At 45.7% G+C, this 57,671-nt stretch carries 47 protein-coding genes and 2 pseudogenes (1 of these 49 running past the window's edge); 18 read left to right on the top strand and 31 right to left on the bottom strand.

Going from position 1 to position 57,671, the window contains the following annotated elements; translation table 11 throughout:
• The 4 genes from DW033_RS15145 to mutS all read left to right on the top strand — a co-directional run.
• On the top strand, positions 1 to 197 hold the 3' portion of the coding sequence (locus DW033_RS15145; RefSeq protein WP_048926935.1) for a hypothetical protein. It extends 133 nt beyond the left edge of the window; only the last 197 of its 330 coding nucleotides appear in the window; its start codon lies off the left edge, out of view; it ends in the stop codon at positions 195 to 197.
• On the top strand, positions 194 to 757 hold the full coding sequence (locus DW033_RS15140) for an RNA polymerase sigma factor (protein WP_048926934.1): 564 nt from the start codon (positions 194 to 196) through the stop codon (positions 755 to 757). Before DW033_RS15145 ends, DW033_RS15140 begins: the two co-directional genes overlap by 4 nt.
• A 69-nt stretch (positions 758 to 826) precedes the next feature.
• Positions 827 to 1,483, top strand: coding sequence for a fructose-6-phosphate aldolase (fsa, locus tag DW033_RS15135; RefSeq protein ID WP_005860406.1), 657 nt, complete (start codon positions 827 to 829; stop codon positions 1,481 to 1,483).
• Between the two features lie 84 nt (positions 1,484 to 1,567).
• Positions 1,568 to 4,153 carry a DNA mismatch repair protein MutS gene (gene mutS / locus DW033_RS15130; RefSeq protein WP_154396195.1) on the top strand — a complete coding sequence of 862 codons (2,586 nt, stop codon included), beginning with the start codon at positions 1,568 to 1,570 and terminating at the stop codon, positions 4,151 to 4,153.
• Positions 4,154 to 4,188: 35 nt separating this feature from the next.
• On the opposite strand, the gene DW033_RS15125 is transcribed toward mutS, so the two are convergent.
• The 7 genes from DW033_RS15125 to DW033_RS15090 all read right to left on the bottom strand — a co-directional run bounded on the left by DW033_RS15125 (position 4,189) and on the right by DW033_RS15090 (position 9,810).
• The gene (locus tag DW033_RS15125; RefSeq protein ID WP_048926932.1) at positions 4,189 to 5,355 is read right to left on the bottom strand and encodes a 6-bladed beta-propeller; all 1,167 of its coding nucleotides are present in this window, start codon (positions 5,353 to 5,355) and stop codon (positions 4,189 to 4,191) included.
• 76 nt (positions 5,356 to 5,431) lie between these two features.
• Positions 5,432 to 5,908 carry a DUF4252 domain-containing protein gene (locus DW033_RS15120; protein WP_081024254.1) on the bottom strand — a complete coding sequence of 159 codons (477 nt, stop codon included), beginning with the start codon at positions 5,906 to 5,908 and terminating at the stop codon, positions 5,432 to 5,434.
• Positions 5,901 to 6,293, bottom strand: a complete 393-nt coding sequence (locus DW033_RS15115; RefSeq protein ID WP_048926931.1) for a hypothetical protein — start codon at positions 6,291 to 6,293, stop codon at positions 5,901 to 5,903. The genes DW033_RS15120 and DW033_RS15115 overlap by 8 nt, the downstream gene beginning before the upstream one ends.
• Positions 6,286 to 6,798, bottom strand: a complete 513-nt coding sequence (locus DW033_RS15110; RefSeq protein WP_005863772.1) for an RNA polymerase sigma factor — start codon at positions 6,796 to 6,798, stop codon at positions 6,286 to 6,288. Before DW033_RS15110 ends, DW033_RS15115 begins: the two co-directional genes overlap by 8 nt.
• A gap of 11 nt (positions 6,799 to 6,809) precedes the next feature.
• Positions 6,810 to 7,265 carry a DUF4252 domain-containing protein gene (locus DW033_RS15105; RefSeq protein ID WP_048926930.1) on the bottom strand — a complete coding sequence of 152 codons (456 nt, stop codon included), beginning with the start codon at positions 7,263 to 7,265 and terminating at the stop codon, positions 6,810 to 6,812.
• Between the two features lie 126 nt (positions 7,266 to 7,391).
• Positions 7,392 to 8,339, bottom strand: coding sequence for a fimbrillin family protein (locus DW033_RS15100; protein WP_048926929.1), 948 nt, complete (start codon positions 8,337 to 8,339; stop codon positions 7,392 to 7,394).
• A gap of 502 nt (positions 8,340 to 8,841) precedes the next feature.
• Positions 8,842 to 9,810 (bottom strand): fimbrillin family protein, encoded by a 969-nt coding sequence (locus DW033_RS15090; protein ID WP_122382883.1) that lies wholly within the window; start codon positions 9,808 to 9,810, stop codon positions 8,842 to 8,844.
• Between the two features lie 203 nt (positions 9,811 to 10,013).
• Between DW033_RS15090 and DW033_RS15085 the strand changes: the two genes are divergently transcribed.
• Positions 10,014 to 11,159, top strand: coding sequence for an AraC family transcriptional regulator (locus DW033_RS15085; protein ID WP_005860425.1), 1,146 nt, complete (start codon positions 10,014 to 10,016; stop codon positions 11,157 to 11,159).
• Here the strand turns inward: DW033_RS15085 and DW033_RS15080 are convergent.
• The 3 genes from DW033_RS15080 to DW033_RS15070 form a co-directional block, all read right to left on the bottom strand.
• A complete protein-coding gene (locus DW033_RS15080; RefSeq protein WP_008773214.1) occupies positions 11,151 to 12,065 on the bottom strand; it encodes a TolB family protein in 915 nt (304 codons plus the stop codon). The two genes, DW033_RS15085 and DW033_RS15080, sit on opposite strands and share 9 nt — an antisense overlap.
• A gap of 95 nt (positions 12,066 to 12,160) precedes the next feature.
• The gene (gene ychF, locus DW033_RS15075; protein WP_005863784.1) at positions 12,161 to 13,264 is read right to left on the bottom strand and encodes a redox-regulated ATPase YchF; all 1,104 of its coding nucleotides are present in this window, start codon (positions 13,262 to 13,264) and stop codon (positions 12,161 to 12,163) included.
• A 103-nt stretch (positions 13,265 to 13,367) separates the two neighbouring features.
• Positions 13,368 to 14,447: an acyltransferase gene (locus DW033_RS15070; protein WP_048926928.1), complete on the bottom strand. Its 1,080-nt coding sequence runs from the start codon at positions 14,445 to 14,447 to the stop codon at positions 13,368 to 13,370.
• Positions 14,448 to 14,663: 216 nt separating this feature from the next.
• Between DW033_RS15070 and DW033_RS15065 the strand changes: the two genes are divergently transcribed.
• Positions 14,664 to 16,841, top strand: a complete 2,178-nt coding sequence (locus tag DW033_RS15065) for a thiol protease/hemagglutinin PrtT (protein WP_229103478.1) — start codon at positions 14,664 to 14,666, stop codon at positions 16,839 to 16,841.
• A 182-nt stretch (positions 16,842 to 17,023) separates the two neighbouring features.
• Here the strand turns inward: DW033_RS15065 and polA are convergent, their stop codons facing one another.
• A complete protein-coding gene (polA, locus tag DW033_RS15060) occupies positions 17,024 to 19,789 on the bottom strand; it encodes a DNA polymerase I (RefSeq protein ID WP_122382882.1) in 2,766 nt (921 codons plus the stop codon).
• Positions 19,790 to 19,890: 101 nt separating this feature from the next.
• Here polA and DW033_RS15055 point away from each other — a divergent pair, with 101 nt between their 5' ends.
• Positions 19,891 to 20,865: a polyprenyl synthetase family protein gene (locus DW033_RS15055; RefSeq protein ID WP_057327041.1), complete on the top strand. Its 975-nt coding sequence runs from the start codon at positions 19,891 to 19,893 to the stop codon at positions 20,863 to 20,865.
• A gap of 192 nt (positions 20,866 to 21,057) precedes the next feature.
• Here the strand turns inward: DW033_RS15055 and deoC are convergent, their stop codons facing one another.
• From deoC to mnmG, 6 genes are read right to left on the bottom strand one after another with little or no spacing between them, the layout of a single operon-like run.
• The gene (deoC, locus tag DW033_RS15050) at positions 21,058 to 21,996 is read right to left on the bottom strand and encodes a deoxyribose-phosphate aldolase (RefSeq protein WP_057327042.1); all 939 of its coding nucleotides are present in this window, start codon (positions 21,994 to 21,996) and stop codon (positions 21,058 to 21,060) included.
• A gap of 4 nt (positions 21,997 to 22,000) precedes the next feature.
• Positions 22,001 to 22,333, bottom strand: coding sequence for a nucleotide pyrophosphohydrolase (locus tag DW033_RS15045; RefSeq protein ID WP_005860438.1), 333 nt, complete (start codon positions 22,331 to 22,333; stop codon positions 22,001 to 22,003).
• A 2-nt stretch (positions 22,334 to 22,335) separates the two neighbouring features.
• Positions 22,336 to 22,788, bottom strand: coding sequence for a D-aminoacyl-tRNA deacylase (gene dtd / locus DW033_RS15040; protein ID WP_005860440.1), 453 nt, complete (start codon positions 22,786 to 22,788; stop codon positions 22,336 to 22,338).
• Between the two features lie 27 nt (positions 22,789 to 22,815).
• Positions 22,816 to 24,651 (bottom strand): excinuclease ABC subunit UvrC, encoded by a 1,836-nt coding sequence (gene uvrC, locus DW033_RS15035; RefSeq protein WP_005863805.1) that lies wholly within the window; start codon positions 24,649 to 24,651, stop codon positions 22,816 to 22,818.
• Positions 24,648 to 26,285 carry an adenine deaminase gene (gene ade, locus DW033_RS15030; protein WP_005863807.1) on the bottom strand — a complete coding sequence of 546 codons (1,638 nt, stop codon included), beginning with the start codon at positions 26,283 to 26,285 and terminating at the stop codon, positions 24,648 to 24,650. The genes uvrC and ade overlap by 4 nt, the downstream gene beginning before the upstream one ends.
• A 44-nt stretch (positions 26,286 to 26,329) precedes the next feature.
• Positions 26,330 to 28,207 carry a tRNA uridine-5-carboxymethylaminomethyl(34) synthesis enzyme MnmG gene (gene mnmG / locus DW033_RS15025; RefSeq protein WP_048926924.1) on the bottom strand — a complete coding sequence of 626 codons (1,878 nt, stop codon included), beginning with the start codon at positions 28,205 to 28,207 and terminating at the stop codon, positions 26,330 to 26,332.
• A gap of 118 nt (positions 28,208 to 28,325) precedes the next feature.
• On the opposite strand from mnmG, the gene DW033_RS15020 reads away from it, so the two are divergent.
• Together DW033_RS15020 and DW033_RS15015 are read left to right on the top strand one after the other, a co-directional pair.
• Positions 28,326 to 29,474 (top strand): metallophosphoesterase, encoded by a 1,149-nt coding sequence (locus tag DW033_RS15020; protein ID WP_048926923.1) that lies wholly within the window; start codon positions 28,326 to 28,328, stop codon positions 29,472 to 29,474.
• A 145-nt stretch (positions 29,475 to 29,619) separates the two neighbouring features.
• Positions 29,620 to 30,258 (top strand): porin family protein, encoded by a 639-nt coding sequence (locus tag DW033_RS15015; protein ID WP_034531788.1) that lies wholly within the window; start codon positions 29,620 to 29,622, stop codon positions 30,256 to 30,258.
• Here DW033_RS15015 and DW033_RS24700 read toward each other — a convergent pair.
• From DW033_RS24700 to DW033_RS15005, 3 genes are all read right to left on the bottom strand, one after another.
• Positions 30,231 to 30,404 (bottom strand): hypothetical protein, encoded by a 174-nt coding sequence (locus tag DW033_RS24700; RefSeq protein WP_005863815.1) that lies wholly within the window; start codon positions 30,402 to 30,404, stop codon positions 30,231 to 30,233. The genes DW033_RS15015 and DW033_RS24700 overlap by 28 nt on opposite strands.
• Positions 30,405 to 30,432: 28 nt before the next feature.
• A complete protein-coding gene (gene ybeY, locus DW033_RS15010) occupies positions 30,433 to 30,864 on the bottom strand; it encodes an rRNA maturation RNase YbeY (RefSeq protein WP_005863817.1) in 432 nt (143 codons plus the stop codon).
• Between the two features lie 90 nt (positions 30,865 to 30,954).
• Positions 30,955 to 32,184, bottom strand: coding sequence for a nucleoside recognition domain-containing protein (locus DW033_RS15005; protein WP_122382881.1), 1,230 nt, complete (start codon positions 32,182 to 32,184; stop codon positions 30,955 to 30,957).
• 84 nt (positions 32,185 to 32,268) lie between these two features.
• Here DW033_RS15005 and DW033_RS15000 point away from each other — a divergent pair, with 84 nt between their 5' ends.
• The 5 genes from DW033_RS15000 to DW033_RS14980 all read left to right on the top strand — a co-directional run bounded on the left by DW033_RS15000 (position 32,269) and on the right by DW033_RS14980 (position 36,181).
• Positions 32,269 to 33,228, top strand: a complete 960-nt coding sequence (locus DW033_RS15000) for a 2-hydroxyacid dehydrogenase family protein (RefSeq protein WP_122382880.1) — start codon at positions 32,269 to 32,271, stop codon at positions 33,226 to 33,228.
• Positions 33,225 to 33,932 carry a DNA alkylation repair protein gene (locus DW033_RS14995; protein ID WP_048926921.1) on the top strand — a complete coding sequence of 236 codons (708 nt, stop codon included), beginning with the start codon at positions 33,225 to 33,227 and terminating at the stop codon, positions 33,930 to 33,932. The genes DW033_RS15000 and DW033_RS14995 overlap by 4 nt, the downstream gene beginning before the upstream one ends.
• A 1-nt stretch (position 33,933) precedes the next feature.
• Complete coding sequence (locus DW033_RS14990) at positions 33,934 to 34,680, top strand: TIGR02757 family protein (RefSeq protein WP_005863824.1); 747 nt, start codon at positions 33,934 to 33,936, stop codon at positions 34,678 to 34,680.
• Positions 34,681 to 34,686: 6 nt separating this feature from the next.
• Positions 34,687 to 35,289 (top strand): TIGR00730 family Rossman fold protein, encoded by a 603-nt coding sequence (locus DW033_RS14985; protein ID WP_008773231.1) that lies wholly within the window; start codon positions 34,687 to 34,689, stop codon positions 35,287 to 35,289.
• Positions 35,290 to 35,350: 61 nt separating this feature from the next.
• The gene (locus tag DW033_RS14980; protein ID WP_122382896.1) at positions 35,351 to 36,181 is read left to right on the top strand and encodes an MBL fold metallo-hydrolase; all 831 of its coding nucleotides are present in this window, start codon (positions 35,351 to 35,353) and stop codon (positions 36,179 to 36,181) included.
• An 8-nt stretch (positions 36,182 to 36,189) separates the two neighbouring features.
• On the opposite strand, the gene DW033_RS14975 is transcribed toward DW033_RS14980, so the two are convergent.
• From DW033_RS14975 to DW033_RS14930, 9 genes and pseudogenes are all read right to left on the bottom strand, one after another.
• Positions 36,190 to 36,387: a hypothetical protein gene (locus tag DW033_RS14975; RefSeq protein WP_226766821.1), complete on the bottom strand. Its 198-nt coding sequence runs from the start codon at positions 36,385 to 36,387 to the stop codon at positions 36,190 to 36,192.
• A 436-nt stretch (positions 36,388 to 36,823) separates the two neighbouring features.
• Positions 36,824 to 37,480, bottom strand: a complete 657-nt coding sequence (locus DW033_RS14965) for a hypothetical protein (protein WP_009016515.1) — start codon at positions 37,478 to 37,480, stop codon at positions 36,824 to 36,826.
• Between the two features lie 456 nt (positions 37,481 to 37,936).
• On the bottom strand, positions 37,937 to 39,127 hold the full coding sequence (locus DW033_RS14960) for a cyclically-permuted mutarotase family protein (protein ID WP_057319879.1): 1,191 nt from the start codon (positions 39,125 to 39,127) through the stop codon (positions 37,937 to 37,939).
• 3 nt (positions 39,128 to 39,130) lie between these two features.
• A complete protein-coding gene (locus DW033_RS14955) occupies positions 39,131 to 41,206 on the bottom strand; it encodes a GDSL-type esterase/lipase family protein (protein WP_122380686.1) in 2,076 nt (691 codons plus the stop codon).
• Between the two features lie 21 nt (positions 41,207 to 41,227).
• The gene (locus tag DW033_RS14950) at positions 41,228 to 43,246 is read right to left on the bottom strand and encodes a family 20 glycosylhydrolase (protein WP_122382879.1); all 2,019 of its coding nucleotides are present in this window, start codon (positions 43,244 to 43,246) and stop codon (positions 41,228 to 41,230) included.
• A gap of 11 nt (positions 43,247 to 43,257) precedes the next feature.
• A complete protein-coding gene (locus DW033_RS14945) occupies positions 43,258 to 44,880 on the bottom strand; it encodes a sialidase family protein (protein ID WP_122382878.1) in 1,623 nt (540 codons plus the stop codon).
• A 137-nt stretch (positions 44,881 to 45,017) separates the two neighbouring features.
• Entirely contained in the window at positions 45,018 to 46,583 is a 1,566-nt protein-coding gene (nanU, locus tag DW033_RS14940; protein WP_009016507.1) for a SusD family outer membrane lipoprotein NanU, read from the bottom strand.
• Positions 46,584 to 46,608: 25 nt separating this feature from the next.
• On the bottom strand, positions 46,609 to 49,884 hold the full coding sequence (locus DW033_RS14935) for a TonB-dependent receptor (protein ID WP_122382877.1): 3,276 nt from the start codon (positions 49,882 to 49,884) through the stop codon (positions 46,609 to 46,611).
• A gap of 47 nt (positions 49,885 to 49,931) precedes the next feature.
• Positions 49,932 to 51,050 (bottom strand): annotated as a pseudogene (locus DW033_RS14930) (MFS transporter); the annotation flags it as partial.
• Positions 51,051 to 51,183: 133 nt separating this feature from the next.
• On the opposite strand from DW033_RS14930, the gene DW033_RS14925 reads away from it, so the two are divergent.
• The 4 genes and pseudogenes from DW033_RS14925 to DW033_RS14910 form a co-directional block, all read left to right on the top strand.
• Positions 51,184 to 52,392 (top strand): ROK family transcriptional regulator, encoded by a 1,209-nt coding sequence (locus tag DW033_RS14925; protein WP_005863842.1) that lies wholly within the window; start codon positions 51,184 to 51,186, stop codon positions 52,390 to 52,392.
• Between the two features lie 141 nt (positions 52,393 to 52,533).
• Entirely contained in the window at positions 52,534 to 53,451 is a 918-nt protein-coding gene (locus DW033_RS14920; protein WP_008773239.1) for a dihydrodipicolinate synthase family protein, read from the top strand.
• A gap of 3 nt (positions 53,452 to 53,454) precedes the next feature.
• Positions 53,455 to 54,657 carry an AGE family epimerase/isomerase gene (locus DW033_RS14915; RefSeq protein ID WP_122144419.1) on the top strand — a complete coding sequence of 401 codons (1,203 nt, stop codon included), beginning with the start codon at positions 53,455 to 53,457 and terminating at the stop codon, positions 54,655 to 54,657.
• 103 nt (positions 54,658 to 54,760) lie between these two features.
• Positions 54,761 to 54,904 (top strand): annotated as a pseudogene (locus DW033_RS14910) (MFS transporter); the annotation flags it as partial.
• Positions 54,905 to 54,959: 55 nt separating this feature from the next.
• Here DW033_RS14910 and DW033_RS14905 read toward each other — a convergent pair.
• Positions 54,960 to 56,255: an HlyD family secretion protein gene (locus DW033_RS14905; protein WP_122382876.1), complete on the bottom strand. Its 1,296-nt coding sequence runs from the start codon at positions 56,253 to 56,255 to the stop codon at positions 54,960 to 54,962.
• A gap of 21 nt (positions 56,256 to 56,276) precedes the next feature.
• On the bottom strand, positions 56,277 to 57,671 hold a 1,395-nt coding region (locus DW033_RS14900; protein ID WP_233554213.1), incomplete at its 5' end, for a peptidase domain-containing ABC transporter.

Below are 57,671 nucleotides of genomic sequence, written 5' to 3'. Positions count from 1 at the left end.
AGGCGGCAGGCTTGATGGTATTGACACGCCTATTGTTTGGGGGACCTTGGCATCACTTCGGTTTCATGGGTAACCGGAATGTGAATTGGCGGAAAGAGCATAGGCGTTTTCATGAGCGGATGGGACATGTATCTCTGGAGGAGAAAAAAGCCTTTATTCGTAGATGGATGAATGGCTTTAATGAGGAGAAAGAATGACACGGCAGACTGAAAATATACCTATATCGGATATATTCAGGAAATACCAATCTCAGCTAAAGAGTTTTATCTCTAAACGAGTCCCCTCCAAAGAGGATTGCGAGGATATCTTACAAAATGTTTTTTACCAACTGTTGAAAACAGACTCGGAGGGTACCGTGATAGGGCAAGTATCTGCTTGGCTTTATTCCGTGGCGAGGAACCAGATCATAGATCGTAGCAGGAAGCATACGGAGGAGCCAATGCCCTATAAGCAAGGGGAAGATTCGGAAGGAAGGTTTATGAATGAGATTTCTGAGTGGCTGATGGATGAGGATCAGTCCCCTGAGATGGATTTTATCCGTTCCTTGGTATGGGAGGAGTTAGAGAACGCTTTAGCGGAGTTGCCGGATGAGCAGCGTACGGTTTTTGAGTTGACCGAGCTGGAAGGCTTTTCTTTTAAGGAGATCTCCGAGGCGACGGATGTTCCGGTGAATACGCTTCTGTCCCGGAAAAGATACGCCGTCTTACATCTCCGCAAATGGCTTAACGACTTGTATATCGAATTAGTAGGCGATTGAGGCGGTTGATTTAGAACTAATAGCGAATCAGAAGGGTTATATAAATACGTAACATTAAAGTGTAAAGCTATGAAGTTTTTTATTGACACGGCGAATCTGGATCAAATCCGGGAAGCGAATGAATTGGGAGTATTGGATGGCGTGACGACTAATCCGTCCTTAATGGCGAAAGAGGGAATCCGGGGGGTGGAAAATCAACGGAAACACTATTTGGAAATTTGCGAGATCGTGGGCGGGGATGTAAGCGCCGAGGTAATCGCTACCGACTTAGAGGGCATGATAAAAGAAGGGGAGGAGTTGGCAGCTTTACATCCTAATATAGTCGTTAAAGTACCTTGTATCGAAGCGGGGATTAAAGCGATAAAATATTTCACCAGAAAAGGCATCCGTACGAATTGTACGCTGGTTTTCTCTGTCGGTCAGGCGTTATTGGCGGCTAAGGCCGGGGCTACGTATGTATCGCCGTTCGTCGGGCGTTTGGATGATATCGCCAGCGACGGGATAGAGCTGGTACGTAAGATCGTGGAAATGTATGATTATTACGATTATGATACCCAAGTATTGGCGGCTTCTATCCGTAGCACCCAGCATATCATCCAATGCGTGGAGGCCGGGGCGGATGTGGCTACTTGTCCTTTGTCCGCCATTAAAGGCTTATTGAAACACCCGTTAACGGATAGTGGGCTGGCTACTTTTCTAGCGGATTATAAGAAAGTAAACGGATAGAAAAAAAATAGTACCTTTGTGCGGATAAATTGTAAACGCATTTAAAAGATTACTATCGTGGCAAAAGTTGTGGAAACCCCTTTGATGAAGCAGTATTTCGATATAAAAGCGAAACATCCGGACGCTATCCTTTTATTCCGGGTTGGAGACTTTTACGAGATGTATGGCGAGGACGCCGTGATTGGCGCGGAAATACTGGGTATCGTACAGACCAAACGTGCGAATGGCGTGGCGCAGCATGTCGAGATGGCGGGATTTCCACATCATGCCTTGGATTCTTATCTGCCGAAGTTGGTGCGGGCCGGAAAGCGTGTGGCTATTTGCGACCAGCTGGAAGACCCTAAGTTGACGAAGAAACTGGTGAAGCGGGGTATTACGGAATTGGTGACTCCCGGTGTTTCCATCAATGATAATATACTGAATCATAAAGAGAATAATTTCTTGGCCTCTATCCATTTCGCCAAGGAGGTATGTGGTATCTCTTTCTTGGATATCTCTACCGGCGAGTTTATGACGGCGGAGGGTTCTATAGACTATATCGACAAATTACTCAATAACTTTTCCCCGAAGGAAGTCTTGATCGAACGAGGAAACAAGAAACGTTTCGAGGAGGCTTTCGGTCCTCGTTTCTTTATCTTTGAGCTGGATGACTGGATCTTTACGACCTCGGCTGCCGAGGATCGCCTGTTGAAGCATTTCGAGACGAAGAACCTGAAGGGTTTTGGCGTACAACATCTGAAATTAGGTATTATCGCTTCCGGGGCGATTCTGTATTATCTGGACCAGACCCAGCACACGCATATTTCCCATATCACCGCTTTATCCCGTATCGAGGAGGATCGATACGTCCGCTTGGATAAGTTTACGGTACGCAGCTTGGAACTGGTGGGTACGATGAACGATGAGGGAACAAGCTTGTTGGACGTGATCGATAAGACGATCTCGCCGATGGGCTCTCGTATGCTTCGCCGGTGGATACTATTCCCGCTAAAGGATGTAAAACCGATCCAAGAACGCCAAGAGGTCGTGGATTATTTCTTCCGTGAACCGGAGACAAAGGAGTTGCTGGATACGCAGTTGGAGCAGATCGGCGATTTGGAACGTATTATCTCCAAGGTGGCTGTCGGCCGTGTATCTCCTCGTGAGGTGGTTCAGCTAAAGGTCGCGCTTCGTGCGATCGAGCCGATCAAGGAGGCATGTATGGCGAGTGAGGAACCCAGCTTATGCCGGATCGGGGAGCAATTAAACGCTTGCGCCTTGATCCGCGACCGGATTGAGAAAGAGATTAATAACGATCCCCCTTCGTTGGTCAATAAGGGAGGAATTATAGCGAAGGGGGTCAACGAGGAATTGGATGACTTGCGTGCCATCGCTTATTCCGGCAAGGATTATTTGTTGAAGGTACAGCAGCGCGAGATCGAATTGACGGGTATCCCAAGCTTGAAGATCGCTTTCAACAACGTCTTCGGCTATTATATAGAGGTACGTAATACCCATAAGGATAAAGTCCCGGCGAATTGGATCCGTAAACAGACCTTGGTGAACGCCGAGCGCTATATTACCGAGGAGTTGAAGGAATACGAGGAGAAGATATTAGGGGCGGAAGAAAAGATACTTGCTCTGGAGACCCGCCTTTTCAATGAGCTGGTATTGGCCTTGACGGAGTATATTCCGCCTATCCAGATGAACGCGAACTTGATCGGGCGTATCGATTGCCTTTTATCTTTCGCCAAGGCCGCGGAGGCGAATAAGTATATCCGTCCGATCGTGAGTGATTCCGACAAGATCGACATAAAGGGAGGTCGCCACCCGGTAATCGAGAAACAACTGCCCTTGGGAGAACCTTATATCGCCAATGATGTCTATCTGGATGACGAGAAACAACAGATCATCATTATCACGGGTCCGAATATGGCCGGTAAGTCCGCCTTATTGCGTCAGACAGCCTTGATTACGCTCATGGCGCAAATCGGTTGCTTTGTTCCGGCCGAGAGCGCCCATATAGGTATCGTGGATAAGATATTTACCCGTGTAGGTGCCTCGGATAATATCTCGGTGGGTGAGTCTACTTTTATGGTAGAGATGAATGAGGCCTCCGATATATTGAATAATATGACTTCCCGGAGCTTGGTACTGTTCGACGAGTTAGGCCGGGGTACCAGTACCTACGATGGCATATCGATCGCTTGGGCGATCGTGGAATATATTCATGAGCACCCGAATGCGAAGGCGAAGACGCTGTTCGCTACCCATTACCACGAGCTGAACGAGATGGAGCGTGCCTTTAAGCGGATCAAGAACTATAACGTATCGGTCAAGGAAGTAGGGAATAAGGTGATATTCTTGCGTAAGTTGATACCGGGAGGAAGCGAGCATAGCTTTGGTATCCACGTGGCGAAAATGGCCGGTATGCCTAAAAGCATCGTGAAGCGTTCGAATGAGATCTTGAAGCAGTTGGAGTCCGAGAATCGTCAGGAAGGCATCGGGGGTAAACCTGTAAAAGCGATCGCGTCTGCCGCCGAGGGGTATCAGCTGAGTTTCTTCCAGTTGGATGATCCGGTGTTGAGCCAAGTACGGGATGAGATCAAGAACTTGGACGTGAATAATCTTACCCCCTTGGAAGCCTTGAACAAACTGAGTGAGATTAAGCGGATTATTACGGGGAAATAATCCGCTTGATCGTATTACCGATGATTGGTAATCGTTTACTTTTTAGGTCTCACCAACACTACCACCCGGTTGTCATCCTCTTCCAATGTCGCGGCTACCTCTTTTAGTTTGCCTTTCAGCTTTCCCCTTTTATAGTCCTGGCAAAGATCGGAAGCATTGATGGTAGAACACAATTCGCCTTTTGAATTGATGGGAGGAAATGTCACCATATAGATTTCTTTCTTATAAGAATAATCATCGTTGTATGTGATATAGTTGAAAAATTTCTTTTCTTGCGTATCGTATGCGAAGTACTTTCTCGGGAAACCTTCTCCTGTGTTAAAATCATATATATTCGTTACGCTTTCCATGAAATAATAACGATCGGAAATCAATCTTAAGACGACGAAAACGCCCGGATCCATGGTGTGGATAGGGGGTGTTCGTGCGATAAGCGGGCGCAAACTGTAATCAGGCATTAAGGTGTAGACCGTATCTGCAGAGGCCTCAAATAGAATCCAATTACCCTTAAAAGGAATTATACTGTTATACGGACCTGGTCCAGCTGCTCTTGTTTCTCCTTTATCATAAAGTCTTTCAACGATATGGAATAATTGCTTCTCTTTATATGGAACCGTGATTTCTTTCGTTATACTTCCATCTTGCTTCGACACAAGCAAGAACGGTACCTCAAAATTAAACTTATCATAGCAAATCAAGTTGTCCTTGTCATAATCAAGCATTTCCACGTAAAACGAACTTTTCTCGCTTCTTTGATTCAGACTTCGTTTGAAATTTCCTTCCAAATCATAAACCCTTATCTTTTTCGCATGAAAATCATTTACGAAAATCTCTTCGTTTTCTTCATCTAACGAAACCGATCTCATAGACACGTATTCTTCTCCACCTTGTCCCTTGCGATTTATTTTGCGAATAGCTTTTCCGTTCCGGCCATATACGAAAATATTGCCATCATCGTAAAAGTTTGTCACGATTATGTATTTCTCGCCAACCGCCTGCACGCATGCCCGATTGATAAACTCATCGTTTGTTTCCAGCGGAATATACTCCACATCCATGAAGTCTTGAAGGACCAACTCTTTTTTGGTTGAATAACTATCGTTTACATCCACGGTTATAAGACCATCGGTCGATGAATGGTCGCCTCCACATCCAGCCATAACAAACAGGATGATTATCCCTGTAAAAATGAATCTTTTCATACGCGTATGATTTTTGTTTAACTTATGGTGGTGAAGATACTATAAAAAGCCGATGGTTTTCACGAAATTATCCTAATTATTTGTTGATCTCACTGGTAATTTCCTGCACATCTTGGAGCGTAAAACGCCCTAACAATTGCATGACGCTGAAACCCCCATCGTCCATGTCGGCTATCATGATCAACTCCTGTATCAGTTCTCCTTGTTGCTTGACGTAGAAATTGGCTTTGGTCTTTCCGTCTTTTACTCGCATGAGTTCCTCATGGTCCTTTCCGATCAAGGCTTTGAGCTCCCCTCGCATTCGTTCCCTCAAATCCGCTTTTTGGGTGGTGAGTATTTGCAGGGATTCTATTTTCCCTTTCAGATTGGCAAGGTTGAGTCCGGCGGTTTCCATGACCGGCATCATCTGAAACATCTTCTTGGAGATATATACGGAAGTAACATCGTCCATATCCGCATATTTGTCGAAAAGCTTGTTCTGGGCAAAACAGATATTCACGCAGCAGAGAAGCAGTATTGTATATAGTTGTTTGAGTCTCATTGTATTAATCATTTAAATGTTTATTTACGATCTTGTTTATTTTTGTGATCTCTTGACCGGCTTCATTGACCTGCCCGAGACCTTTGTTTAAATTCCTAGACATGAACGCCAAGGCATTTTGGGCTACGACAGCTGCCTCTTCAGGATCGGTAAAGGTATCGGCCATAGTGGGAGCCGGACGATTTGTCTCCGTGAAGATGAGGAATAGGGCGCCAAGAATAGCGGCGGCGATTCCGCTTATCCAATAGAAGGAACGTCTTCGTGAGACTCGGGGAGATACCTCTTCTTGGGCTAGGAAGTCGATTCGTCGTTCCAGCCTTTCGGAAAGTCCCTCCGGTAAGGCTAAATCCTCTTGGAGTGCCTTGTTTATTAGTTCATCTATCTTTTTATCATCCATGACAACTTGCTTTTTCTAGTTTCTCCCGGATCAATTTGCGTGCCCGGGAAAGTAATGTTCTTATATTAGAGGAGCTAAGCCCTGTAATCTGTTCAATGTCCTCATAGGAACAATCCTCAATACCACGCAGGCGGATTACCTGCCTCTGGTTCTCGGGGAGCTGCTCGATCAGTTCCTGTATATGCCGGATATCCTCCTTTTCTTCCAGTTCCTTTTCCGGCGAGGAGTCGGTCGTTAATAGAACGGTCTCCAATGCCTCTTCGTTGTCTCTTCGGCTTGCTTTAGGCGAGCGCAGGAAATCCAGACAAAGATTCTTGACCAATGTTATGGAAAATGCTTCCGGATTCTGGATGTCTCCCAGCTCATCCCTTTTATTCCATAATTTGCAATAGGCATCTTGAAGTATGTCTTCCGCATCCGCTTTATTGTCTAATAAGGCATAAGCGATTCGATAGAGTTTAGGATGAAATGGAAGGAACCGTTGTTTAAAAACATCAACGTCCATCGGTATCGCCCTTAATGATTTCCAGTTTTGTGCTCATTGATTACCCGGTCTAGATCGGACGGGCTGATCTTTCCTTTGATACGGATTAACGCATTGTCGTTTCCTGTCGTGAATATGACCAGTTCACGGATCATATCCTCTTTTATTTTGACAAGAACTTTCGTGCGACTGTCCCTTTCATTTGCCGTGACCATCGTCTCGTAATCAGGATCTCTCAGGTTCCGTATGGCGGTAGACAGTCGGTCTTTCACCTCTTGGGCACAATTATCAAATTCAAGGATCTCTATACCGTTTACTCCCATTGTCTCGGTGAACAGGCTGGCTAGCTTCATCGTTATGTTTCCGATATTTACGGAAGTAACATCGCTTTCACCCCGGAAAGCATTGAATAATTGATCCATCTTCTGCTGCCCGTATCCTACTTGGCTGATAAGGAGGATGGCCAGTAACGCTAGTAATCTTTTCATTGTAATTGACTTTTTCGTTAATACTATGTTTTTGGATAGCCCTTCGTCCGTGCGCCTTAGAGTGGGGCTTTCACAAAGAAGACGGGATAAGGGATTTGTTTGTTACAAAAATAGGCAAAAAAAGAATTATTTTTTATTCAACTTAGGTATCCAAATGCAGGCAACTAAGTCGTGAAACTTAATCTCCTTACCATCGAAGTAGAATTTGTATGAGTATTTATATCCTTTATTCCAACAGGTGCCTTCCGGAATGATGTATTTGTAAGTCTTCCCATTGATCGTAAAGATCGCCTCAACTTCTTTTTCCCGGATAGGAGAGTAGGTAGGGACTATACGGATATTTTGCTCCTCCGCTTTCGCGTGTCGTAAAGTTACGGATGGATCTATTGTAAGTAAAGTGGCCTTGTGTGCCCCGGGAGTTCCTTTGATATTTCCGGTTACGATATCCATTGTGCCGGTATACTGCAAGGTATTACCTCCCGCACGGTTACCGATCTGTATGGAGGTTAGCTTGAATAGCCCGTTAATGTTCGAATCTTGATATATTTCGAAAGAGAGAAGTGATAACGCGTAATTCATGGAGAGTTTCGCGAGCGGAGATTTACGGTTAACCTCTTTTTGACCTTGCGAGAGCCTCCCATATTTATAAAAGGGGGTTTCCGCCGCGATTGGGGATATTTTGATCGGTATGGAAGTGGGATCTAACGGTATTTGTACTTTATAAGGTGAGTAAGCGTAGATCATGACTGGTCGATTAGATCTGAGGAATACCTGCGGTGTTTGTTTCCATTTTAAAGAACCTTTTGATGAGCCTACAGCCTTTGATTTTACGTTTTTATAAAGAGATGCGCCTTTATATAAACTGTCTTGATTACCATAGGTTATAAATAATCCTATTTCGGACCCTTCGGGCAGAATTTCGGTGAATACTGAAGAACCTGCCGTATAGGACCGGGTGGTCATTTCAAGAACTGACTTTCGTGTGGTTGATTTCTCTTTGGACATCCACTGCTGATTTTCATGACATCCGGTAAAGATGATTAACAAGATCGTAATTAATAATAATTTGTTCATTTTGTCTAATGTTTTAATGGAACCTTTCAAACAATAAACATTTGAGCCAATATAGTTTATTATTCTATTACTATTAATTATCATTCCTGTTATAAAATGATATTTTTATATATTATATAGTAACGATTGTTTTATCCTCTTAATACGCAAAGTAACCTGCTTTATTGTATACTATAATAATCAATATATCCAAGAGATATAAAGATATTATTAAACGGGTCTCGTTCTTGTAATAGTCAAATAGAAGAGTGTTTTTGGCGATAAGTTGAGAGGGAATGATAGCCCTTGAATGTAAAAGGGTATTTGGACGAGACCCGTTGTTTCTCTTATTGAGAGAATATATAGAGTCGGCTGAGTGAAAAACACATCGTACGGGTAGTGACGCCGATGGTCTAATTCGCCGGAATGATAGAGCCAATTGTTATTTTCAGTGTAGTTGCCGGTGGCAAACGGATCAAAGCTTGCCACGGCATTACACCTTAATAACCACAACATAAAAAACTTACATGATATTGCCAATCAATCCTTCGTCGTTACCCGGTAACCAGTCTGTGATAGAGACGTCTCGCAATTGTAACGACCTTCCGTTAAAGCTTAGCTTATATAAATATTTTTTCCCTTTTTCCCATTGGGTGTTAGCGGGTATGTCAAATTTGTAGGTTTCTCCGTTGATCGTGAATAAGGTCTCCACGTCTCCGGTTCCGATCGTGCCGGAAGGTGGAATTACCATGAGCCGCATAGGATCACAATATTTCTCGTTGATGAGGGTAACTGGATTCGTCAAGGATAATACCGTGGATGCGGACGTGCTACGGGCGGTAGAACCGATGATATCGCCTGTCGTGATATCGAGGGTTCCTTCGCTGACTAAAGTTGTTCCACCGGGCTTATTTCCTACTTGAACGGAACTTATAATAAAGGCACCTGTCTTGCCTTTGCTTAGGTTCAGCTGGAAAGATATAAGCGATAGGGCATGATTCATGCTGAGTAATACAAGTGGCGAGGTACTGTTGACTGCTTTTTGTCCGATCGCATGGGTTCCATACATATAATCATCGGTCTCCAATGCGTTCGGGGCCAGTTTAACAGGTATCTGCCGGGCGTTAAAATTTATATCTTCTTGATATGGATAATATGCGTATATCGTAGCTTCATTAGAGTCGAGGATCACTTCCGGACTCTGTTGCCACCAGATTTTTCCATTCACTCTATAAGCTTTTACGCTTACGTTTTTATAAGTGGATATGCCATTGTATAAATCGTCGACTGTACCGGACGTGATTTGTAGTCCGAGCATAGAGCCTTCTTTAAATTCTTGTATAAAATTGGTGGATTTTGTAGTTAGGATACGAGTCGTTATTTGGAGTGGTTTTTCATTCCAGCCGATATTCTCAAGACCTCCGAAGTCTTTGTCGTTGGAGCAACCCCAAAAGCTTAAAATCATACTGGTAAAGAGTACTAAATTTCTCATTATTTTACTTATTTTTGTGTGAAACTTCTGGATGCAAATATCGGGTGGTTAAGGGGAAAGGGAGGTGCATACGGTCTAAAACGTCGGTGAAATCGTATAAAATTAGATCGTTCAAATTGTCTAAGGCGTTCATATTGTTAACTGAGGGGTCAAAAAGAACATTCGGGGGGCGTATTGTTTAATAGATAGGAGGTAGTGTTATTATGTTGGATAAAATTCAGTTTCTACTAAGCTTACAGATATTAGGCTTTTGTGTTTTTGGTGGTATTACCCTGCTACTACGGGCCCGTGAGAATAGGGCAAAACAGATTTTGGGGTGGAGTATGTTATTATGGGCGTTTTTAGCGGCGGTACGAGTATCGGTTAACCTGTATTTAGAGGATTCAAAAGAGATATTTCATCCGGATGTGCTGATTATGGGATGTATTGTGGTAGCTACATTGGCTTGTTACGTGATAGAAGTGTTACGACCTTGCTATATGACCGTTCGCCGTTTCTTTATTTTTACCAGTCCGATATGGGTATTGGGTATTTCTTTTTTGATTTACCGGCTATCCGGTGGAAATATTCATCGTTATAACTCTTTTGGCGAGGTATTCGATACCTTGAATCTGGATGTGGTTATAAGGCTTTTGATTTTATTTTTCACGCTTCTGTATATGATCGTTCCTATTTATCTGATCTTGCGCTATAGTGAGGGATTTAAGGTGTATTTAAGGGAAAATGTATCGGACCCGGAAGATTATGATCTGGACTGGTTGAAAAAGACCATGCTGATCCTTTCTTCTATGTATATTTTTTATTTGGTATTGTTGTTTACGGATCGGGTTAGCCTATATGTAATCGACAAAACGTTTTTATTGGTTTTATGGTACTATTTCTTTTATAAGGCCTTGTTCCTAAAGGTTATCCATTTGGATCACACATTCGAGAGCGGATGGGGATTACCCGATTTGGAGGAGGATACGGATGATGATCAAGGTAGTGAGGAACAGAAAGGCATCATACGCCAAAGGTATGTTGAGGAAGTACAGGCGTGGTTTGAACGTGAAAAGCCCTATCTACGGGAAGATTTGCGCTTAACGGATTTACAGCGGATCTTCCCGATGAGCCGTTCTTATCTATCCCAATTGTTTAATAAAGAACTAGGTTGTTCCTTCTCGGATTACGTAAACCATTTCAGGGTAGAGGAAAGTAAACGTCTATTGGAAGCCGAACCTCTGGCCAGTATACAAGAGATAGCCGAACGTTCGGGCTTCCATTCTATCAGTACGTTCCGTCGTGCGTTTATTAAGCAGACGGGGGTTATTCCTTCCGAATACAGGAGAGACGGGAACGAGTCAATTTAACCGGTAGCTGACGAAAGCGAATCGTTTGCTATCGGGTGCCCAAGAGTTTACGTTTATGGTACCTTGGCCGCCGAATAGTTTGACTAAAGTCTTAGGTTCTCCGCCCTCGGCCGGCATAAGGCGTAACTCTACGTTTTTATTGGCGAGGTGCTGTCCGGGTTCCAGATCTCCTTTTGTATAGGTGATGAAAACGATTTGTTTTCCATCCGGAGAGATGTGGGGAAACCAAGAATTACGGGTCTCATCGAATGTCATTTGGGTTTGTTCGGAACCATCCGCTTTCATGCGCCAGACTTGCATAAGCCCGGTACGTACGGAGTTGAACCAGATATATTGTCCGCAAGGTGAGTATTCGGGGCCATCGTCCAAACCTTCGGCTGTCGTAAGACGTTTTTCTTCTCCGCCTAGGGAAGGAATGACGTAAACATCAAAATTACCGTTTCTTTCAGCGCAATAAGCGAGTTGTTTTCCGTCGGGGCTCCACCCGTGTAGGTAGCTAGGACCGAGTGGGGTAATCAACCGGGGAACACCTCCTTCGAAAGGCAGGGTATAGACACGCGATTTACCATCTTCTTTTGTTCCGTTACTGATCGCTATTTGTTTGCCATCCGCAGAGATCACATGGTCGTTGTTGCAACGGGTCGCATAGTCGCTATTGATTAATTGCGGCTCGCCCGGAGATTCCGGAGAGAGCTTATATAATTTTCCTCCACTATTATATACAAGCCAATTACCATCCGGAGTCCAGTTAGGTGCCTCGATTAAAAAAGGGAATTCCTTGACAACGGAACGTTGCCCGGTCGTAATGTCCATCACTTCCAGCACACTAGTCACATTCTTTTTTTGGGCATGCGTACAAAAAACGGCGATACACATACAAAGTACAGAATTGAGAAAACGTTTCATATACATATAGATTTAAAGGATATAAGAAAACCGGGTAAAATTAGCTTTACGCTATTTTACCCGGTTTCAAAGATATAATTTATTTCGATTACTCTTTATACATTGAAACGGAAATGCATGATATCTCCATCTTGCACAACATATTCCTTACCTTCAACGCTCATCTTTCCGGCCTCTTTAACAGCAGCCTCGGAGCCATAAGCGATATAATCCTCGTACTTGATCACCTCGGCACGGATAAATCCTTTTTCGAAGTCCGTATGGATAACACCGGCGCATTGAGGAGCTTTCCAGCCTTTATGGAACGTCCACGCACGACATTCGTCCGGTCCGGCGGTCAAGAAGGTTTGCAGATTCAATAATTTATAAGCCGATTTAATCAAACGGCTTACGCCAGACTCTTCCAATCCGATCTCTTGTAAGAACATCTGGCGTTCCTCATAGGTATCGAACTCAGCGATCTCGCTCTCGATCTTAGCGGCGACTACTAAAATCTGGGCATCTTCGTCTTTAACCGCCTCACGTACGGCATCTACATATTTATTGCCATTTACGGCGCTAGCCTCATCCACGTTACAAACATACATGACAGGTTTATCCGTCAGCAAGAATAAATCGTGGGCAATGCGCTCCTCGTCTTTCGTATCAAAAGAAACGGTACGTGCGCTTTTTCCTTGTTCTAAAGCCTCTTTGTATTTACAAAGTACCTCGTAAGCGATCTTGGCTTGCTTATCACCTCCGGTTTGCGCTTGTTTTTGCACCTTGGCGATACGGCTGTCTATCGTTTCCAAATCCTTGATCTGAAGCTCATAGTCAATGATCTCCTTATCACGGACCGGGTCTACACGTCCGTCCACGTGCACGATATTATCGTCGTCGAAGCAACGCAATACGTGCAAGATAGCGTCTGTCTCACGGATATTAGCCAAGAACTTATTGCCCAGTCCCTCGCCTTTACTCGCTCCTTTCACCAATCCGGCGATATCCACGATCTCTACGGTGGTGGGGATCACTCGTTGCGGATGTTCGATTTCCGCTAGTTTATTCAGTCGCTCGTCGGGTACGGTGATCACGCCTACATTCGGTTCGATCGTACAGAACGGAAAGTTCGCTGATTGTGCCTTCGCGTTGGATAGGCAATTGAAAAGGGTAGACTTTCCTACGTTCGGAAGTCCCACAATGCCACATTGTAATGCCATATTATTATCGTATTTTTTATTATCAATCTGTTATATAGTCGCTCCAAGCGACTTGTTTTGAGTTCGCAAAGATAATCAATTTTAGGCTGATACGGTTATTTTCTTAGGCTTTCTCTTCATGCTTAACCGGTTGCCTCATCGATTGTTTGTTTAATAATGTTTTAACGAGTTTGTTCATAGGCTTCTCGAAATGGTAGTAAGAAAACAGGCTCAACAGGATTATGACACAAAATAGAAGCGGGATCGAGATGTACCAGTCTATATGAAAGTCGCTTTCTTTTTGCCATTTAGCATAAGAGAGCAGTACAAAAAGATGAATCAAATAGAAACTGTAACTGATTTCTCCGCCAATCACTAAGAGGCGGTTCGATAGGAGTCGTGAGACCATACCTTTTTGCAGGGAAAAACTTATTAGGATAAACGCGATGGGAATCCAGTAGTAGCAGGAGTATCGGTATACTTTGGGGATTTCAGCGGCATACAGATAGAAACTTAAGAATAATGCTATTGACGCGATCTCTATGATACTTCCTTGGCTGGAGGTGATGTTTTTAGTTTTCAAATGGTCGTATAATTGAAATAATAGCATCCCGGCTATAAAATCCGGAAGTCGGGTGATTGGATTAACATACCAATATCCTTTTATACTTTCCAAAGGCGTAAAATACATACCGACAACGCTCAATATCGCGCAAATCAAGAAAGTGCTAAGTAATTTTCTGTAGTCTTTCGTGAATGCTATAAGGAAAGGAAAACAAATATAGAAAAGCTGTTCACAACATAAACTCCACGAAGGGCTGTTGAATGAAAAAAAGTAATTGTCTTTTGGTATATAGGCGTTTGTCAATGTGAGTGAGGCGAGGAAATGCTTGCACCAATCTATAGTTCCCGATGCTATTACATAGTTTCCTAAAGCGACGGCAATCAATAAGGTCAGCGAGTGTAAGGGATAAATACGGGCGATGCGTGCTACCCAAAAAGTGCGTTTGGTTATCTTATTCTCACTAAATTTCTTTTGATAATTGTACGCTATAATAAAACCGCTTAGCATGAAAAAGAAACTAACCCCTACAAATCCCTCCTTGAAAAAATGGATATCGAAGTGATTATCTATTACATAACAGTGCGCCCCAAAAACCATCATGGCGAATATAAATCGCAAAGATGTTAAAGTGTTAATCATAATTTCGTTACATTAAGTCTGTAAATGTAGGAAATCAATATGGAAATTTAGACAAGATTCTCATCATACTATTAGATTTACTGATCCTTTGGCTAATTTGTCATAATTTTCTTGCATGAATTAGCGTAGAGACTTGCCTATGTATAGAAAGAATTTGAAAGCTTTTGATAACTTTGTATGTATTAGTATTTAATATTCATTCAAAACTTTATGTCAATGAAACACGTCTACTTGGCTTTGTTAGCTTGTGCTACGCTATGTGTACAAACACTTTCAGCTGATCCGATAGGTTCGGCCGAAGCGCTCCGGATTGCCCAGCAACAGTATTCAATGGAGAATACCTCGGTGTTGAGGGCCGGTTCTTTTCCTGAGTTTAAGTTGGCCTACGTAGGGACGGAGGAAGGCATCGAGGCTCCTTCTAAATTACGTTCCTCGAGTGTGGAGAATGCCTTACTTTACCTGTATAACGTAGGGGATAACCAAGGTTTTGTAATCGTATCCGGAGAAGATCGTGGAAAGCAGTTATTGGGTATATCCGATAAGGGGTCTTTGCCGGAGAAAGGTCTGTCCGCTACGATGGAGAATTTTATGCGTATGTATATCCATTATGTAAAGGCGTTACGGTCCGGGATGCCTCTAGCGGTGGATAGTGTTGAGGCTTCTTCACGGTTTCCGGAGGCGGTGATCCCTTTGATTAAAACGGAATGGAAGGATGATGCTCCCTACAATGAGATGTGCCCGGTTGTCAATGATGTTCTAACTTTTGCGGGTGGGGAAGGTGTCGCTATGGCGCAGATCATGAATTATTATCAATATCCGAAAAGCGGTATGGGTAACGTAAATTATAAGAATCCGGGAAGTACGTTGCTTGTTTCCGCTGATTTTGGGCATACAACGTATGATTGGGAAAATATGCCTGCTACTCTTGATGAGTCTTCCTCTTGGGATGAGATAGAGGCTGTTTCCACGCTGATTTTTCATTGTGGAGCGGCTGCCTATATGAATTATGAATGGGATATGGGGGCTAATAAAGAAGATGTACGGAAGGCTTTCATTAATAATTTTGGATATGATAAGAATATACAATTGTATGATAGGACCTTCTTTTCCGGAAAAGAATGGACGGATCTGCTGAAAACGGAACTAGCCGCTCAACGTCCGGTTTATTATGAAGGAGGTAGCGGAGAAAATAATCAGGCCTATAAATGGGCATTTGTTTGCGATGGCTATAATCGGAGCGGACTTTTCCATTTAAATACGGGCTGGTTTGGTAGTGGATATTTTGAGTTAGGTGCGATTGACGATAATTTACGTACTTACAATGAACGCCAAGCCATGATCACGGGTATCCGCAAACCGTCTGATGACTCGAAGCCTGTGAAGTTGTTAACGATCAGTTCTTTGGGTACTAAAGATATTGAAAGTATCAAGCTAGGTGAGAAGTTTCCGATTACTTATAACCTATTTAACTTGGGGAAAGATGGGAGCTATGTCCATACATTAGCCTTTTTCGAGGAGAATGAGGCGGTGGAGTTGCCTATCAGCGAAGCGGCATTTTTAGATACGATCGCGGACTTTCAGCTAGGTAATTATATAACGAAAGATTTCCTTTGTGAGTCCCTAGGTATCACGGATACTACGGTTACTCTGTATATGTACGTACTGGGAGGAATGGAAGGAGATAGCATCCTACGTCCGATCCGTTCGGTAAATCATCCGTATGATTATATCTTGTTGGATGTGAAGGATAGCGTTATTTCTTTCTCACAGGCACGGAATAGCTTGACCGCCGATCCTGTAAAGGTCGAGTATGATGCGGAAAGTGGGACCGCTACCTTTGAGGTGACTTTCTATAACAAGCAAAAAACGAATTTCCAAGGTACGGCCGGCCTTTACGTGCGAGATCCTAATCTCTCGATAGACGATTACAGTTGGGAGGTGAATAATTGGCTGGAGATTCCGGCAGGGAAAAGCCAGACGGTATCTTATAGTGGCTCGTTTGATTGGGGTATTGGTGATATGCTTGCCGTAATGGCTACTTACCAAGGTGACTTGAGTGAGCTGTGGGAAACCAAGTATACGGATATCCGTGAAAGCTATCGTACGTTCTGCCTAAAGATCGATGGTTCGCTAGTGGTTTCTAATGAGGTTACCGAGCCGTCTGTCTCGGATTTGGAATATGCGTTTGATTCCGCTTCCGGCCTATTATCGGTTCAATCGGATGTGGCGATAGAAAATATGATGCTTTATACTTACGACGGCGCGTCTGTCTGGGGAACTACCATAGATAGCCGGAAACAATATACGACTACCTTGTCGATACCTTCCGGGCATTATATCTTACGTATAAAGACGGCGGATGGAATAATCTCTAAGAAGATTTATAAGCAATAAGAGTTCCTTTTGATCACTAATAAATAGGGTGTCCTAAAAAGCTTCCGGCGATTTAGGACACCCTGTTGTTTTTACTTAGGCTGTTATGGTCTTAAAAAAACACGTACGTGTTTTTGGAAAAAGTCGTACATGTTTTTCGGAAAACACGTACATGTTTTTTTAAGGGGAATTCCGGCATTATTTTAATGCGCCTCCAACCAGTTCTCTCCCTCGCCGCAATCGGCGATTAAGGGGACTTGTAGTTTCATGACGTTTTCCATTTCCTCCAGCACGATTTTCTTTACCTCCTCGGCTTCCTCTTTGTAGACATTGAAGTTTAACTCATCGTGTACTTGGAGGATCATCTTGCTTTTCAATCCCTCTTCCTCAAAGCGTTCGTAAATGCGTACCATCGCTAGTTTGATGATATCGGCGGCGCTCCCTTGGATAGGGGCATTGATCGCGTTTCGCTCGGCATAGCCGCGTACGACGGCGTTGTGTGAGTTGATATCCGGAAGGAAACGCTTGCGCTTGAAAATGGTCTCTACGTATCCTTTTTCCTTGGCTACCTTGATGCTCTCCTCCATGTATTCCTTGATGCGGGGGTAGGTGCTGAAATAACCGTCTATCAGTTCCTTGGACTCAGAACGAGGGATGCCCAGACGCTCGGCGAGCCCGAAGACGGAGATGCCGTAGATGATACCGAAGTTGGCGGTTTTCGCCTTCCGGCGCATATCGCTGGTTACTTCTTCTACCGGGATTCCGTAGATCTTGGCGGCTGTGGCGGCGTGGATATCCGCTCCGCTTTGGAAAGCCTCGATCATATGCGGGTCACCGCTCAGGTGGGCCATGATACGAAGCTCGATCTGGGAGTAGTCGGCCGAGAAGAAGAGGCAATCCGTATTGTCCGGGATAAATGCCTTACGGATCTCACGGCCCAGATCGTCCCGTACCGGAATGTTTTGCAGGTTCGGATTGGTAGAGCTGAGGCGTCCGGTAGATGTTACCGCTTGGTTGAAAGAGGTATGTATCTTTCCGGTCTGCGGATTGATCAACTCGGGTAGAGCGTCGATATAGGTACTTAATAACTTTTTAAGTCCGCGGTATTCAAGGAGCTTGCCGATGATGGGATGTTTGCTGCGAAGTTTCTCCAATACATCCTCGCTGGTACTGTAACCGCCAGTTTTGGTCTTCTTCGCTTTCTCGTCCAGCTTCAAGCGGTCGAAAAGGACTTCGCCGACCTGTTTCGTGGAGTTGATGTTGAATTCCGTGCCGGCCAGCTCGTAAACCTCTTGCTCCAGTTTGTTCATGGAGGCGGTAAGTTCCCCCGAAGATTGTTTAAGCGCTACCGTATCCAGCGTGACGCCGGTGGCCTCCATTTCCGCTAATACATATATTAATGGCATCTCGATCGTGGTGAAGAGGGATTCCAGTCCTTCCTTCTTTAACTCGGGCGCGAAATAATTCTTTAGCTTGAGCGTGATGTCCGCGTCCTCGGCGGCGTATTCGGCGATTTGCTCCACGGGTACGTTTCGCATCGATAACTGGTTCTTTCCTTTTGGGCCGATCAGTTCCTCGATGTGGACGGTCTGGTACTTGAGGTAGGTCTCCGCTAGGTAATCCATTCCGTGCCGTAATTCCGGATTCAGCAGGTAATGGGCGATCATCGTATCGAACAGAGGACCGGCTACCTTCACGTTGTATTTACGAAGTACCAAAATATCGAATTTGATGTTTTGCCCGATCTTTAATGATTTCGGATTTTGCAGGGCAGGGGAGAAGCGTTCCACTACTTTCGCCGCCTCTACTGAGTTGGCGGGAACAGGAACATACCAAGCCTCGTTTTCTTTCACGGCGAACGACATTCCGACCAATCCGGCTTTCAAGGGATCGATGCCATCGGTTTCCGTGTCAAAAGCGAAAAATTCTTGACCCAATAAAAAGCGGGCTAAATCGGCTTGTTTTTCCTCTGTATCAGTTAAATAATAGTTATGGGGGGTGGACTTTAAGTCCGTGAGAATCGATTTTTTGGGCTCTTCCGTACTCTCGGGCGTAAAAATCGCGAACAAATCGCCTTGAACGGGACCTTTCGGAGCGGCTTTGACTGGCTCAGAACTTAGTTTGTTAATAAATGTTCTAAATTCCAATTCTGTGTAAATCTCAGTCAGCCGCTCTTCGTTTGGCTTTTCACGAACGCAACGGGCGGCATCGAACTCGATAGGGACATCCGTCTTGATCGTCGCCAAGAATTTGGAGAAACGGATTTGCTCGACGTTCTCCTCTACCTTCTTCTTTTGCGCGCCTTTCAACTTATCAGTGTTCGCTAACAGGTTCTCGATGCTTCCGAATTCGGTCAGTAGTTTTTGAGCGGTCTTCTCGCCGACACCCGGACAGCCGGGGATATTATCGGAAGCGTCGCCCATCAGTCCCAGCAAGTCGATCACTTGCTCCGTACTCGTGAGGCCGTACTTGTTTAAGACCTCGGGCACGCCCATGATCTCGTAATCGCCTCCGAATTTCGGACGATACATAAATATATGTTCGGACACCAATTGGCCGTAATCTTTATCCGGCGTCATCATGTACACCTCGAAGCCTTCCTTCTCCGCCTGTTTGGACACGGTGCCGATCACATCGTCCGCCTCGTAGCGGGGTACTTCCAGAATCGGAATATTGTAAGCCTCTATGATTTCTTTAATGATAGGGACGGATTGACGGATCACTTCCGGCGTCTCTTCCCGTTGTGCCTTGTATTGCTCGAAGGCCTCATGGCGGAAGGTCGGTCCCTTCGGGTCAAAGGCCACCGCTATATGAGTCGGGTTCTCACGTTTTAATACATCCTCCAGACTGTTGATAAAACCGAAAATGGCGGAGGTATTCACACCCTTGGAGTTGATACGCGGATTCTTGATGAAGGCGTAATAGGAGCGATAAATTAACGCATACGCATCTATAAGGAATAACTTCATTACTTTTAACACGTTTTAGTGGGACAAAATCTGGGTAAATGTACGAAAAAACTCGCTTACTCGATAGTTTTTGTTACTTTTGCGAATCTTTGCATGGAATTATGGATGAAAGAAGGAAAATAGAAGAACCGGTTTCCGCTGAATTTGAACGTTTCAATAAGGATTTCGAGGCATCTCTACGCAGCGAGACGACCCGGTTACAATCGGCTATCGACGTTATACTGAATTCTACCGGGAAGCATGTGCGTCCGTTATTGGTGCTCCTTACCGCCAAGGTCTGTGGACAGGTTACGGATAACACGATCAATTCCGCTGTTTTGCTGGAGCTTTTGCATACCGCTACATTGATTCACGATGACGTGATCGATGAGACGAAGCAACGTCGTGGCGTTCCCTCATTGAACGCTATCTTCGATAACCGTATTTCCGTGTTGGTAGGTGATTATGTGCTTTCTACCGCTTTGATCCGTTCCATACAAACCGGCGATTTGCGGATTGTCGGGATTATCTCTAATTTAGGCAGAGACTTGTCCGAAGGTGAGATCAAGCAATTGGAGACCGCCGAGGAGAGTATCTTAGACGAGAATTGTTATCTGCAAGTTATCAAGAAGAAGACGGCTACCTTGCTTTCCGCTTGCACGGAGATTGGGGCCATTTCATCGGGCGCCTCTGCGGAGGTGATCGCTCTTTGCCGTGAGTTTGGCGAGTATCTGGGGTATTGCTTCCAGATCAAGGATGATATCTTTGATTATTTCAAGGAGGCGAATATCGGTAAGCCGACGGGAAATGACATTCGTGAGGGTAAGGTTACGCTTCCATTATTATATGCCTTGCGGCAGGGTAGGGAAGAGGAGGCCGCCCGTTATTTGGATATGATTTTACGGAAGGATTTCGCGGCGGAGAATGTCGATTCCTTGATCGAGTTCGCCAAGGCGAATGGTGGAATCGAATATGCCGAGGCCCGCATGAAGGAATATCATGATAAGGCGGTCGATGTTCTTTTGAGGCTTCCGGAATCCGAGGCTCGGATATCCTTGATCCAGTTGGCGGATTATATTATGACTCGCTCCAAATAGAAATTCCTTTATCTATTAGTTGTAGAGAGATGGCTCTTGTTAGTAAAAAAGTAAGTATGCTTCAATAGCCAATGAAGTTAACTTACTTGACGAAGTCAGTTAACTTCGATGCCAAGGTAAGTTAACTTACTTTGAGAGTGCTTACCGGACACAGGATTCTAAGTCATCTGCGCCCGGTTTAATTAGAATGGACTATTTCCCGAGTCGTTTTTCTATATCACCGACCAGACTGCTCGCTCCTATACGGAACAAATCCTTGTTCAGCCATTCGTTGCCCAGTATTTCCTTTACGATCGTATAATATCGAACTGCGTCTTCCGCCGTGCGTACGCCTCCGGAGATCTTGATGCCAACCTTGTTTCCGGTGATGGAATGGTAGGTTTTGATGGCTTTGCACATGGTATAGGCGGCCTCGAAAGTGGCTCCCGGGTATCCTTTACCCGTGGAGGTCTTGATGAAGTCCGCACCGGAATACATGGCTAGGATGGATGCCTTTTGGATGTTCTCCGCTGTGACTAAAGCTCCGGTCTCTAGGATTACCTTTAAATGGGCGTGGCGACAGCTCTCTTTGATCTCTTGTAATTCTTCCGTCAGTTCCTCGAAATTGTCTTCCATGAAATAGCCTAGGTTCATGACAACGTCGATTTCATCGGCTCCTTGCATGACGGCCATGGCCGTTTCGGCGATCTTGACTTCCGTAAATGTCTGTGAGGATGGAAAACCTCCGGCAACCGACGCGATCTTAACCTCTTGTGCAGTAAGTGCCTGCTTAACCGTTTCCACGAATAGGGGATAGACGCAAATAGCGGCTACGTTCGGGACATCCGGACGAGTTCCCTCGAAATCATTTACCGTGTCTACCATCTTCCAGATACTTTCTTTGGTATCCAGGCTGGTTAATGAGGTCAAGTCGATGCAACCATGAATCGTTTTCAATACTTCCGGTGTAAAGTTCTCTTGGAAATGTTTCTCTAAAAGAGCGTTTACAGCCTCGGTGGTCTGGGTATCCGGCAGGGCCGGCTCAAACTTATTGAAAGCTTCATGATAACGGTCTATCTGTACGGAATTTGATTCGTGTTCATGTTCATGATGATGATCATGTCCACATTCGCAATCGTGATGATGTGCCATATGCTTATAGTTTTTGATTGTTTATATGTCGTTCTTTATCTCGGTCTGTTTTCTTTTGGAGATTCTTCTCGAAAGCGGCGGTAAGATCTACTCCGGTCTGGTTGGCCAGACAGAGCAATACCCATAACACATCCGCCATTTCATCGCCTAAATCCCGGTGTTTGTCACTTTCCTTGAAAGACTGCTCACCGTAGGTACGTGCCATGATCCGGGCTAGCTCGCCCACTTCCTCGGTGAGGATGGTCATATTGGTAAGCTCATTGAAATAACGGACCCCATAGGTCTTGATCCAAGAGTCTACCATTTGCTGGGCTTGTTGTAAGGTTATATCTGCCATACTTATTCTTTATTTTGAGAGTCGATAATAATAGTAACCGGCCCGTCGTTTAAAAGTTCAATTTTCATATCAGCTCCGAATGTTCCGGTTTGTACAGGTTTTCCGAGTTGAAGCCCTACCTCTTCGCAAAAAGCTTTATACATCGGAATGGCGATATCCGGTTTAGACGCTTTTAAGTAGGAGGGGCGGTTCCCTTTTTTCGTAGAGGCGTGTAAGGTAAATTGGCTGACAACCATGATCTCGCCTCCCGCTTCGATAACCGAGCGGTTCATGACCCCGTTTTCATCGTCAAATATGCGTAGGTTGGTGATCTTTTTTGCCAACCATTCAATGTCTTCTTGCGTATCCTTGTCCTCGATACCGACTAATACCAATAGCCCCTTTCCAATTTTGGACTTAAGCTGTCCGTCTATCGTGACGGAAGCGTGCTGCACACGTTGTGTAACTGTTCTCATCTTGTTCGCTTTTTGTTCGCTTTTGTTTTATTTTTGTTCGCTTTCTGTTCGCTTTCCATCCAGTCCCTCTTGTAGTGCCTTGGCTTTCGCCTCGCCAATCACGGATTTCAGTTCCTCGAAGCTTGCTTCCTTGATTCGTTTTACGCTTTTAAAGTGACGTAAAAGTAATACTTTTGTCTTTTCACCGATACCCTTAATGGTGTCTAATTCGGATTTTGTCTGGGTCTTACTTCGTTTATCCTTGTGGAAAGTGATGGCGAAACGGTGTACCTCGTCTTGTATCCGGGTAAGCAGATGGAATAGCGGACTGTCCAAACGCATGCCAACGGTTACGGGTGGGAACCCGAATAATAACTCCGAGGTTCGGTGCTTACCATCTTTCGCTAGTCCGGCGATTGGAATGGACAAGCCTAATTCATCTTCTACCACCGAGCGAACCACTTCCATTTGCCCCTTTCCACCGTCTGTTATAATCAAGTCGGGTAGGGGAGATCGCTCCTCGATCGCCCGCCCGTAACGCCTACGGACGACTTCTTTCATGGAGGCGTAATCATCCGGACCGACTACGGTCTTTATATTGTATTTGCGATACTCCTGCTTCGACGGTTTCCCCATCTTGAATACCACGCAAGCCGCTACCGCATCGCTCCCCTGTATGTTTGAATTATCGAAACATTCGATATGAGCAGGCAATTTCTCCAAATGCAAGGCTTCTTGGATCTCTTTCAAGATACGGGTATTCCGTTGTTCCGGATTCAACTTTTCCGCTTGTTTCAAGCGGTCAACCTTAAACTGCTTGACGTTCATCTCGGATAAATCGAGCAGTTTCTTTTTATCCCCTCTTTGGGGAATGGTGAAAGTGACATTCTCTAGCTGCATGTCCAGCTTGAAGGGTACGATAATCTCCCGGGCGGTGCTTTTAAAACGATTCCGCATCTCGATAATACCGAGGCTTAACAATTCCTCCTTGGTCTCGTCCAATCGTTTTTTATACTCGAATGTATAGGCTTGTACGATCGCCCCGTTTCCGATATGCATAAAGTTCACATAAGCGGAATGGTCATTCTCTATGATCGTGAATACATCTATATTATGTAGCATCGGGGTTACGACCGTAGATTTAGAACGGTAGTTCTCGATGACTTCGTATTTTTCCTTGATCTTTTGCGCTTCCTCGAACTTGAGCTCGGCAGCGAGCGATTGCATCTCCTCATAGAGGTGTTTGCTAATTTGCGAGATGTTGCCTCGCAGAATCTCTTTGATCTCGGAAATATTTTGCTGGTATTCTTCCAATGATTGCAAGCCTTCACAAGGCCCTTTACAACGCTTGATATGGTATTCCAGACAAACCTTATAGCGTCCTTGTGCGATGGATTCGGGAGTGAGGGGATATTTGCAAGTGCGTAAAGGGTAAAGTTCCTTTAGCATCTGTAGCATCACTTTCGCCGTGAACAAAGAGGGATAAGGACCGTAATATTGTGATCCGTCCCGAACGATGTTCCGGGTTTGGAAAACCCGGGGAAAGTACTCATTCTTTACCACGATGGAAGGGTAGGTTTTGTCGTCCTTCAATAATACGTTATAGCGGGGACGATACTGTTTGATGAGGTTGTTTTCCAGTAGTAACGCGTCTTCTTCCGTATCGACGACTATATATTTGATATCCCGGATTTGCTTGACTAACACACGGGTCTTATTGCTGTCATGTACCTTGTTGAAATAAGAGGATACCCGTCGTTTTAGGTTCTTCGCCTTGCCGACGTATATAATCGTTCCGTTTTCATCGAAATACTGGTAGCATCCCGGCTTTTCCGGAATGACCGATAGGATCGTCTTGATATGTTCGTCTTTATCGGCTATCATACGAATAGGGAAGTAAATTGGAATGTCTCGCTATTGAACAAACCTTTGTTGCTAAGTTTCAAGGATGGGATCACCAGCAATCCCATAAAAGAAAGCGTCATTTGTAATGAATCCATCGGTGTCTTTAACCGTTTGATCTTTTCCTCGATCTCTTCGTAACGGCGGCTCGTCTCTTCCAATGATTCGTCACTCATCAATCCCGCTACCGGCAAGGGCAGGAGAGTGACTTCGTCCATACTGCTTACTGCGATTCCACCTTTAGCCTTTATTACCGCATTGATCGCTTGCATAAGCTCGAAATCGGTTACGCCTATAGCGATGATGTTATGGCTATCGTGGGAAATACTTTGAGCGATGGCACCGAGCTTGAGCCCTGTTCCTTTTATAAAGGCAATAGCGGGAGGAGCCGTTTGATAGCGATTTAGAATGACGAGTTTTAAAATGTCTCGTTCTGTATCTGATTCTACAAATCCATCGAATGTATGTACAGGATATAGTTCTTCTTTCGTGATTAATTCGCGGTCTTCGCAAACAATGACACGCATCTGTTTTCCTTTCGCTTTTACCGCTAGCTTTTCTAATGGGATCGGTTTCGTGTGGAAATTATTGCGGAGTATAGGTTTGTGGAAAGGAAGCGTGCATTTCTCTCCATCGTATACACAGGTTCCTTGTATATAGGTTGCCTGTATGGTTAGATTCTTTAAATTGTTTACTTGGATAAAATCGGCGGAGTCTCCCTCTCGTAAGAAACCTGCGGGAATTTTATAGTGCATGGCCGGATTATAGGAAGCGGCCCGTAATACATCATATAGATCATATCCTAAATCCAGCGATTTTTTTACCATCCTATTTATGTGTCCTTTGTTTAAAAACGAAGGATGTGCGTCATCCGTACAGAACATGATTTGTTCGGGATACTCTTTCAATAGCGGATGAAGTGCGTCAAAGTTTTTCGCTGCGCTTCCTTCCCGAATAAGGACATGCATCCCAAGCTCACATTTTTCACGGCCTTTTTCTAGATAGATGGTTTCATGATCGGTGGAAATGCCAGACTCGATATATGCCTTTAGCTTGGGGCCTGTTGCTAGGGGATAATGTCCGTCGATGGGTTTCCCTGCGTTTTTTGCGGCTTCTATTTTGCGCATAACTTCCGGATCTTTATTTAAGACTCCGGGGTAATTCATCATCTCTGCCAAGAAGTGTAGATCCTCTCGTTCCAACAAACGAGCGGTTTCGTCTGCGTCTATGATCGCACCGGAGGTTTCCATAATCGTAGCCGGTACGCAAGATGGGACACCGAACCATGTGTAGAAAGGAATCCCTTTCGCGTTGTCGAGCATATATTCGACTCCTTCGGTGCCCATTACATTCGCTATCTCATGAGGGTCCGCCACGGCACCGATACTGCCATGGCGGACGGCTGCGTGAATGAATGCCGCAGGGGTTACCATGCTACTCTCTATATGGACATGCGCGTCAATAAAGCCGGGGAGGAGGTAAGATCCCTCATCTTGTCCGGTAGGGATTACCTTTCCGATATGCCCGTTTAGGATTGAAATCTCTGCCCCGAAGGTGCGCCTGTTGATTATATCTACCAGATTTCCTCGTATAACCAGTGTTTTAGCTTCATTCATTTGAATATCTCCTTTAATATGTTTCACGTGGAACATTTCGTGTTTTATCTTCCGAGCAGTACCAAAAGGATGTTGATGTCGCTAGGGGAAATACCCGGAATACGGCTCGCTTGAGCGATCGTGTCGGGGTCTATCCGGGTCAATTTCTGGCGGGCTTCCGTAGATAAAGACTGGATAGAATTGTAATCGAATTTACCCTTGATCCGGATATTCTCTAAGCGGTTTATCTTGTCCGCTATGATTTGCTCTCGTTTGATGTAGCCGCTATACTTAATCAATATCTCGGCGGCCTCGATGATCTCTTCCTTACGAGAGGCCGGGACTTTGTCCAGCTCCGCACGAAGGGCCGGAACTAGATCCGCTAGGTTCTCTAAGGTAGTCTGCGGACGGAGTACGACATCGAATAATTTGCAACCATGGGATAGGGGGGCTGTGCCCAGTTTCTCCAAACCGCTATTTATATATTGAGGCTTTACGGAGTAGGTCTCCACAAAACGGATGATAGCGTCACGGCTCTCTTTTTTCTCTCGCAGTAAATCGTAGCGGTCTTGTTTGGCCAATCCCATTTGGTAGGATTTCTCGGTGAGTCGCATATCTGCGTCGTCTTGGCGCAGTAAGATGCGGTACTCCGCACGAGAGGTAAACATACGGTAAGGCTCGTCTACGCCTTTTGTTACCAAATCATCGATAAGGACACCGATATAAGCCTCATCCCTTCCGAGGATAAAAGGTTGTCCGCCGTGGCAATTGATGTGGGCGTTGATACCCGCTACCAAACCTTGTCCGCCGGCTTCCTCGTATCCGGTAGTCCCGTTGATCTGTCCGGCGAAGAAAAGATTTCGGATTTGTTTGGTCTCCAAATTGTGTCTTAGCTGAGTCGGGTCGAAGAAATCGTATTCAATCGCATATCCGGGACGATAGATTTGCACGTCACGGAAAGCGGGGATCGCTTGGAGCGCACGAAGCTGGATATCCAAGGGTAGGGAAGAGGAGAAGCCATTTAGGTAGTATTCCTGCGTGGTCTCGCCTTCCGGCTCTAGGAATAGTTGATGTTGCGTCTTGTCGGCGAACGTCACGATTTTCGTTTCGATACTAGGACAATAACGGGGACCGATACTTTTGATCTGTCCATTATAAAGAGGAGAGTCGGGGAGACCTTCCCGTAATATATCGTGGCAAGCCTCGTTCGTAAAGGTAGTCCAGCAACTCAATTGTTTTAATTTACGATGACTGGTATCCATGTAAGAGAACTTATGGAAATCGTTTTCCCCCGGTTGTTCCTCCATTTCATCGAAGTGAACGCTCCGGCCATCAATACGGACCGGTGTTCCGGTTTTCATGCGATCTGTTTGGATACCTAAAGAGATAAGTTGCTCGGTAAGTCCGGTCGCCGCAGGCTCGGCGATACGTCCGCCCCGTATCTGGGTTCTTCCGATATGAAGCAGGCCGTTTAGGAAGGTCCCGTTCGTAAGCACCACCGCTCCGGCACGGAATACGACATTCATTCCCGTACGAACGCCGCAGACTTGTCCATACTCGATAATCAGTTCTTGAACCATATCCTGCCAGATGGATAGATTCGGCATATTCTCCAGTATGCCCCGCCAGCAATCGATAAAACGGGCACGGTCGCTTTGGGCACGCGGGCTCCACATGGCCGGTCCTTTGCTACGGTTTAACATACGGAATTGAATAGCGGTCTGGTCGGTCACGATTCCCATATATCCGCCTAGCGCGTCGATCTCTCGTACGATCTGTCCTTTGGCGATTCCCCCGACTGCCGGGTTACAACTCATCTGGGCGATCTTGTTCATGTCCATCGTGATCAAAAGCGTCTTTGATCCTAGATTCGCCGCGGCGGCGGCGGCTTCACAGCCGGCATGTCCTGCGCCTACTACTATTACATCGTAATTGAAAGTCATTTTTATTCCCTTTTATTTTACGCGAAGATAGTGAGTGTTCGTGAAAGAATTCGTTTATATTTGTATAATAAATACATACATTGTTTTCAGGTTTAACGAACTAAAGATTTAAGCTGCTATGAATTCTATTCAATGCCGTATCCTTGTTTTCCTTGTTTTACTGACCTCTTGCTTCAGTCCGGTTTATGGGAAAGATAAGAAACCTCGTCAAGCGATCGAGAAGTTATCGATCGATGGTCCCTATCTATTGAAAGCGGATGATGGTAGTATGCGTGCGATATCTGTAGACGGGAAAGGCCGGTTATTGGATAAGCATTATAAAAGTATACCTACCACCTTTTCATTCGAGGTGTTTTCTGATAACGGGGAGAGATTGTTTCCGGTAACCATACACTCCATATCTCGTCCGAAATGGAAAGATGTGCAACCAGAGAAGACGTTTGTTCTTTCAGATCCACATGCGAACTGGTCTTGTTTCGCCTCCCTGTTAAAGGCGGGAAAAGTGATCGATGCGGACTATAATTGGATTTTCGGGACTAACCAATTGGTAATAATCGGTGACGTCTTTGACCGGGGCGTGGATGTACTCCCTATCTATTGGTTGATCTACAAATTGGAGAAAGAAGCGGAGGATGCCGGTGGAAAAGTGACTTTTTTAATCGGAAATCATGAGACCATGGTTCTGGGAAATGATTTGCGATATACGAAGAAGAAATATACTCAATTGGCGGATACTTTAGGAATGAGCTATCCGGAGCTTTGGCAGAAAAGCGAGTTGGGACATTGGTTGAAAACTCGTAACTCGATACAAGTGGTCGGAGATAACCTGTTTGTCCATGCCGGGTTGAGCAAGGAGTTTTTAGACCGGAATTACGATATCCCTACCGTGAATGAGATCGTGAGCGATGGTCTCTTCTTGACGAAAAAAGAACGTAATATAGATAAAGGCTCCGATCTTTCTTTTATGTTCGCTACGTATGGACCGATCTGGTATCGGGGTATGGTACGTAGTGCGGATAAGTATCATCCGCTAGACCGGGATGATTTGCGGAAAATATTAGAGAAATATAATGTGAACCGCATCTTTGTAGGTCATACCATTTTCGATGATATCACGACTTTCTATCATTATAAAGTGATTGCCGTGAATGTCGATAATCAAGAAAACAAGGAGAAGGAACGAGGCCGTGGCGTCATGATCGAGAAAGACGGCTCTATGTTTGTCGTATATGATTCGGGAAAACAGGAACCGTTGTTGATCGAGTAATATTTGGTGCTTGAGCTGTCAAGGCTGCTACCATCATGGTGGAGGAAGAAGTGCCTCCCCTAATGTGAAGTAATGAGATAGGGAGTGCAACTTTTATGTATCTTAAATCATCTATAAATATAGATATGTTTTAAATGTAGGAGTTATGAAAAAAGTTGTATTACTGTTTATCTTGTTTGTTTTCTCTTTGTCGCGAGCCGATGCTCAAGAGTTCCATTTTATTCCTAGGATTGGCTTGAATTTGGCAAATACTTATCCCGAAAGTTTTGCGGACATGCGTCCGGGGTTAAATATTGGTGTGGCGGAGGAAATACGTTTTAGTAAACTGTTTGCTTTAGAACCGGGTGTTTATTATTCTATGCAAGGTTATCAAAAAGAAAACGCTAAAGGCGAGACAGCCCGGCTAAAGGCAGATTATTTAAATATTCCTATTTACGCTAAATTTTATTTGTATCGAGGATTCCATCTTTTCGCGGGCCCACAAGTTGGCTTTAATGTAAGGGCGAAAGCTTCGAATTATATTTTCGTCTCGGGTCCTACTCCGGTGCACCAGAGCGAGTACGATTTCTCCGGTGATAAAAAAGAAGAGATCCGGAATTGTGATTTCTCCGTTTCAATGGGGTTTGGCTATACCTTTGACATGGGATTAGTCATCTCCGCCAATTATAATTTAGGATGTACTCATTTCTTTAAGGAGCCGGAATACTCATTAGGTGGAAGCAATCATTTTAGGGGAAAAGATCATAATGGGGTTATTCAATTCAATCTAGGATGGCGTTTCTGATCTCCAGTAAATCGTGAATTAAGAGAGATCGCTTGTTCCTCGTTCAGCCTTGCGGCATGGCTACGTAGGCAATGAACTGCTTTCGGGCATTGCTCGTCCGTGGCGTAGCAATACGTGTAATCGTAAGGTATGTCTTCTGTTTTCATATTTGTGTTTTTGGGATTGATCGATGTTTTATCCCCGACATTCCTCCGGCAAGATCGCTAACGCTCTGTTCTCGTTCTCCTCCATGATCTCCCGCTCGCCGGGACCTTTGTCGTTGATACCGCAAAGGTGCAGGATGCCGTGGATGATGGTACGGTGGAGTTCCTCGTTATAATCCGTGTGGAATGTCTCGGCGTTTGTCCTGACCGTATCGAGGCTGATGAACAGGTCACCCGAGATCTTATTTCCTTCCGTATAATCGAAGGTGATGATATCCGTGTAATAATCGTGTTGGAGATATTGGCGGTTTACCTCCAATATCTTCTCGTCGGAACAGAAGATATAGCTGATATCTCCCGTTTTCTTTCCGTATGTCTCGGCCACTGCCTTGACCCAGCCGCTAACCGCTCTTTTCTTGATTGCCGGAAGCTCGATATCTTCGGCGTAATATGCTATTGCCATAAGGTCTATTTATCGTATTGAAATTTCGTTACAAATGTAATCATTCGATTTTAAATAGATTCATTTCAAATCTATTGATTGTATAGAATGTTAAAAGAACAGGTAAGCCATCGCTATCGCCGCTATCGCCCCGGCCAGATCCGCTAACAAGGCGCATTGTACTGTATAGCGGGTATTACGGATACCTACGCTACCGTAGTAAAGAGCAACTACATAGAATGTCGTATCGCAAGAGCCCTGAACGATGGATGACAGGCGACCGACGAAAGAGTCCGCTCCATACGTGTTCATGGCGTCCAGCATCATGCCCCTAGCCCCGCTCCCGCTTAACGGTTTCATCAACATGGTAGGCAGCGCTTCCACGAAATCTGTGTTGAGTCCTATCGAAGCAATGCCGAAACGAACGCCTTGTATGATGAAATCCATCGCTCCGGAAGCCCGGAAGACACTGATACCTACTAGGATAGCTACCAGATAAGGAATAATCGTTATAGCAGTCTGGAAACCTTCTTTCGCCCCTTCTATAAAAGCATCATATACATTGATCTTTTTACGCATGCCGCTGATGATAAATCCGCAGATAATGGTAAAAAGAAGCGTGTTGGCGAATAAAGTCGAATACAAGGAAACTTGCTCCTGTTCCATCGAGTTGAATAACCATACCAGGCCTCCGATAAATAACCCCAGTCCCCCGAAAAACAGGATTAGGTTCCGTTGGAGGATATTGATCTTCTGCCGTACGCAAACCGCTAAAATAGCGACTAGGGTTGATGTGAATGTAGCAAGCATGATCGGCAGGAATACGTCTGATGGATTCGCCGCTCCTAACTGCGCCCGGTACATCATGATGGTGATCGGGATCAAGGTCAGTCCCGAGGCATTGATGCATAAGAACATCACCATGGAGTTGCTGGCGGATTCTTTATTCGGGTTTAATTCCTGTAACTGTTGCATGGCTTTCAATCCCATTGGCGTGGCGGCATTATCCAGTCCCAGTAAATTTGCCGATAGGTTCATGAAGATAGAACCGGTCACGGGATGGTCTCTTGGGATATCCGGGAAAAGCTTGCTGAATACGGGAGCCGCCAATCGTGCGAACGCTTGTATCACCCCCCCCTTCTCTCCGATCTTCATGATGCCCAGCCAAAGCGACAAGATCCCCGTTAATCCTAACGAAATCTCGAAACCCGTCTTGGCCGAGGCGAAAGAAGCGTTGATAATCTCGGTAAAAACAGCGGTATCCCCACCTATGACCAATTTACCGATAGCCACTACAAAAGCGATTAAGAAAAAAGCGATCCAAATATAGTTTAGTACCATAATAAATATATATTGGTCACAAATTTAGGAATTAATTGCCAATTGATTTGTATTTTTGCTTTTTGAATAACAAATAGATCCAAGATGAAGATATTAGTGACATACGACATGTTCCGCGAGGGATTTACCGAGTTGGAAAGTAAGTACGAGGTAACCTTTCCCGAAGGAAGAGATTTTACGTATGAGGAGGTTTTCGAGATGATACCGGAGTACGATGTGCTCTGCTCCATGTTCGATTTCCCGGTAAACAAAGAGTTGATCGACCATGCGTCGAAATTGCGGCTGATCGCTAACTACGCCGTTGGTTATAATAATATCGATGTGGTCTACGCCCTCGAGAAAGGCTTGACGGTGGCGAATACGCCTGATCCTGTCACGGCCCCTACCGCCAATATCGCTTTAGGCTTGATGCTGGATACCGCCCGGCGTATCACGGAATGTGATCGTAAGCTGCGTACGCTTGGTAAGGACATGAAGGTCGGTGTACTGGAGAACCTCGGTATGCCGGTTACCGGACAGACCTTGGGCATTATCGGTATGGGACGTATCGGCAAGGCCTTGGCGAAACGGGCGAATGCTTTGGGCATGGATGTGATCTACCACAATCGCCGTCAGCTTTGCATCGAGGACGAGACCAAATTGAATGTTACCTACGTCTCCAAGGAAGAGCTTCTGGCGAAAGCCGATTTCGTATCCTTGAACGCCCCTTATACCCCCGATACCTATCATATCCTCGGCGAGGAAGAGTTCAAGCAGATGAAGCCTTCCGCCATCCTGATCAACACGGCCCGTGGCCCGTTGGTGGACGAGCATGCCTTGGTAAAAGCCTTGCGGGAAGGTACGATTCATGGTGCCGGTTTGGATGTATTCGAGTTTGGAGACTATCCTCTCCCCGAGTTATTGGAAATGGACAACGTGGTATTAACCCCTCATATCGGCACCCAGACGATGGAAACCCGTATCATTATGGCACGCACGGTATGCAACAACGTGATCGGGTTCTTGGAGGGCGATCGTCCCGTATCACGGGTACTCCGGCCATGACGGCGGCGTTTATCCTATCCGAGCTACAGTCGGTCGGTACACCCGAGAAGGCGGTTCATTTGAGCCGTTTTTTCAAGACTGGTCCCGGTCAATATGGCGAGGGCGATCAGTTTCTCGGGGTGGTTGTCCCGCAAACCCGCAGCATAGCGAAGGCTAATAAGGCGACTCCTTTCGATGAGCTGCAGCTGTTGCTGGATAGTCCGTGGCATGAGGCACGTCTATGTGCCTTGCTGATTTTGGTCTATCGTTTCCAGGATCGGAAAGTGATGCCGGAAGAGCGGGAAGCCATCTTCCGATTCTATCTGAAGAATATGCGGCGTTGCAATAACTGGGATTTGGTAGACTTGACCTGTCGGGATATCGTCGGCGAGTATTTGGTGGACAAAGATCGTTCCCTCCTCTACCGTTTGGCGGAAAGCGAGAATTTATGGGAACAACGGATCTCGATCGTCTCTACGTGGGCATTTATCCGTCGGAATGATTTTGGGGATACCTTGGAGTTATCCGAACGGTTGATCGGTCATAAACACGATTTGATGCATAAGGCGGTTGGGTGGATGCTGCGTGAGGTCGGCAAAAAGGAGCGGCAGACGCTTACCGATTTCTTGGAACGCAACGCTACTCGTCTTCCTCGTACGGCGCTTCGTTACGCTATCGAGCATTATCCGGAACCCGAGCGGCAATATTTTCTAAAGAAGAAATAACATGGATACAAAGACCATCTCTTTACTTCGTGAATGGGCGAAAACGTACAATACGGAATCGTTTATCAAGGATGATCCGGTGCGATTCCCCCATCGGTTTACGGAGAAACGGGATATTGAGATATCGGCTTTCCTGACGGCGTGGATCTCTTACGGTCGCAGGGCGCATATTCTCCAAAAAGCGGAAGAGCTACACCGGCTGATGGGCGAAAGTCCTTACGAGTTTATCCGTACCGGAGAGACTTCTTTCGCTCCCCTACGGAACCGCCCGGTTCGCGGGCGGGATACCTTTTACCGTTTTTATACCTATCATGATCTGCATCTCCTTTGTTGTCGCCTAAAGGATATATACGATACCTACGACTGTATGGAAGACGCTATGGCCGCCGCCGGTCCTTGCGAAGATCCTATCTTGCGGTTGAGACAACTTTTTGCTGATCTCAATGGCATTCCGGTCTTGCACGGGACTTCCGCTTGTAAGCGTCTGGCGATGTTCTTGCGTTGGATGGTGCGTACGGATGGTATCGTCGATCTCGGTATCTGGAGAACAGCCGTGCATCCCCGCCAATTAATCATCCCGTTGGATACGCATGTGCACCAGATCTCCTTGCGCTTGGGCTTGACAGGCCAAAAAACCGCTACCCTTCGTACGGCCCGTGAGATAACGGACGCATTGGCGAAAGTCTTCCCCGATGATCCTTGTCTGGGGGATTTCGCCTTATTTGGCTACGATATAAATCAAGAATAAAAAGATATGGAAGAAAAGAAGATAAATAACATCTCGTCTGTTTGCGTGTATTGCGCATCCAGCACGAAGATTCCCTCGGTTTATTTTGACGCCGCCAAGGAATTGGGGCGTCTTTTGGGAGAGCGAAAACTACGGGTAGTCAATGGTGCCGGGAATATCGGTTTGATGTGCGCTGTCTCCGACGCTGCGTTAGCGGCTGGTGGAACGGTAACGGGCGTTATCCCCCATTTTATGGTGGAGCAGGATTGGTATCATAAAGGCTTGACCGAGTTGATTGAGGTCGAGACGATGCACGAGCGTAAACAGCTCATGGCAAACCTCTCGGATGCGGTGATCGCCCTTCCCGGTGGATGCGGTACATTAGAGGAACTTCTGGAGATCATCACTTGGAAACAACTCGGTCTCTACCTCAATCCGATCGTAATCCTCAATATTAATCATTACTATGATCCCTTGTTGGAACTTTTGAGGAACGCCATGAACGAGAATTTCATGCGTCCCCAGCACGCCAAGATGTGGGCGGTAGCCGACACGCCGGAAGAAGCTATCCGTCTCATCCACGCCGAGCCGAAATGGGACGCAAGCCTTCGGAAGATCGCGGCGATTTAATACTATTAGGCGAAAGGAGACGCAGCACGCTACGTCTCTACAATTAAAAATGAATATGATAATGAAAAAACTAGGTTTATTAATGATGTTGTTGCTCCTGTCAAGGATCGCTTTGTTCTGCCAGGCACAGACGGCGGGTATCGAGGAGAAGGAAGTGCTTAGGAATGAAGATGTGATTTTCCATCAGATTGATGAGCATACATGGTTTGGAACAGGTCATTTAATGGCGAACGAGAGCCTGTATCTGGTCGAGGGAGAAACGAAAGCGATCTTGATTGATGCCGGAACAAAGATCAAGGATTTGGATAAGCTCGTGGCTTCCATCACGGATAAGCCGGTTACGCTGGTCGCCACGCATGTGCATCCGGACCATACAGGCTCGGCTATCGATTATTTCCCGGAGATTTATATCAATCCGGCTGATACAATATGTATACCGGAATTTATGCCGAATTATAAAGGCAAAGTTTGTTTCCTTGAAGACGGTGAAATCCTAGATTTAGGTGGGCGTATCCTAGAGATAGTCTTTACTCCCGGGCATACTCCCGGCTCAACCACTTTTGTGGATAAGGATGCCGCTTATGGTTTTAGCGGCGATTCGTTCGGCTCCGGTAATCTATTGCTGGGAGTTGACTTCTCTACGCTCATATCTACTTGTAAGAAGATGAGTGCGGTGATCGAGAAATATGATATCAAATACCTCTACCCCGGACATTATTTCGGAATGAACAAGGAAACCCCTCAACGGGTAAAAGACATGATCACGATGAGCGAGGATATCCTGTCCGGAAAAGTGCAAGGCGAACCTAATCCGAGTGGGATGTTGGGGTTAGACCGGGTGTATACGAATTATGGTGTCCGTATAAATTATAAAGAAGAAAGTATGAAATGAGGGGACCTTTAGATTCTGAACCCGATTTCACTGATAATCTTCAATTCAAGCAATTTCTCCAATATTAATCTATCCATATGAGAGTGAGCGGTTTTTCCGTGTGCTAACTTATATACACGGAAGCCGCTGACATTGAATTCTTTCCCTAATTGATCATACAAGCTTTTCTTGTTTGTCTTAAACCAGTAATTAAATAAGTTCTTCATAATCCGACTTTTGTAATTATCTTTCATTGTACGTTGTTAAAGAGCGTATTTTTACCTACCAGAATTGTAAGCGATGAAAACGAATAGCTAAAACGATCGTTTATATTAGCCAAAAAGTTTGTTTGATGAAGTATTGGTAAAAGATGAATCTCTTATTTTGTGAAAGTGCTGAATAACTTTTAGTTGAATCGCATTTTTGGTCTCAAAAGAATTTCATATATTTGCGGCATGAAAGGGTAAAAAAACGACTAGTTGAAACGATGGTTTAAGCTAGTCGTTTTAAAGAAGCACTTAGGAATGAAGATGTGCTTTTCCATCAGATTGATGAGCGTACATGATTTGGAACAGGAAATTTAATAGCAAACGAGAGCCCGTATCTAGCCGAGGGAGAAACGAAAACGATCTTGATTGATGCAGGATAAAGAAAAATGTAAACTTAATGTAAATAAAGTATTGGTTTCTGGGAGAAATGAAACAGAGGCGAGTCCATTATGTTTCTTTTAAATTCTTGAATATTTTCCATAGTAGAATCTTCTAGTAATATTAATATAACATTGTTTTCTATATTAATTTCAAAATTACTTGTTTTTAGATTTTCCTTTAATAAGTACTTATTGCGATTAAAGACTGTATTTAATTGGTTTAGTGTATCTCCGAGCATTTTTAGAGAATACGAACATTTCTTTATTTTGAAATCTTTATTACCTATTCTGTTTATAATATCACTTTTTGTATATATGTTGTCTAGTGAATCTACTATATTCACGAATAATAGGTTATTCTTATTTATATAGCTTCCTCCATAATATAGAGGAAAATCAAAATTTCCAGTTTTCCTGTAAAAACTATGATCAAGACGGATTTTCCTTTCTTCTAATATCTTGAATATAGAGTCTTTTCTGAATATAGAATCTTTTTCTATGAGAAATTGTAAGTTCTTATTTTCAATAGTTGTTTCTTTATTTGTGTCTATTATATATGCTAAATTCTTCTTGTCTTGATTATTTGTTTGTTGAATATCATTTTCTTGTTGTTGATGATTACCTGAACAACTTATCAATAGTAAAATGAATATTTCGAAATATATTTTCATATACAAAATTATATTACACAAAGGTATGTAATTAATGGCAATTATGTACCTTTGTGTAATTGAAATCTTCTTTTCCCATCATGGCCAATAATGTGCTGCAATTTGAGGCGTATCCGGATGTGTAGGTTATCGCATACTTATTTTTAAGGTAGGCTTATTGTATATTTCCATATACGTTCTTGTTTCCTGTCGTGTGATTCAGTAAAAACATGTACGTGTTTCCCGAAAAACATGTACGACTTTTTCCAAAAACACGTACGTGTTTCGCGGAAAGTATAATTGTCTTTTTAAGGTTTTATGTTCAATGATTTATATAAGAACATTATTTACGTGCTTATTGTCTAGGATTTACCTTGGGATACGTATGCTCTAAATAGACTCCGGATACTTAAAATCGGGTGGAAAAAGTAAACAGGGATCGTTGGCAAACTTACCAGCGATCCCACTAAATCCCTATTATAATTTCGCTTGATTCACTTGCGGCGTGCGGATACCCGGTTTCAATTCTCCGTTGATGATAGTTAACCGGCCATCTTGGATAACCGCTCCCGCTCCGGCACGGGCCAACTGCTCATATTCGCCCAGATCGCTCCATGCTTTCGTGGATAGGTCGTATTGAAGTAAGGTGGTATTGAATCGGTACCATTCTACCGGATGGTGCATATAGGCCTTGGCTTCGGCTTGCAGGCGGGTAATGGCCGCTGAATCTCGCGCCGCCTCCGCTTTCGCTAAATGGATCGGTCGGGCGATGGCGGCTAAGAAACAATCGTAGTTCACACCTCCCATAAATAAGATTTTATCCGTTTGGAAAGTCACGGCACAGCCTCCTGTTAGGGTACGGTTCGTTCCGTCCTTAAACGGGGGAAGAACGGTCTCTTGTTGCCAGGTAAAAGTTGCCGGGTCGAATACCAATACATCCGTCGGGACGATCGGTTCCTCTTCGTTTAGGATGGGCTGGAAGCCTCCGGCTAGATAAATACGTGTGCCGTTGGGACTTTCTCCGGCCGCTAATACCGGTTGTACACGGGCTGCTCCCGGGAAGTCCGGTAGTTGTTCCCATCCCTTTTCGATATTCGCGAGGTTGAGGCGTAAGAAGGTATGGCAGGGCTGTCCATTCTCATTTCCCCCTGCTACGTAAATCTCCTGTCCGGTAAAAGCAGCCGAGAGATTATCCATTGGAGACGGTAAGGAGGGTAAGGCGCAAACCGCTACCTCTCCTTTCGTGGGGTTATAGGAGATGCGGGAGACCTCGACCAAGGAAGAATCACTGTTGTTTCCTCCGATGCAAACGATACCTTCCGGGGTGGAAACCGTAGCGCCGTAGGCGACGGGACGAGGCAGTCGGTCGATCTCTTTCCAGCCTTCGGGAAGAAGGACGAATATCTCGCTGTAATATCGCTTGGCTCCTCCCTCGGTGACGGGTTTGTCCGGAAAGTTGCAACCTCCGGCAACGATCAATACGCCGTTATGGATGCCGGCGAACGGGGCGGAAACGCCAAGGGAAGCCGTATCGGCTGCTCCCGGTAGATCCGGTAATTTTGTCCAGTTTATCATGGTGTTCTGTTTTTTAGATATAGGCTGGCCGCATCCCGCTACGCAGAGTAGCAGGAGGAACAACCAGCCGGTGATTTGTTGTTTATTATGCATAGCTTATTCTTTTATAGCCCGGAATGTAGAGGCCGGCATGCCCGCCTCGTTTACAAGATTCGCTCTCGTGAAGGGTTGCCAGCCGTAGCGTACCAGCTTCGGGTGAGTCACTTGATCGTTCCACACCTTTACTTTCCCGTTCTCTACCACGGCTTGCGCCGGATAGTAAAGTCCTTCCTGCTCGGCGATCTCGAATGTACGGATGGGGTCCCCATCGGAAGTTCTCAAGCCCTTTGCGTAATCGAAAGTGATATAGGCGGCGTTATCGGTAAACGTTGCGTTGCGGAACAAAGGGCCGGATGGGATTACGTTATGTCCGTAGGTCTTGTTCAAGGCCCAATGTGCCAGTCGTTCGCCAATCTCTTTTTTTCGGGTAGGGTGAACGTTTAAAGAATCCCCGCGATCGCTACTAACGGCCATACCCGTATTCGATACGGTTTGCGCCAGGCGGCGTTGGCTGTCCCTGAACCAAGTCCAACTCGGGCGGTCTATGCTGGATAGTTGGACATAGTAGAAAGGCAGGTCTGCGTTCCAATTCTGGCGCCAGCTGTTCACCAATAACGGGAATAATCGTTCGTGTACTTCCATATTATGGGCGTTCGATTCTCCTTGGTACCAAATAATCCCTTTGATGGGATATCGATGAAGGGGTTGGATACCCGCCTCGAACAGATAACAAGGCTCATACGGATGGCGTTGGAGCGGGTTGGACGCTTGCTTGATGTTTAAGGCCGCCCGTTCACGTACCCAATCTTGGATAAAGTCGTTCTTCGTCCAATCCTGTAAGATATCCGGAAACTCGAATTCCAGTGTTTTCCGGTCGATCCATGCCTCCGTAGGCGAGCCGCCAACAGCGTTCAATATCAATCCGATGGGTACTTGTAAGCTATCGGCCAGCATACGCCCGAAGGCAAATCCTATGGCCGAGAAGCGTGCGGTATTCCGCGTGTCGCATACTTCCCATTGGGCGTCGTGGTAATATTGCAGGCGGTTCAATGAATCCAGTACGGAAGCGTCCCATTCCACGGCGTAGGTCTCCCAGCGGGGCTTTAGGTCGAATAAACGGATTTGCGAGTGTTGTTTCGCGTAATCCAATTGTTGCTGTTGTTCTTCCTTTACGCTCTCGTTTACCCGAAACGCCATGTTGGATTGTCCGGAGCATAGCCAGACTTCCCCGGCTACTACATCCCGATAGTTCAGCGTGCGGCTGGGGGTAGAAACCGTTAAGGTATAGGATTTCCCGCTTACCCGCAAGGGATCGAGCGTGACAGTCCATTTCCCGTTCGTACCGGCTACGGTCTCCTTCCTTTGTCCGGCGAGGGTAACGGTTACTTTCTCCCCTTGGTTGGCGATACCAGATATAGGAAGCGGTTGATCCCGTTGCAAGACCATCCGGTCCGAATAGATGGCAGGAAGCTGTAATCCTCCGTAATCGCCGGTTAGCGCACCATAAACGGTGCGGGCCAAGATACCGGCACCTTCAGCGTTGGGATGCAATGCGTCGGGCAATAGATCCGGACGGTCATATAATCCTTCCTGCAAATCGACCAAGGTCGCGCCGGCTATCCGGGCGATTTCTTCGATAAGCGCTTGCTCCATCCAGTACCAGTCTCTTGTACCGGATTTAAAACGAGGATGGCGGTGAGATATCGGAGTCATACGGCAAACCCATACCTTGCATTTCGGATTGGCTTTCCGGAAGGATTCGATCAAGGAAAGATAATCCCGAACGAAGTCGTCCCGGTAATTCGGCCATGCCCGAGGGTCCGTATCGTTCAATCCCAGATGGATGATCACGTAATCTCCGGCAAACCTCAGTGCCTTTTGATACGCCTCTTGTTGGGTATAAGGACGATATCCCTTGTTTAATAAAGTAGCCCCGCTATGCCCGAAGTTCTCCACTTCGTAGGCATCTCCAAGCATCTGTTGCAATTGGGCCGGGTAGCAGTTTGTTTCCCGGTTCTCGATTCCGTAGCCGTAGGTCACGCTATTACCTACGCAAGCCACCTTGATCTTTTGCGCTTGGCTCATAAATGCGAAAGCGAGGAAGATGGATAAGATTCCTATTATTTTTCTCATTTCATTCAACCGAATTAGACGTTATTTAAGTTGTTTATCCGGAGAGTAAACCAGTCCTTCCACCGCTTTCTCTCCATCGGGTGTGACGCAAACGAACGTAAACATCCATTTCACCAGACGGACCTCGGGGGTATTGAACGTACCGACCGGAAGCTTCATGAACACCTTGTTCCAGCCTTTTCCCAGATGGACCGGGGTTGGTTTACGGCTTACGCAGTTCTCGTTCCCCAGTGGGATCTCATTGGACTTCTCCCGGTGGGTAGCGGTCCATACGGGGGGCGTTATCTCTTGATCATTTACCCAGATACGGCTTTCTTTATAATCCCATTTCCCTTGTGAGGGAGGAAGATCCATCTCCGAGCGCCCGTAATTCTGGAATTCGATCCACGCCCCTACGTCTTGCGTCTTGGGCGAATAGATCCAAGTCCATGCGTAAGCGGTATGATTCGGCTGCGGGTCCTTATAGACACCGGGAACCAGCGGTCCCCAGACATGGCGCAGGTAGATTCCGGCACCGATGGCGTCGTGCGTACCGTAATTTTTCCCTTCATAGGTATATTGCGCTTGAAGCGACTTTTCCGGAGGGAAAGAACGGGTCAGTTCCCCATCATTCGGGAAAGGGTCGGTGATACGCCATCTCACGTTGGTTTGCTTGACGTAGGCGAACGGGTATCCTTGGAAATGATGTTCTTTATGCCATAACATCCGCCGCTCAAAATCGACAAATGTCTTATGCTCCTCGTTATCGGGATCGATAGGCAGCATCGTTCCGTTCTTATCGAAATATTGATAGCCGCCGCCCAACCAAGAACGTTCGGCGATCGCTAATAGATTCGGATACAAATTATTCTCCCGGATCAATTTGTCCTCCGGCTGTACGACCCGGTCGTGCCATACGGCAAGGATCGTACCCGCCAAATCATGGCTTCCTTGCGGTTCATTGTAAATACGGCTGGTGTATAAGCCGATCAAGTCGGCGAACGTATCAAAATGGTTGATATAATGGAAACGGGAGTCGATCGCAGGAATGCCCGGTCGCGCTTTTCCCCGGTAACTCCACATTTGCTCCATGTCGATCTCACCCGGTTTGTACTTCCATCCCGGGTTCCAAGAGATCACTTGTTTCCCTTTCGCACGGATATAAGCGACCATCTCGGGTACGAACTTTGGATTGGTAAACTTTACCTCGTCCGTACCGATATGTAAGTAAGGAACCTCCTCGAATACCTCGCAAACCTCGTCCATCAATAGTTTTAAGATCGCCATACCCTCCTTGCTCTGCATATCATGACGGAACGCCCGGATGAAAGCGTCGCTATGCCCCGGCATATCGATCTCCGGGATCAATAGTACGTTATGCTCTTTGCAAAAGCGAACCAGCTCCTTTGCGTCCTCGATCGTGTAATATTTTCCGGGCATACGGCTCATATTGCAGCTGTCGTTCAGCATCGGAAAGATCTTGCTCTCCAGACGCCAAGCTTGGTTCTCCGTGAGATGCCAATGAAATACGTTCATCTTGTAGCGGGAAAGTACCTCGATCTCCCGTTTCAGTTCTTCCATGGAGATATAGCTCCGCCCTACGTCTTGCATGAATCCTCGTATGCGGAAAGCAGGCCAGTCGGTGATCTCGCAGCCTTGGATGGAATATCGCTTCCCTTGCCGCTCGGTCAGTTGGCGCAAGGTTTGTATCGCCCAATAAGCTCCTTGCTCGGATACCGCCCGGATGGTTATCCCCCGGGAAGAGACGCTTAGTTGATAAGCCTCCTCGGAGTTGAGGGGGATTCCGTCCAATTTGTCAACCAAGGAAACCTCTATCTTGTATCGGCTGTCCGGTTGGACGCTTACCGGCAGCTCCTCCAAGAATTCCATTAGGATGGAACGGAGTTTCCCTTCGGAAGAAACTGCGATTTGCTTCGGGTGGAACGAAGCGTTTGTCCGGACGTATTTTTGAGGCAAGGGCAATAAAACAGGATTCCGGGCCTGTACAGACCCGGAAATGCCTATATATACAATAAGAATAAGATTCAGTATTGATCTCATAGATTGTTTCTCTAAGGAATAAGATCTGTTAGCTTAACGGCTTGGAAGGTCATATGCGCCACGCTTGACTCGTAAAAGATTCCAACCGTTTCCTTATCGATCATGGAGAGACAGGAATATCCCCAGCCCTCGGCCTCGTCTAATAAGACTTGATGTTCCGTAGGCCAAGTAAGTCCGCCGTCCAGACTCGCCTTGATCGTGATATGATTACGCCCTTTTGTCGTGTTCGGGTTGGAGAAGAGTAGAAGGTCCTTGCCGGTGATGTTATCCTTGGCGTTTACCTTGATCAAGCTGGCCATACAAACGGATTCCTGTAAGGCGCTACGGCTGGAAGGATGCTCCGTCCATGTCTTGCCTAAATCCTTTGTAGTGGCTACGGCACGGCTACCTCCTCGGTTATCGCGCATATTTAGCATCAATACGCCCGGTTCTACCTCGGCAACTTGCGCCTCCGTGGTATTCGTGCGGGCTAAGTTATGCAGGTGCCATGTTTTCCCGCGGTCTTTGCTATACATAATGCCGGCGTTGGGCACACGGGTAGCGTCGATAAACTGGATCGGGAAGACCAAGGTACCGTCTTGCATCGTGATGCCTCGTCCCGGGCCTTGCAATAGGAAATACCAAGACGGGTCTTTTACTTGAGACGTGATGTTGATCGGTTCGCTCCACGTCTTACCATCGTCCTCACTTTTCACGAGCATAAGTTGGGCGGTCTCGTCCGGTGTCATTCCCGGCATGGAGTTCCACCAAGCCCGTTCGTTACCCATACCATGCGTCCATGCGGCTACTACCCAGATCGTATTGGTCTTTTCGTCTACCAAGATCGATGGGTCTCCCACGCCGTTTTGTCCGTGGGGCAGGCCATCCGTTTGTTTGAAAGTCATGGCTACTCGCATCGGTTCCCAAGTTTGTCCCTTATCGGTACTGCGGCTTACTCCGATATCGATTTTCTCTTGCAGGTCCACGCTGCTATTATAGCGAATATCGTAGACTCCGAGTAATGTTCCGTTATTCGTCGTCACTAATCCCGGGATGCGGAAGGCCGCCGATCCGTCATCCCCGGCTTGGCGTACGCCGATACCTACATGGCGTTCGTCCACCTTTCCTTTCCAAGTGATGTCGATCGGTTTGTTGTTGATCTGGGCGTTAGGTATCGTAGTCGCTACTTTTGCCAATAAGGAAGTCTCTGGCTTCATCTGGATACTTACCCAGAAATAATTGATGCCTTTAAGCATCGGTTGCTTAGAGGTTAGTTTTACCGTGCGCGACAAGGGGGCGGTAACCTCATCTTGCCGTACGGAATAAGATTCAAGAGCCTTACGGGTATTTCCCGGTATATGGCTGGATATGTACGTAACGGGACTGAAATGCTCCCCTTTGCGGGAAGGAGCTTCCACTCCGCTATAAAATAGACGTATCGCTTGGATGTCCGACAGGTTGACATTGTCTCCGATCTGTATCGTGATCTCGTTTAATACATCCCCTTTTTGGGCCGGTATCCGCATCTCGTAAAGTACATTGTCGATCCGGTCTATCAAGATGGGGATTTGTTGCTCTCGCACATAAAGACTGTCTGCCGCAAAAGCCGTTTGTACGATGAAAAGAAGGCAGAAATACAGGAAAGTTTTTTTCATGATGTTTTTTGTTTGTAGGTTGAAATTAATAGATATGTGAATTCCAAAGGTAGCGATATTCATTCATATGAACAAAGCCCCTTTGGAATTCGTGCCAAAAACCTAGTTATATCCAATCGCCTTAAACCTATGTACGATTAGTATCCGGGAGTCTGTTTCAATGCGGGATTGTTTGTTAATGCACCCTCGTTGATCGGCCATAAAAGACGAGACTCTTGTGCGGTCGTGTATTTCAAGACATATTGATTACCGAAACGTCTCAAGTCATACCAACGCTTGCCCTCGAAGAAGAACTCGCGCAGCCGTTCTTTCAATATAGCTTCCATCACGTTCTCATCGCCCCCCTCAAATGGGTTATCGTTATAGAAACTTCCCTTGTCATTCGGATAAGCGACCTCGTTTTTATGTGCGTTGAAATATTCAGAACCGTAAGCACGCTCGCGTACGGCATTGATCTCCGTGGAAGGATCTTCTCCTAAGAGAGCTTTAGCCTCGGCTAGTAGTAACAGGGCATCGGCATAACGGTAAATAGGATAATCATCCAGCCAGTTACGTTCGTTGCTACCCTCCAATGTTGTTCCTTGGAATTTGTATGCGAATGGAGCGATGTACTTTATGCTTCCGTCTTCCTGTTTTTGATAAACAGCTTTCAAGGTTCCTGTCAGACGGGAATCATTTTCGCGGAAAGTTTTCCAGTAATGATCTTTCTTAACTTGGTAACGCATTAAACCGTGGAAATTATAACCCGGAATTTCCATGAATGGGGTTCCTGATTCATCGCAATAGTTTGCCATGTATTCACGTTGCGGAACCATGTTGTTTCGCCAATTATAATCTTTCCACATGGTGAATTCATCTTTGATACTCTTGAAAGCGAAGATGATCTCGCTATTCTCCTTATTCCCATAGGCGAATACATCAGTAAACTTATCCTGTAGCTTTAGGTTGCCGTTTTGTTGAAGATCTTGCAAAGCAGCCTTGGCGGTAGAATAATCTCCTGTACCTCCACCCATTTGGCGACCACTCCATAAATAAACTTCACCTTTTAGTATCAATGTGGCTGATTTAGACCAGTAGCCTTTTCCATATTTGTAAGAATAATCACTACCGAAAGCATTGACGGAAGCGTCAATGTCTTTCTTGATCTGGTCCATGACCTCACTTGCTGGAGACGCCGCTTTTTCCAAATGAGAGATATCCAGTTCGTTACCTAGAGTAGGTTCGGTTACCAAAATTACATCTCCCCATGAACGTAATAGATGGAAATAAATATACGCACGCATACCATATGCTTCACCTAAGAAGTAGTTCTTCTCATTTTCATCTAATAAGGTAGTCTCGTTGGTCTTACGGATCATGAGGTTTAATTGGTTGATTGTCTCATAGAAATCTCCAAAATTGCTGATGCCCGTAAATTCAGCGTTGATCGTATTATACGGATATCGTTCTACGCCTTGAGTGGCTTCACCTCCGAAAGGCTGGTCGCCATAAATATCGGCACGTGGTTCACCCAGTACGAATATATTATAGCTACGTAAGCGAAGCAAGGAATGCAGACCTGTATTGAATGCCTTGAATTGGTCCGATGATTTCCAATAGTTAGCATCGGAAATACTGCTGACTGGCTCCATGTCCAACGAGGTGCATCGATTGAATGTCAACAAGGACACAGCCGCCATAAAGGTTATAAATATCTTTTTCATATGATGTTTAATTTTTATGCGTTAATTAGAAAGTTACAGATACACCCATAAGGACAGTCTTAGGAGTCGGATATCTACCATTGTCGATGCCTTGACCATAATAGGTATCTACGGCTGGTTCTGGTGATACTCCGGAATAACCGGTAAAGTAGCACAGATTTTGTCCGGTGACATAAACAGAGGCGTTTGACATAAACGCTTTATTGATCCATCTTTTCGGTAAGTTCCATGTCAATGTGATCTCGCGAAGTGCCAAGTAATCACCCTTTTCATAGAATCGTGAGCTGTTGTTATCTACAGCCGTAAGTCCGTTGTTGGAGCGGGTGATATTCTTTTTGCTCAATTGATCCGCATAGTAGAATTTCGGGATATCCGTATTCGTGTTCTCTTCAGACCAGCTTTGTTTAACCATGTCGATGATGTTAAATGAACCTTGGTATTGTCCGATAGAGCGTGCGGCCAAGTCGTTATACAATGTATGGCCTAATGCGTAGTCGAAACGGGCGTATAAAGAGAAATCCTTGTAAGAAACGGTGGTAGAGAAACCTCCTGTTACGTTCGGGAAGATATTGCCTACCTTCACACGGTCTAGATTGTTGATGACACCGTCACCGTTCAAATCGGCCCAACATACGTCACCCGGCTCGATTTGTTGTTTACCGGTTTTGTCTTTCAGGGCTTCCCATGCCGCTGGACCATATAATTCACCAATGGCGTCATAACGATTATTTGCGTCTGCTTTTACGTCATCCCAATCTTTGAAAATGTGATCTTGCTTGAATGCGAACAAGTCACCCAGCTTTCCTCCTTCTTGTTTTCCGCCAACCCAAACGACTTCGCCTTTTTTCGGATCCCATACTTGGTATCCACCTTGGCGGTTGTTCTCGTTTCCGTTTGCCGGAAGCTTGATGATCTTGTTGGCTACCGTAGATAAGTTAGCTGTTACGTCCCAACTGAAACCTCCTACATTATTTAAGATGTTAGCTTTTACCTCCATCTCAAAACCTTGGTTACGCAGTGTTCCTAAGTTGGTTTTGATACTTTTGAATCCCGTGTAATTAGGCAAATCCAGATCAGTCAACAAATCGGAAGTCGTACGGTTATAATAGTCTAAGATAAAGCTTAAGCGGTTATTGAAGAAACCTATATCCAGACCTACTTCGAAAGACTTACTTTGCTCCCAACGTAAACCGCTATTAACCAATTGGTCATTGTAAAAACCAACGGAATTATTGTAGTTTGTTATGATATTTCCGTCTTTGTCTTTTTGTCCGTAACTACCGTATACGTCATAATAGCCTAATCCGTTTACATTACCGTTTACACCATAGCTGACACGTGGTTTCAGGTTCGAGATAATATCCGCTAATTTGGAGTCCTTGAAGAAATCTTCCTCCATGATGTTCCAACCTGCGGAGACACCCGGGAAGAACCCCCAACGGTGGTCGCTCAGTTTGGAGATACCATCATAACGAGCTACAACAGACAACAGATATTTGAGGTTGTAGTTATAGTTTACACGAGCGAAGCCGGAAAGGATACGATAGCCTTGTTTGTAACTGTATGAATACGTACGGTTACTTCCTGCGTTCAAGGTTGGGATATCATCCGAAGGTGAATTTTGAGTCTTGGCGTTTAACGTATATTGATGCCAATTGAAATACTCACCGCCGACCATGGCTTCCAAATTGTGCTTGTCCTTGAAACTATCAGAATATGTCAAGGTCACACTATGTTGCTGTTGATTTTCCTTTACATATTTCGCTTCAGCCTGGCGCGTTAGGTTCGGTGTGCTAGAGTTCTGTTGTTGATAGGCTTTATCAAATTTATCCGTTTGATTATCTACGTGATACAAAGCGCTATTAGCCTTTAATACTAATTTCTCGGGAATGATTTGCAAATCGAAACCTATGTTGTATGTTGAACGACGGATTCCATTTGTATTCGTTAGCTTGTCCTTGTAGTAAAGAGGATTACCATCACCGGTACCGAAACCGGAAGCGGGAGATCCATCTTCCATATAGGGGTTCCAAGTTGGGCGTTGGCTCATCGTACGATAGAAGAACTCGTATTGACCGATCCATAATCCCGGCGTACGAGACCAAGTGTAAGTCGCCCCGCCGTTTACAGTTAAGATCGGGAATATTTTATAGGAACCGTTTAACGTTCCGGAGAAGCGTTCGTAACTAGTACCTTTGATCAAACCATCTTCTTTGTAATAACCTAAACTAGCAGCGAAAGTACCCTTATCGTTACCGCCTGTAATGTTCAAATAATGATCTTGCGTGAATGAGGGGTCTTTGAAAGCTGCATCTTTCAATTGGCCTGAATAATCCTTAAATAAAAGTTGCTTTGTAGGATCATTGGGATCTGTCATTTGTTGCCAACCTTCGTTTAACAGACCTTTCGTCGTGTCATCTAGATAGCGAATGTCGAATAAATCGTTACCAACTCCATAGCCCATTTGGTTATCGATACCCGAACGTCCGGTTCGCTTGTATCCTAAGCGATTATAATAGATATAGTCCTCTGCGTTCAAGTAATCATATCCTGTACGGGCGAAGTTTGCTCCTCCTTTAAATTTATAGGAAACGGAAGCTACGCCTTCTTTTCCCCGTTTGGTCGTGACAAGGATTACACCGCCATTCGCACGTGCTCCATAAATGGCCGTTGAGGCAGCATCTTTTAATACTTGGATGGACTCGATATCTGAAGGGTTGATATCTGCCAAAGAGTTACGAACGATACCGTCTACCACTACCAAAGCTCCATTGTCTTTTCCGGTCATGGTAGCTCCACCACGAAGTACGATATTGGGGTCTTTACCCGGCTGGCCACTTATGTTTACTACGCGTAAACCGGAAACCGTACCTTGTAAAGATTGTCCGGCATTGGCCATAGCTGCATTTTCCAGTACGGCGTTATCCAATTTAGAGATAGAGGTTGTCAAGGTCGCTCTCTTTTGTGAGCCACCGTAACCGGTTACCACTACTTCGTCTAGCTGTTCGGCGTTTTCTTGTAGGATCACGTCTACTTTGGCTTTCCCGGCTACTGGAATTTCTTGTGTCTTGTACCCAATGAAAGAAAATACTAATGTGGCGTTTTTGTTGGATACGGTGAGAGTGTAATTACCGTCGAAATCGGTAATCGTTCCATTTGTCGTGCCTTTTTCAACGATAGACGCACCGGGGACACCCATTTTATAGGTATCCAGCACTGTTCCGGAGACTGTCTGCTCTTGTCCGTACATAAATGCCGGAAGTAGGAGCGCAAGCATTAAGAGCAGTAGATTCTTCTTCATAATGAATTACTTTTTTGTTGTTTATTTAGTTTATTGGATGAGATTAATTAGCATTCGTCGGTCATATTAGCGACTTTCGGACGTAAGAAGATCACTTGGATTAAAAGTGCGATGAGTACCAATCCGGCTAGCATGGCGAAGTCATGGCCAAGGTTACCAGCATCGGTAGATTTTCCTAGTATATCCGTGATGGCGGCTCCGGCGAATACACCGGTCATATTCATAATTCCATAGGCTGTAGCCCGATAACGGGGGGAGATGAATTGGCAAAGGATAGGCATATTATTGGCGTCGAATATACCATAACCGATACCGAAGCAAAGACCACCGCCGATAATCATCGGGAAGTTGTGCCCAAATCCTAGTAATAGGAGAGAGGGTATCGTTAATGCCAAACCAATGGCGCCTGTGTATACACGTCCCCGGACATTCCGCTGGATCCATTTATCGGATAAAATACCTCCGGCGATTACCCCTATAAAGGAAGAGATAGCGATCGTGAATGTAGATAACGGACCGGCCTCGGACATATCCAACGAGAGATTTTCAGCGAATAGGGTAGGGAGCCAGTTCTTTGTCGCCCAACCCGGTAAGCTCGGCGTGGCGAAATAAAGAAGAATGATCCAAAAAGCGATGTTCGTGAATAACATCCCTAATCCTTTAAACGCACCGGAAATCGGATTCTCTTTCGGATAATTTTCCAGTTTTACGGCTTGTTCGACATGATCTTTCTTATCGTGTAAGAAGATGATCAAGACCACGCTATAAGCGATGCCGATGATACCAAACCAATGGAAAGTCGTTTCCCACGTATAAGCGCTGGCCACCGTAGCTCCGAATCCTCCCAAGGCTTGGCCTACGTATAGACCTGTCATATGGATACCTACGGCTAATGACCGTGTTTTCTCTTGGTGATAATCTGTGATAAGCGATAATCCGGCAGGAATATACAGGGCCTCACTGACCCCCATCAAGGCACGTAGGTAATAGATCTGATTGAAATCCGTGCAATACCCCATCATCAAAGTCACGAAGGACCAGACAAATAAGCTACCCACGATTAGCCACTTCCTGTTTACCCTGTCTGCCACCATACCGGCTACAGGGCTCATGAATCCGTATATCCAGAGGAAGACTGCCATCAAACGTCCGAAGTTCGCCGCAGACTATGGTATTCAACTTCTATTACAAATTCTTACAATTAAGATAGCTCCTTATGAAAAAATTTTATTTTATTACGCTTAGTTTTTGAAAAAACTTATTGTACCTTTGCCCTAATCACTCAATAAAGGTATAACCATGACAACTAAGTTCTTGCTCTCGTCCGATGACAATACTCGTAGTGGCCTTCTGAAAAAGAAGATCATACATTATTATATGGCCAATGGAGACGCTACTATAGCGGAGGTATGTAAAGAAATGAATCTCAGTATCCCCACCGTCACCAAGCTAATTAGCGAATTACAAGAGGACGGTTATATACTCGACTTTGGAAAACAAGAGACTAGCGGAGGGCGTAAACCTAGTATTTACGGGCTCAATCCCGTATCCGGCTATTTTGTGGGCGTAGATATACTGAAAGATCAACTGAATCTAGCCATATTAGATTTTAAAGGAGATAAGATCCGCATTGAGCAGAATATCCCTTATACACTCGAAAACACACCAGCCGCTTTAGACCATCTTTGCGAATGTATCAATGAATTTATAAACTCGTTGCCGATCCCAAGGGAAAAGATATTAAGCATTGGCATTAATATATCCGGACGGGTAAATCCTTTCGCCGGATATAGCTATAGCATTTTTTACTTTGAGGAGAAGCCCTTGTCTCAAATCCTTGAGGAAAAACTACATATAAAGATCTATATAGAGAATGACACCCGTTCCATGGCTTACGGCGAATATCTTCAAGGAGTCGTAAAAGGAGAAAAAAATATCCTATTCATCAATATATCTTGGGGATTAGGTATCGGTATCATCATAGACGGCAAGGTTTATTTCGGGAAATCAGGCTTCTCCGGAGAATTTGGGCACTTCAGCTTCTTCGAGAATGAGATTCTTTGCCATTGCGGTAAAAAAGGATGCCTCGAGACTGGAGCTTCCGGTTCTGCCCTATACCGTACCCTCCTTGAGCGGTATAAAGAGGGTAGCAACACCATATTGGCCAGTAAAATCGATGCCGGGGAATACATCGGGCTCTCTGACTTGATCGACGCTATTCAGAAAGAGGATATGCTATCTATTGAGATACTGGAGGAGATCGGTTTTAATCTAGGTAAAGGAATAGCCGGATTGATGAACATTTTCAATCCGGAACTGGTCGTACTGGGCGGCCCCTTGTCGCAGACGGGAGAATATTTAAGCCTACCTATTAAAAGTGCCGTCAGGAAGTACTCTTTGAACTTGGTAACCCGTGATACTCAGATCAAAGTATCCAAATTAGGTGAAAGAGCGGGTATATTAGGAGCCTGCCTGCTATCTCGATCTAAAATTCTAGGTATGATTTAATATGTATTTCAAAGGAATTAAATAAAAAATAAATAATTATTTCATTTTCTCGATAAAACACTACTGTATTATTAAATTATTTTATTTATATTTGCATCATAATTAAAATTAGAGGTTAAAACTCATAAAAATAACGCAGGTATGGATAAAATTAAAGGACTGATCGATGCTCCCTTCACTCCGTTCCATGAGAACGGGGAAGTTAATTACGAGCCAATTGAAGCTTATGCGAAACTTCTTGTGAAAAACGGACTGAAAGGCGTGTTCATCAATGGTTCTTCCGGAGAAGGTTATATGCTGACAGAGGAAGAACGCATGAAATTGGCCGAGAAATGGATGGAAGCAGCTCCGGAAGGCTTTAAGGTAATTGTGCACGTAGGTAGCACATGCGTTAAGTCTAGTCGTAATTTGGCGGAACATGCTCAAAAGATCGGCGCTTGGGGTATTGGCGCTATGGCTACTCCTTTCCCTCGTATCGGTCGAATTGAGGAATTGGTAAAGTACTGCGAGGAGATCGCTTGCGGCGCTCCTGCCTTACCGTTTTACTACTATCATATCCCTGCGTTTAACAACGCTTTCCTCCCTATGCTGGATTTCTTAAAAGCAGTAGACGGGCGTATCCCTAATTTCGCCGGTATCAAATATACATACGAGAGCTTATACGAATACAATCAATGTCGTTTATACAAGGATGGTAAATTCGACATGTTGCACGGACAGGATGAAACGATTCTTCCTTGCCTTGCGATGGGTGGAGCGCAAGGAGGTATCGGTGGTACCACAAACTATAACGGAAAAGAATTAACCGGTATCCTAGAGGCTTGGGCAGCCGGTGACTTAGAGACAGCTCGCGAGAGACAAAACTTCTCTCAAGAGGTTATTAACGTTATCTGCAATTACCGTGGTAATATCGTCGGAGGAAAACGCATCATGAAATTGATCGGATTAGATCTCGGCAAGAACCGTACCCCGTTCCGGAATATGACGGACGAAGAAGAGGCCGCAATGAAAGCGGAATTAGAAGCTATCAATTTCTTTGAAAGATGTAATAAATTCTAAGGTATGGCAGCGTTTGACAATTTATCTAATCCATCGGAATATCTAGCTTATTGGGGCAAGACCTATCGGAATGAGCTTCTTTCCAATATTCTTCCTTTTTGGATGAAATACGGACTGGACAAAGAGAACGGCGGTTACTTTACTTGCATAGACCGGGATGGTACTCTGATGGACTCCACTAAATCCGTTTGGTTCCAAGGACGATTCGCCTTTATCTTGGCATATGCCTATAATCACATTGAGAAGAACGAAGAATGGCTGAGAGCCTGTAAAAACGGTATCGATTTCATCGAGAAACATTGTTTTGATACGGACGGACGTATGTTCTTCGAGGTGACAGCGGCAGGCATCCCTGTACGTAAACGCCGTTACGTATTCTCCGAGACTTTCGCAGCGATCGCCATGGCCCACTATGCATTGGCATCAGGCGACAAAGGCTATGCCGAGAAGGCCGTGAACTTATTCAAGCAAGTATTGCACTATAAGAATACCCCGGGATTATTGGAGCCTAAATTTCGTGAAGGTCTCGTGGCGAAAGGCCACTCTTTCTGCATGATACTGATCGATACGGCGGCACGCATCCGTGAGGCCATAAACGATCCCATACTTACACAACAAATCGATGATTCCATAGCCGAGTTACGCCGTGATTTCATGCATCCCGAATTCAAGGCTATCTTGGAGACAGTAGGACCCAACGGTGAGTTTATCGACTCTATCGCCGGGCGTACCATCAATCCCGGCCACTCCATCGAGACCGCATGGTTTATCTTGGAAGAGGCCAAATACCGAGGATGGGACCCCCAACTGAAAGAGATGGGTTTACAAATCCTCAACTGGTCTTGGGACTGGGGCTGGGATAAGACGTACGGCGGAATCAACTATTTCAAGGATTGCAAAAACTTCCCTCCCCAAGAGTATTGGCACGACATGAAGTTTTGGTGGCCACAATGCGAGGCGGTTATCGCTACGCTTTACGCCTACCAAGCGACTGGCGACGCCAAATATCTCGAAATGCACAAACTAATAAACGATTACACATTTAATCATCTCCCCGACAAAGAATATGGGGAATGGTATGGCTACCTACACTTCGATGGTAGTGTCTCTCAATCTGCCAAAGGCAATCTATTCAAAGGTCCGTTCCACATTCCTAGAATGCTTCTCAAATGTAGTTTACTCTGCGACGAAATTCTTTCTAAATAACTTTATCTAAAATACTGAAAATTGGTCAATTGACATCAGGGGTCACAACCGTGGCTCCTGATGTTTCTAAGGCTTTGTTTTCCTTTTTATTTTCCTCAATCAAATGAAAAATAAGAAATTATATCCTTGGATCGTAGTCGGTTTACTATGGGTTGTCGCCTTACTGAACTATATGGATCGCCAGATGCTATCAACCATGAAATCAGCTATGATGGTGGATATCGTGGAACTAGAGTCTGCGGCGGACTCTGTCACTCGTGACATCTGTGATAAACGCATAGGAAAGAAAGGATAATATTACACTAAAATCCTTCTTTCACGATCCGTTTGATCGGGAGGAAGAATCGTTCGATCAGGCGTAATTCTTCCGTTACGATCTCCGCGGAGGCTTGCGTCTCGGGCGAGACGGGCAGGTCGATACCGTAATTGGTTCTCAGGCCCTCTGGAAAATCGATATCCGCCGTATAGTACTCGTCGGTGGGGACCAATGAGATATTCGATACCACGCCGTTTACCACGCCAAACTCCTGATCGGGGAAATTGGAGAAACGGACGATCGCCCGCTGGCCTCTCCGGACTTTTCCCGAGCGTGCTATCGGTATGCGCACCTTCCCCACCAGCCGGCCCTCGCCTTGCGGCACGACGGTGAAAGCCACCTCTCCGGATGGGATATACTGGTTCTCATTCCAGTACTTGGTGAAAGTCACGACACCCCCTACCGGGGCGATGAGGCAATAACGCAACCTCCACTCGTTCATGCTGTTCAGCAATTGTTCCCGGGCGGTCTGTAATTCCTGCCGTAGCGTAAATTCTTTCTCGCTCCGCTCCAGCGTCAGATCCAGCAAGGATTGCTCTTGCTCCCCGATCTGTATCCGGAGATTCTCGGCCGAGGCTGCCGCCCCTTCCAGCGAATAACGGCTTTGCAGCAAAGAAGCCCGTGCGGTCTCATGCTCGTAGGAGGAAATCACGGACCGGCTATACAATAATGAATCCCGGGCGTATTGCCGCCTTGTCAAGGCGAATTGCTCCGAGAGGGTCTTCCGCTGCCGTTCGGTCTCGTTGTAGTAAGCCTTATACAACGCTATCTGTTTGCGGATGGAGGCCATTTTTTGTGGATAATAATCGATCTCCCTGTAATTGATGCAGGCATGGAGCGCCGAGAGTAGTCCCGAGTAAGCCGCTTGCATATCACCCAGCGATAGCTCCTTGTACTTTGATAATGCCTTGTCCAGGCTATCCACGTCGCTTCCGGATCGTTCCAACGCCTTATCCAGATAGATGGCATCGTCCGTGTCGGCGTGATTCTCTATGACCGCCAGCCAATCCCCCTGCCTTACCGGGCGATTATCCCTGACGAGCAGCTCCTGTATCTTTCCCGCCGCCCGTGTCACTACCGCCGTCGCGGGATGTTGCCCCGTCAATGTCATGTCTGCCGTGATCACGTCAGGATATTTGAAGAAACAGCTTCCCACCAGCAATGTCACGACCACGAGGAATAACAGCGTTATCCCCCACCGTACGATCCAGGCCGGCACTTGCCCCATCACCTCCTGTACCTCCTCGCTCCTCAGTTCTATGTCCTTATTTCTCTTCTCCAACTAATTTTCAACTTTCAATTCTCAATTCCCAAGCTCCAACTGGTTCTTCACCAACTTATAATAAGTCCCCCGCAAGGCCGTGAGTTCCTGATGCGTCCCTTCCTCCACGATGCGTCCCTTGTCCAGCACCACGATCTTGTCCGCGTCACGTACCGTGCTTAGCCGATGGGCCACGACCACCACCGTCCGTCCTTTGTAGAAGGCGTGCAACTGCTCCATGATCTCCCGCTCGTTGTTTGCGTCCAAGGCGTTCGTGGCCTCGTCTAGGAAGATGAAGTCGGGATTCTTGTACACCGCCCGGGCGATCAGGATACGCTGTCTCTGCCCTTGGCTCACTCCGTTTCCCTCCATGCCGATCTTCGTATTATAGCCCAGCGGGAGCGAGTCGATGAAATCCCGGATATTCGCCACCGTCACGGCATGCAGCAGGCGTTCCTTGTCCACCACCTCCTCGCCGGGGGCGATGTTGTTGGCGATCGTATCCGAGAAGATAAAACCATCCTGCATGACCGAACCGGTCTTGCTACGCCATACGTGCGGGTTCAGGTTTCTGAGGGAGGTATCGCCGATCCTCACATCCCCCTTGTTGGGGTTATAAAAACCGAGCAGGAGTTTTACTATAGTCGTTTTTCCGCTTCCGCTGGCCCCCACGATGGCGGTCACCCTGTTATGGGGTATCGTCAGGTTGATATCCTCCAGCACGTAATCCCGGTCCGCGCCGTCATAGCTGAAGCTGAGGTTTTCCAGCCGTAGCGTCCTGTCATCGGGGAGAACATTCAGTCTTATCCCGCCTGCCTGTTCCTCGTCCTCCTTCCCGTGTATCTCGCCGAGCCGCTCCAAACTGATCTTCGCATCCTGCAAGGACCGTGAGAAATCGATCAATTGCTCGATAGGCGAAGAGAGCTGCCCCACGATGTAGGTCACCGACATCATCATACCCAGCGTCATATCCCCTTGCACGACGGCCCGTGCGGCGATGAAGGAGATGAGTATGTTCGTGGTCTGGTTGAAAAAGACCGCCCCGAGTTGCTGATATTGTTGTAACGCCAACCCCTTGATCCCTATCTTGAAAAGTTTTACCTGTATCCGTTCCCATTTCCATCGCATCTTGGTCTCGCAATTATTGAGCTTGATCTCCTGCATTCCGGTGATGAGCTGGAATAGGTTGCTCTGCTCCCCGGCCGCCTGCGAGAAACGCTTTACGTCCAGCTCCCTCCTCCATCTCATGAAGGCGAGTACCCACGCCACGTACAACCCGTTTCCTAGTAGGAACAATCCCAGTATGGTCCAGTCATAGTAGGCCAGTACGAACCCGAACACGATGAAGTTAACGAAAGAGAAGAGCGTATTGATGGATGTCCCCGTCATGAAAGCCTCGATGCGGTCATGGTCTCCGATGCGCTGCATGATATCGCC

The organism is Parabacteroides sp. AF39-10AC (genome assembly GCF_003635405.1).
Taxonomy (GTDB): Bacteria; Bacteroidota; Bacteroidia; order Bacteroidales; family Tannerellaceae; genus Parabacteroides; species Parabacteroides distasonis.
This window is presented reverse-complemented; position numbering and strand designations above follow the sequence as displayed.

Bases quoted from the DNA above. Each gene is read 5' to 3' on its own strand.
- DW033_RS15065 (WP_229103478.1), top strand. From the start codon at position 14,664: ATGAAACACGTCTACTTGGCTTTGTTAGCTTGTGCTACGCTATGTGTA.
- DW033_RS15115 (WP_048926931.1), bottom strand. From the start codon at position 6,293: ATGGATGATAAAAAGATAGATGAACTAATAAACAAGGCACTCCAAGAG.
- DW033_RS15120 (WP_081024254.1), bottom strand. From the start codon at position 5,908: ATGATTAATACAATGAGACTCAAACAACTATATACAATACTGCTTCTC.
- DW033_RS15020 (WP_048926923.1), top strand. From the start codon at position 28,326: ATGAATTCTATTCAATGCCGTATCCTTGTTTTCCTTGTTTTACTGACC.
- mnmG (WP_048926924.1), bottom strand. From the start codon at position 28,207: ATGACTTTCAATTACGATGTAATAGTAGTAGGCGCAGGACATGCCGGC.
- DW033_RS14945 (WP_122382878.1), bottom strand. From the start codon at position 44,880: ATGAAAAAAACTTTCCTGTATTTCTGCCTTCTTTTCATCGTACAAACG.
- DW033_RS14980 (WP_122382896.1), top strand. From the start codon at position 35,351: ATGAAAAAACTAGGTTTATTAATGATGTTGTTGCTCCTGTCAAGGATC.
- fsa (WP_005860406.1), top strand. From the start codon at position 827: ATGAAGTTTTTTATTGACACGGCGAATCTGGATCAAATCCGGGAAGCG.
- DW033_RS14995 (WP_048926921.1), top strand. From the start codon at position 33,225: ATGACGGCGGCGTTTATCCTATCCGAGCTACAGTCGGTCGGTACACCC.
- nanU (WP_009016507.1), bottom strand. From the start codon at position 46,583: ATGAAAAAGATATTTATAACCTTTATGGCGGCTGTGTCCTTGTTGACA.
- DW033_RS15085 (WP_005860425.1), top strand. From the start codon at position 10,014: ATGTTGGATAAAATTCAGTTTCTACTAAGCTTACAGATATTAGGCTTT.
- polA (WP_122382882.1), bottom strand. From the start codon at position 19,789: ATGAAGTTATTCCTTATAGATGCGTATGCGTTAATTTATCGCTCCTAT.
- DW033_RS15070 (WP_048926928.1), bottom strand. From the start codon at position 14,447: ATGATTAACACTTTAACATCTTTGCGATTTATATTCGCCATGATGGTT.
- DW033_RS15005 (WP_122382881.1), bottom strand. From the start codon at position 32,184: ATGGTACTAAACTATATTTGGATCGCTTTTTTCTTAATCGCTTTTGTA.
- DW033_RS15045 (WP_005860438.1), bottom strand. From the start codon at position 22,333: ATGGCAGATATAACCTTACAACAAGCCCAGCAAATGGTAGACTCTTGG.
- DW033_RS14975 (WP_226766821.1), bottom strand. From the start codon at position 36,387: ATGAAGAACTTATTTAATTACTGGTTTAAGACAAACAAGAAAAGCTTG.
- DW033_RS14915 (WP_122144419.1), top strand. From the start codon at position 53,455: ATGGCAGCGTTTGACAATTTATCTAATCCATCGGAATATCTAGCTTAT.
- DW033_RS14935 (WP_122382877.1), bottom strand. From the start codon at position 49,884: ATGAAGAAGAATCTACTGCTCTTAATGCTTGCGCTCCTACTTCCGGCA.
- DW033_RS14920 (WP_008773239.1), top strand. From the start codon at position 52,534: ATGGATAAAATTAAAGGACTGATCGATGCTCCCTTCACTCCGTTCCAT.
- DW033_RS14950 (WP_122382879.1), bottom strand. From the start codon at position 43,246: ATGAGATCAATACTGAATCTTATTCTTATTGTATATATAGGCATTTCC.
- DW033_RS15015 (WP_034531788.1), top strand. From the start codon at position 29,620: ATGAAAAAAGTTGTATTACTGTTTATCTTGTTTGTTTTCTCTTTGTCG.
- mutS (WP_154396195.1), top strand. From the start codon at position 1,568: ATGAAGCAGTATTTCGATATAAAAGCGAAACATCCGGACGCTATCCTT.
- DW033_RS15100 (WP_048926929.1), bottom strand. From the start codon at position 8,339: ATGAACAAATTATTATTAATTACGATCTTGTTAATCATCTTTACCGGA.
- DW033_RS15105 (WP_048926930.1), bottom strand. From the start codon at position 7,265: ATGAAAAGATTACTAGCGTTACTGGCCATCCTCCTTATCAGCCAAGTA.
- DW033_RS15000 (WP_122382880.1), top strand. From the start codon at position 32,269: ATGAAGATATTAGTGACATACGACATGTTCCGCGAGGGATTTACCGAG.
- DW033_RS14965 (WP_009016515.1), bottom strand. From the start codon at position 37,480: ATGAAAATATATTTCGAAATATTCATTTTACTATTGATAAGTTGTTCA.
- deoC (WP_057327042.1), bottom strand. From the start codon at position 21,996: ATGGCACATCATCACGATTGCGAATGTGGACATGATCATCATCATGAA.
- DW033_RS15140 (WP_048926934.1), top strand. From the start codon at position 194: ATGACACGGCAGACTGAAAATATACCTATATCGGATATATTCAGGAAA.
- DW033_RS15080 (WP_008773214.1), bottom strand. From the start codon at position 12,065: ATGAAACGTTTTCTCAATTCTGTACTTTGTATGTGTATCGCCGTTTTT.
- DW033_RS15090 (WP_122382883.1), bottom strand. From the start codon at position 9,810: ATGAGAAATTTAGTACTCTTTACCAGTATGATTTTAAGCTTTTGGGGT.
- DW033_RS15110 (WP_005863772.1), bottom strand. From the start codon at position 6,798: ATGGACGTTGATGTTTTTAAACAACGGTTCCTTCCATTTCATCCTAAA.
- DW033_RS15055 (WP_057327041.1), top strand. From the start codon at position 19,891: ATGGATGAAAGAAGGAAAATAGAAGAACCGGTTTCCGCTGAATTTGAA.
- uvrC (WP_005863805.1), bottom strand. From the start codon at position 24,651: ATGATAGCCGATAAAGACGAACATATCAAGACGATCCTATCGGTCATT.
- DW033_RS15125 (WP_048926932.1), bottom strand. From the start codon at position 5,355: ATGAAAAGATTCATTTTTACAGGGATAATCATCCTGTTTGTTATGGCT.
- DW033_RS14990 (WP_005863824.1), top strand. From the start codon at position 33,934: ATGGATACAAAGACCATCTCTTTACTTCGTGAATGGGCGAAAACGTAC.
- DW033_RS14925 (WP_005863842.1), top strand. From the start codon at position 51,184: ATGACAACTAAGTTCTTGCTCTCGTCCGATGACAATACTCGTAGTGGC.
- ade (WP_005863807.1), bottom strand. From the start codon at position 26,285: ATGAATGAAGCTAAAACACTGGTTATACGAGGAAATCTGGTAGATATA.
- ybeY (WP_005863817.1), bottom strand. From the start codon at position 30,864: ATGGCAATAGCATATTACGCCGAAGATATCGAGCTTCCGGCAATCAAG.
- DW033_RS14985 (WP_008773231.1), top strand. From the start codon at position 34,687: ATGGAAGAAAAGAAGATAAATAACATCTCGTCTGTTTGCGTGTATTGC.
- DW033_RS14955 (WP_122380686.1), bottom strand. From the start codon at position 41,206: ATGAGAAAAATAATAGGAATCTTATCCATCTTCCTCGCTTTCGCATTT.
- DW033_RS24700 (WP_005863815.1), bottom strand. From the start codon at position 30,404: ATGAAAACAGAAGACATACCTTACGATTACACGTATTGCTACGCCACG.
- dtd (WP_005860440.1), bottom strand. From the start codon at position 22,788: ATGAGAACAGTTACACAACGTGTGCAGCACGCTTCCGTCACGATAGAC.
- DW033_RS14960 (WP_057319879.1), bottom strand. From the start codon at position 39,127: ATGCATAATAAACAACAAATCACCGGCTGGTTGTTCCTCCTGCTACTC.
- ychF (WP_005863784.1), bottom strand. From the start codon at position 13,264: ATGGCATTACAATGTGGCATTGTGGGACTTCCGAACGTAGGAAAGTCT.